The sequence below is a fragment of the Kitasatospora sp. NPDC127035 genome, from assembly GCF_042726075.1.
Lineage (GTDB): Bacteria > Actinomycetota > Actinomycetes > Streptomycetales > Streptomycetaceae > Kitasatospora.
The window spans coordinates 1-57,671 of the sequence record NZ_JBHXDN010000025.1; the positions used below are offsets into that span (position 1 = coordinate 1).

The 57,671-nt window shown below is 75.2% G+C and carries 15 protein-coding genes and 1 pseudogene (1 of these 16 running past the window's edge); 10 read left to right on the forward strand and 6 right to left on the reverse strand.

The genetic code is table 11. The features are described from left to right. The 3 genes from ACFWIC_RS18890 to ACFWIC_RS18900 form a co-directional block, all read right to left on the reverse strand. On the reverse strand, nucleotides 1–8,114 hold an 8,114-nt coding region (locus ACFWIC_RS18890), incomplete at its 3' end, for a type I polyketide synthase (RefSeq protein ID WP_380519471.1). 63 nt (nucleotides 8,115–8,177) lie between these two features. Then, entirely contained in the window at nucleotides 8,178–22,913 is a 14,736-nt protein-coding gene (locus ACFWIC_RS18895) for a type I polyketide synthase (RefSeq protein WP_380519473.1), read from the reverse strand. A gap of 16 nt (nucleotides 22,914–22,929) precedes the next feature. Next, complete coding sequence (locus ACFWIC_RS18900; RefSeq protein WP_380519475.1) at nucleotides 22,930–37,032, reverse strand: type I polyketide synthase; 14,103 nt, start codon at nucleotides 37,030–37,032, stop codon at nucleotides 22,930–22,932. A 602-nt stretch (nucleotides 37,033–37,634) separates the two neighbouring features. On the opposite strand from ACFWIC_RS18900, the gene ACFWIC_RS18905 reads away from it, so the two are divergent. Together ACFWIC_RS18905 and ACFWIC_RS18910 are read left to right on the forward strand one after the other, a co-directional pair. Further along, on the forward strand, nucleotides 37,635–38,594 hold the full coding sequence (locus ACFWIC_RS18905) for an ACP S-malonyltransferase (RefSeq protein WP_329877995.1): 960 nt from the start codon (nucleotides 37,635–37,637) through the stop codon (nucleotides 38,592–38,594). Between the two features lie 20 nt (nucleotides 38,595–38,614). Continuing rightward, nucleotides 38,615–39,709: an arylcarboxylate reductase gene (locus tag ACFWIC_RS18910; RefSeq protein ID WP_380519540.1), complete on the forward strand. Its 1,095-nt coding sequence runs from the start codon at nucleotides 38,615–38,617 to the stop codon at nucleotides 39,707–39,709. Nucleotides 39,710–40,140: 431 nt separating this feature from the next. On the opposite strand, the gene ACFWIC_RS18915 is transcribed toward ACFWIC_RS18910, so the two are convergent. Both ACFWIC_RS18915 and ACFWIC_RS18920 read right to left on the reverse strand, forming a co-directional pair. Continuing rightward, on the reverse strand, nucleotides 40,141–41,193 hold the full coding sequence (locus ACFWIC_RS18915; protein ID WP_380519477.1) for a lytic polysaccharide monooxygenase: 1,053 nt from the start codon (nucleotides 41,191–41,193) through the stop codon (nucleotides 40,141–40,143). A gap of 466 nt (nucleotides 41,194–41,659) precedes the next feature. Then, complete coding sequence (locus ACFWIC_RS18920) at nucleotides 41,660–42,136, reverse strand: hypothetical protein (RefSeq protein ID WP_380519479.1); 477 nt, start codon at nucleotides 42,134–42,136, stop codon at nucleotides 41,660–41,662. Nucleotides 42,137–42,147: 11 nt separating this feature from the next. On the opposite strand from ACFWIC_RS18920, the pseudogene ACFWIC_RS18925 reads away from it, so the two are divergent. Then, nucleotides 42,148–42,500 (forward strand): annotated as a pseudogene (locus tag ACFWIC_RS18925) (transposase); the annotation flags it as partial. Nucleotides 42,501–42,560: 60 nt separating this feature from the next. Here the strand turns inward: ACFWIC_RS18925 and ACFWIC_RS18930 are convergent. Then, nucleotides 42,561–43,334: a glycosyltransferase family 2 protein gene (locus tag ACFWIC_RS18930; RefSeq protein WP_329883901.1), complete on the reverse strand. Its 774-nt coding sequence runs from the start codon at nucleotides 43,332–43,334 to the stop codon at nucleotides 42,561–42,563. 31 nt (nucleotides 43,335–43,365) lie between these two features. Here ACFWIC_RS18930 and ACFWIC_RS18935 point away from each other — a divergent pair, with 31 nt between their 5' ends. From ACFWIC_RS18935 to ACFWIC_RS18965, 7 genes are all read left to right on the forward strand, one after another. Continuing rightward, nucleotides 43,366–43,677 carry a hypothetical protein gene (locus ACFWIC_RS18935; protein ID WP_380519481.1) on the forward strand — a complete coding sequence of 104 codons (312 nt, stop codon included), beginning with the start codon at nucleotides 43,366–43,368 and terminating at the stop codon, nucleotides 43,675–43,677. A 454-nt stretch (nucleotides 43,678–44,131) separates the two neighbouring features. Further along, complete coding sequence (locus ACFWIC_RS18940) at nucleotides 44,132–45,301, forward strand: ComEC/Rec2 family competence protein (protein ID WP_380519483.1); 1,170 nt, start codon at nucleotides 44,132–44,134, stop codon at nucleotides 45,299–45,301. Between the two features lie 22 nt (nucleotides 45,302–45,323). Continuing rightward, nucleotides 45,324–49,652 carry a DUF6603 domain-containing protein gene (locus tag ACFWIC_RS18945; protein WP_380519485.1) on the forward strand — a complete coding sequence of 1,443 codons (4,329 nt, stop codon included), beginning with the start codon at nucleotides 45,324–45,326 and terminating at the stop codon, nucleotides 49,650–49,652. Nucleotides 49,653–49,659: 7 nt separating this feature from the next. Beyond that, nucleotides 49,660–51,930, forward strand: a complete 2,271-nt coding sequence (locus tag ACFWIC_RS18950) for a hypothetical protein (RefSeq protein ID WP_380519487.1) — start codon at nucleotides 49,660–49,662, stop codon at nucleotides 51,928–51,930. After that, on the forward strand, nucleotides 51,927–56,054 hold the full coding sequence (locus ACFWIC_RS18955) for a discoidin domain-containing protein (protein ID WP_380519489.1): 4,128 nt from the start codon (nucleotides 51,927–51,929) through the stop codon (nucleotides 56,052–56,054). The genes ACFWIC_RS18950 and ACFWIC_RS18955 overlap by 4 nt, the downstream gene beginning before the upstream one ends. Then, nucleotides 56,051–56,539 carry a hypothetical protein gene (locus ACFWIC_RS18960; protein ID WP_329883897.1) on the forward strand — a complete coding sequence of 163 codons (489 nt, stop codon included), beginning with the start codon at nucleotides 56,051–56,053 and terminating at the stop codon, nucleotides 56,537–56,539. Before ACFWIC_RS18955 ends, ACFWIC_RS18960 begins: the two co-directional genes overlap by 4 nt. Nucleotides 56,540–56,566: 27 nt before the next feature. Then, nucleotides 56,567–57,671: the 5' portion of a hypothetical protein gene (locus ACFWIC_RS18965; RefSeq protein ID WP_380519491.1), read on the forward strand. 608 nt of this gene lie beyond the right edge of the window; 1,105 of the gene's 1,713 nt are visible here — the first part of the coding sequence; the start codon lies at nucleotides 56,567–56,569; its stop codon lies beyond the right edge, outside the window.

The following is a 57,671-nucleotide window of genomic DNA, read 5'->3' on the forward strand; positions in this document are numbered from 1 at the left end:
ACGGCGTGGTCGGCGAGCCAGGGGTGGGTGCGTAGGGAGATGCGGCCGCTGAGGAGGGTTTCGCCGGTGTCGGCGATGTCGACGGCGGCGCCGACGAGGGGGTGGCCGGTGGTCTCCAGGCCCGCCGCACCGACATCCCCCGCACCGGACGGCGCGTCCAGCCAGAAGTTCTGCTCCTGGAACGGGTAGGTGGGCAGTTCGACGCGTCGGCCGCGGGGGATCGCGGTGGTCCAGTCGACGGTGAGGCCGGTGGTCCAGGCGTGGGCGAGGGAGGTGAGGAGGCGTCGTCGGTCGCCTTCGTCGCGGCGCAGGGTGGGGACGGTGACGGCGGTGTCGAGGGTCTCCTCGACGGCGGGGACGAGGACGGGGTGGGGGCTGGTCTCGATGTAGTGGGTGTGGCCGGCTTCGTGCAGGGCCTCCAGGGCCCTGGTCAGCAGGACGGGTTGGCGCAGGTTGGTGTACCAGTAGGCGGTGTCGGGCGGGGTGGTGAGCCAGTCGCCGGTGACGGTGGAGAACATCGGGATGCGCGGTGCCTGCGGGCTGATGTCGGCCAGGACGTCGAGCAGCCGGTCGCGCAGTCGCTCGATGTGCGGGGAGTGCGAGGCGTAGTCGACGGGAATCGTCTTGGCCCGTACGCCGTCGCGTTCGCAGGTGGCGAGCAGTTCGGCCAGGGCGTCGCTGTCACCGGCGACGACGGTGGTGGTGGGGGAGTTGTAGGCGGCGAGGGAGATCCGGTCGGCCCAGGGCGTGAGAAGCTGCTCGGCCCGTTCGGCGGAGAGCCCGAGCGAGACCATGCCGCCCTCCCCGGCGATGGCGTCGAGGGCCCGGCTGCGCAGGGCGGAGACCCGGGCGCCGTCCTCCAGGCTCAGCGCGCCGGCCACCACCGCGGCGGCGATCTCGCCCTGCGAGTGGCCGAGGACGGCGTCGGGGTGGATGCCGTGGTGCTGCCAGAGGGCGGCGAGGGAGACCATCACGGCCCACAGGGCGGGCTGGACGACGTCGACGCGTTCGAGGGGTTCGCCGCTGCGCAGGAGGTCGCTCAGGGACCAGTCGACGTGTGGGGCGAGGGCCTTCTCGCACTGGGTGATCTTCTCGGCGAAGACGGGTTCGGTGTCGAGGAGTGCGGCGGCCATGCCGGGCCACTGGGAGCCCTGGCCGGGGAAGACGAAGACGGTGCGGCCGGGGTGGTGGGGGGTGCCCTGGACGAGGTCGGGGTGGGGGGTGTCCTCGCTGAGTGCGGTGAGGGCGTCGTGCAGTCGGTGGTGGGTGCCGATGGTGACGGCGCGGTGGTCGAAGGCGGCGCGGCCGGTGGCGAGTGAGTGGGCGATGTCGGTCGGGTGCCCGTCGAGGGTCAGCAGTTGTGCGGCCTGGTCGCGCAGCGCTTCGGGGGAGCGGGCGGACAGCAGCCAGGGGACGACCGTGTCCGCGTCGTGCTCCGGTTCCGCGGGCTCCGGGTCCGCAGGCTCGTTCTCGTGGGCCTGTTCGAGGACGACGTGGGCGTTGGTGCCGCTCACGCCGAAGGAGGAGACGCCGGCCCGGCGCGGCCGCCCGTCCTCGGTCTCCCAGGCACGGGCCTCCTTCAGCAGTTCCACCGCCCCCGCCGACCAGTCCACCTGCGGGGTCGGGCCGTCCACGTGCAGGCTCTTGGGCAGTACCCCGTGCCGCATCGCCAGGACCGTCTTGATCACCCCGCCGACCCCGGCGGCGGCCGAGGTGTGCCCGATGTTGGACTTCAGCGAGCCCAGCCAGAGCGGCCGGCCCTCGGGCCGGTCCTGGCCGTAGGTGGCCAGCAGCGCCTGGGCCTCGATCGGGTCGCCGAGCCGCGTGCCGGTGCCGTGCCCCTCCACCGCGTCGACCTCGGCGGCCCGCAGGCCGGCGTCGGCCAGTGCCGCGCGGATCACCCGCTGCTGGGAGGGGCCGTTGGGGGCGGTCAGGCCGTTGCTCGCACCGTCCTGGTTGACGGCCGTGCCTCGGACCACGGCGAGCACGGGGTGCCCCAGCCGCCGCGCGTCGCTGAGCCGCTCCAGCAGCAGGATGCCCGCGCCCTCGCCGAAGCCCGTCCCGTCGGCGGCGGCCGCGTACGGCTTGCACCGCCCGTCCGGCGCGAGCCCGCCCTGCCGGCTGAACTCGACGAACAGCTCCGGGCTGGACATCACGGTCACGCCGCCCGCCAGCGCCAGGTCGCACTCCCCGTGCCGCAGGGACCGGGCGGCCAGGTGGAGGGCGACCAGCGAGGAGGAGCAGGCGGTGTCCACCGTGACGGCGGGGCCCTCCAGGCCGAAGACGTACGCCAGCCGGCCGGACACGATGCTGCCCGAGTTGCCGGTGCCGAGGAAGCCCTCGACCTCCTCCGGGATGTGCGGCAGCAGCCGGGCCGCGTAGTCCTGCTGCATCAGGCCGACGAAGACACCGGCCGACGCACCGGCCAGCCCGGTCGGGTCGATGCCGGCCCGTTCGAAGGCCTCCCAGGTGATCTCCAGGAGCAGCCGCTGCTGCGGGTCCATCGCCACGGCCTCGCGCGGCGAGATGCCGAAGAACTCCGCGTCGAAGCCGCCGACGGCGTCCAGGAAGCCGCCCTCCCGGGCGTAGGAGGTGCCGCGGTGCTCGGGGTCGGGATCGTAGAGCGCCTCCAGGTCCCAGCCGCGGTCGGCCGGGAACGGTCCGACGCCGTCGGCGCCCTCGGCGACCAGCCGCCACAGCTCGTCCGGGGTGCGCACGCCGCCCGGGAAACGGCAGCCCATCGCGACGATCGCGATCGGGTCGTCGCCGGTGGCCGCGGTCGCGCCGGTCCCGCGGGACCGGCCTGCCGCCGGGGCCCCGGCCGCGCCGTCCTGGGCGCCGAAGAGCTCGGCCCGCAGGTGCCGTGCGAGCACGGTCGGCGACGGGTGGTCGAAGACCAGCGTGGCGGGCAGCCGCAGGCCGGTCGCCAGGTTCAGCCGGTTGCGCAGCTCGACGGCGGCGAGCGAGTCGAAGCCCAGGTCGCGGAAGGCCCGGCCGGCCTCCACCGCCTCCGGCGAGGCGTGGCCGAGCACGGCCGCCACCTGGGAGCGGATCAGGGCCAGCAGCGCGGGCTCCCGCTCGGCCGCGGGCAGCGCGCCCAGCGGGCCGCCCGGCGTGCCGTCGGGCGCCGCGCGGGTGGCCGAGCGCCGCAGCGGCCCGCGCACCAGTGCGCGCAGCAGGCCGGGAACCGGGCGGGTCTCGGCGTCGGCCCGCAACGCCGCCAGGTCCAGCCGGATCGGGACCAGGGCGGGCCGGTCGACGGCGAGCGCCGCGTCCAGCAGCGCCAGGCCCTGCGCGGTGGTGAGCGCGGGCATCCCGGAGCGGGCCAGCCTGCGCTCGCCTTCCTCGTCCAGCACGCCGGTCAGCGCGCTGCGCTGGGCCCAGAGCGTCCAGGCCAGCGACTGCCCGGCCAGGCCGCGGGCCCGCCGGTGCTGCGCGAGGGCGTCCAGGACGGCGTTCGCCGCCGCGTAGTTGGCCTGCCCGGGGCCGCCGAAGACGCCGGCCGCCGAGGAGAACAGCACGAACGCGGCCAGTGGCTGACCGGCGGTCAGCTCGTGCAGGTGCAGGGCCGCCTCGGCCTTGGGCGCGAGGACGGCGTCCAGACGCTCCGGGGTCAGCGCGGTGAGCACACCGTCGTCCAGCGCGCCCGCGGCGTGCACCACGGCGGTCAGCGGGTGCGCGGCCGGGACGTCGGCCAGCAGCGCGGCCAGCGCCGCGCGGTCGCCGACGTCGCACGCCGACACCGTGACGGCGGCGCCCGCCCCGGCGAGTTCGGCGGCCAGTTCGGCGGCGCCCGGGGCGGTGGGCCCCTGACGGCCGGCCAGCAGCAGGTGCCGCACGCCGTGCGCGCGCACCAGGTGCCGGGCGACCTCGGCGCCCAGCGTGCCGGTGCCACCGGTGATCAGCACGGTGCCGTCCGGGTCCAGGGCCGCGGGCGGGCCGTCGGGCGCCGGGATCCGGGCCAGCCGGGGCGCGCGCAGCAGGCCGTCGCGCACCGCGAGCTGGTCCTCGGCGTTCGGCGCGCCGAACGCGGCGGCCGCCGCCGGGAGCAGCGCGGACGCGTCCGCGGGCAGGTCCAGCAGACCGAACCGGCCGGGGTGTTCGGCCAGCGCCGAACGCACCAGGCCCCAGACGCCGCTGTGCGCGAGGTCGGGGACGTCCTCGTCCGGGCCGGTGGCCACCGCCCCGTCGGTCACCAGGACGAGGCGGGAGCCGGTGAACCGCTCGTCCGACAGCCACCCCTGCAGCAGGCCGAGCGCGCGGTGCGCCGACTCGCGGACGCTCGCCGCGCCACCGACCCGCACCAGCACCACCGGCGGGGCGTCGGTGAGCCCCGGGAGGTCGTCCGGTGCGTCGAGCAGGGTCCACCGGGCGGTGTCGGCGGGGGCGCCGGCCTCGACGGGGACCCACTCCAGGCCGAACAGCGACTCGTTCCCCCGGGGGGTGCCCGGCGCGCCGTCGGCCGGGGCCGGGCGCAGCACCAGCGCGTCCACCGTGGCGACCGGCCGCCCGGCCGGGTCGGCGGCGGCCAGCGCCAGGGTGTTCTCACCGGTCGGGGTCAGCCGCAGCCGCAGCGCCGCGGCGCCCGAGGCGTGCAGGGTCACGCCGGTCCAGCTGAACGGCATCCGCCCCTCGGCCGCCGGGCCCAGCCCGGTGGCGTGCAGGGCCGCGTCCAGCAGTGCCGGGTGCAGTCCGTAGCGGCCCGCCTCGCCCTGCTGACCGGCGCTCAGCTCGGCCTGCGCGAACAGCTCCCCGCCGCGCTGCCAGGCCGCCGTCAGCCCCTGGAACGCCGGGCCGTAGCCGAAGCCGGCCGCGGCGAAGCGCGGGTACATCCCGGCCAGGTCGAGCGGGACGGCGCCGGCCGGCGGCCACTGGTCCAGCTCCTCGCCCTCGCGGACCGCCTCGGCCGCGGACGGCGAGCCCAGCAGTCCCTCGGCGTGCCGCACCCAGGCCGCCTCCGGGTCCGCCTCGGGGGACTGCGCGTGCAGCGTGACGGGCCGCTCGCCGCGACCGTCCGGCGGGCCGACCGTCAGCCGCAGCCGCACGCCGCCCCGCTCGGGCAGCACCAGCGGCGCACCGAGGGTGAACTCCCGCACGACCGGGCAGCCGACCTGGTCGCCGGCCCGGACCGCGAGGTCCAGGAACGCCGTTCCGGGCAGCAGCACCGAGCCGCGGACGGCGTGGTCGGCCAGCCACGGGTGGGTGCGCAGCGAGAGCGAGCCGGTGAAGACCACGCTGTCCTGGTCGGCGAGCGTCACCATGGCGCCCAGCAGCGGGTGCCCGGCAGTTTCCAGGCCCGCCGCCGCCAGGTCGCCGGGCGCCGCCGAGGCGTCGTCCAGCCAGTAGTCCTCGCGCTGGAAGGCGTAGGTCGGCAGCTCCACCGGCGCCGCCGGGCGACCGCCGAAGACGGCGTCCCAGTCGATCGGCACCCCGCGCAGCTGGAGTTCCCCCAGCGAGGCGAGCAACCGGGCCGGGCCGCCCTCGCCGCGGCGCAGCGTGCCCAGCACACAGGCGTCCGCGCCGGCCGCCTCCGCGCTGTCCTGGATCGCGGGGGTGAGCACGGGGTGCGGGCCGGCCTCCAGGAAGACCTGGTAGCCGTCGGCCAGCAGGGCCCCGGTGGCGGCCTCGAACTCCACGGTGCGGCGCAGGTTGCGGTACCAGTACGCGGCGTCCAGCCCGGCGGTGTCCAGCGGGGCGCCGGTGACGGAGGAGTAGAACGGCACCCGGCCCGCCCGCGGCGTGATGCCCGCCAGCTCGCGCAGCAGCTCCTGCTCGACGGTGGCGACCTGCGGGCCGTGCGAGGCGTAGTCCACCGGGACGTCCCTCGCCCGCTCGCCCGCGGCGGTCAGCTCGGCCGTCAGCTCGGCGAGCGCCTGCGGCTCGCCGGACACCACGACGGCGGACGGCCCGTTCACCGCGGCCAGCGCCAGGCGCTCGCCCCACGGCGCGATCCGGGCCCGGACCTGCTCGGCCGGCAGCGCGACGGAGAGCATCCCGCCCTGCCCGGCGAGCGCCCGCAGTGCCCGGCTGCGCAGTGCGACCACCTTGGCGCCGTCCTCCAGGCTCAGCGCGCCGGCGACGACGGCGGCGGCTATCTCGCCCTGGCTGTGGCCGACCACCGCGGCCGGTTCGACGCCGTAGGACGCCCAGACGGCGGCCAGGGAGACCATCACGGCGAAGAGCAGCGGCTGCACCTCCTCCACCCGCTCGACCGGCTCGCCCGAGCGCAGCAGCTCCACCGGGGAGCGCTCCGACCACGGGGCGAGCGCCGCCGCGCAGTCGGCCATCCGCCGGGCGAAGACCGGTTCGCGGTCGAGGAGTTCGATCGCCATGCCGGCCCACTGCGTGCCCTGTCCGGGGAACACCATGGCCAGCGCGCCGCCGGTCCCCGCCCGGCCGCGCAGCAGTCCGGGCGCCTCCTCGTCGGCGGCCAGCGCCGCGAGCCGCTCCAGGAAGCCGTCCCGGTCCTCCGCGACCAGCACCGCGCGGTGGTCCAGGGCGGTGCGGGTGGTCGCCAGTGCGTGCCCGACCTCCGCCGGGCCCGCGTCGGGACGCTCCAGCAGGTGTGCGCGCAGCCGCTCGGCCTGGGCGCGCAGCGCGGGCGCGGTGTGGCCGGAGAGCACCCAGGGCAGCGGGCCGCGGGTGCGCGGCGCCGGGCCGTCGGCGTGCGGGCCGTCCGCGTGCGGGTCCAAAGCCGGGTCCGCGTCCGCGTCCGGGGCGGGCGTTTCGAGCGGCGGGGCGGCCTCCAGGACGACGTGCCCGTTGGTCCCGCTGACGCCGAAGGACGAGACCGCCGACCGCCGGGGCCGGCCGGTCTCGGGCCAGTCCCGCGCCTCGGTCACCAGCTCGACGGCGCCGGCCTCCCAGTCGACCTGCTCGGTGCGCCGCTCGGCGTGCAGGGTCGGCGGGACGATGCCGTGCCGCATCGCCAGCACCATCTTGATCACCCCGCCGACGCCCGCCGCGGCCTGGGTGTGGCCGATGTTGGACTTCAGCGAGCCCAGCAGCAGCGGCCGGTCCGCCGGGCGGTCCTGCCCGTAGGTGGCGAGCAGCGCCTGGGCCTCGATCGGGTCGCCCAGCGGCGTGCCGGTGCCGTGCGCCTCGACCACGTCGACGTCGGCGACGCCCAGCCGTGCGGCGGCCAGCGCCTGGCGGATCACCCGCTGCTGGGCCGGGCCGTTGGGCGCGGACAGCCGGCTGCTGGCGCCGTCCTGGTTGACGGCGGTGCCCCGGACGACGGCGAGCACCGGGTGCCCGTTGCGGCGCGCCTCGCTGAGCCGCTCCAGCAGCAGCAGTCCGACGCCCTCGCCCCAGCCGGTGCCGTCCGCGTCCGCCGAGAAGGACTTGCAGCGGCCGTCGGCGGCCATCCCGCCCTGCCGGCTCATCTCCACGAACGGCACCGGGGTGGACATCACCATCGCGCCGCCGGCCAGCGCCAGCGCGCACTCGCCGGAGCGCAGCGCCTGCGCGGCCAGGTGGATGGCCACCAGCGAGGAGGAGCAGGCGGTGTCCACGCTGAGCGTGGGGCCCTCCAGGCCGAAGGTGTAGGCCATCCGGCCGGAGGCGACGCTGTCGGAGCTGCCGTTGCCCAGGTAGCCGGCGACGTCCTCGGGCACCCGGCGCAGCCGCACCGCGTAGTCCTGGTACATCACGCCGAGGAAGACGCCGGTGCGGCTGCCGCGCAGCGTGCGGGCGTCGATCCCGGCGCGCTCGAAGGCCTCCCAGCCGGTCTCCAGCAGCAGCCGCTGCTGCGGGTCCATGGCCAGCGCCTCGCGCGGCGAGATGCCGAAGAGGCCGGGGTCGAAGGCACCGACCCCGCTCAGGAAGCCGCCCTCGTCGGCGTAGCTGGTGTCCGGCCGTCCGCGGTCCTTGTCGACCAGCGCGTCCAGGTCCCAGCCGCGGTCGGCCGGGAACGGGGTGACGGCGTCGACACCGCCGGCGACCAGCTCCCAGAGCTCCTCGGGCGAGGTGACCCCGCCGGGGTAGCGGCAGCTCATCGCGACGACGGCGATCGGCTCGTGGTCCTTGGCCTCGACCTCCTGCAGCCGCTGGCGGGTGCGGTGCAGGTCGGTCGCGACACGCTTGAGGTAGTCGCGCAGCTTGTCGTCATTCACCGGTGGTCACCTTCGTCAGCGGGTTGCGGGGGTGCGGGGCACGCGGGTCCGGCGGCGTGTCCGTCATGACAGCCCCAGCTCGTTCTCGATGAAGTCGAAGAGGTCGTCGTCGCCGGCCGTGGCCATCCGTTCCTCCAGTCCGTCCGCCGGGCCGCCGGAGGCGTCCGGGGCGACCCGGGAGAGCAGGGCCTGGAGCCGCCCGGCCAGCGCCGGGTCCAGCGGGTCGGCGGCCAGCGCCTGTTCCAGCCGTTCCAGTTCGGCCAGCCCGGCGACCTGCGGCTCGGCGGGCGTCGGGACCAGCTGCTCGCCGAGGTGCGCGGCGATCGCGGTCGTGCTCGGGTGGTCGAAGAGCAGGGTGGCGGGCAGCCGCAGGCCGGTGGCCGCGCGCAGCCGGTTGCGCAGTTCGACGGCGGTCAGCGAGTCGAAGCCGAGTTCCAGGAGGCCGCGGTCGGCCGACACGCTCTCCTGCGGGGAGAAGCCCAGGATCAGGCCGACGTGCGAGCGGACCAGCTCCAGCAGCACCCGGGCCCGCTGCGGCTCGCCGAGTCCGGCCAGCCGGTGCAGCAGGGCCTGCGGCGCGTCCGCGGCGGCCGATCCGGCCGCCGCCGCCTCGCGCCGGGCCGGCGCCCGGACCAGGCCGCGCAGCAGGGCGGGGACGCCGCCGGTGCCCGCCTGCGCCGCGATCGCCCGGGTGTCCAGCCGGACCGGCAGCACCATCGCCTCGTCCACGCCGTGCGCCGCGTCGAACAGTTCCAGGCCCTCCCGCGGGGCGAAGGCGACGATCCCGCCGCGCGCGATCCGCCGCAGGTCGGCCTCGTCCAGGCCGCCGGTCATGCCGGTGCTGTTCGCCCACAGGCCCCAGGCCAGCGAGCCGGCGGTCAGCCCCCGGGCCCGGCGGCGGTGCGCCAGGCCGTCGAGGAAGGCGTTGGCCGCCGCGTAGTTGCCCTGGCCCATGCCGCCGAAGACGCCGGCCAGTGAGGAGAAGAGCAGGAACGCGGAGAGCTTGGTCCCTTCCGTCAGCTCGTGCAGGTGGACGGCCGCGTCGACCTTGGGGCGCAGCGCGGTGTCGAGCTGTTCGGGCGTCATCTCGGCGACCAGGCCGTCGGCCAGCACGCCCGCGGCGTGCACCACGGCGGTCAGCGGGTGCTCGGCCGGCAGGCCGTCCAGCAGGGCGGCCAGCGCCTGCCGGTCGGCGGCGTCGCAGGCGGCCACCTCAACCAGTGCGCCGAGCCGGGTCAGTTCGTCGCGCAGCTCCGGGGCGCCCTCGGCCAGCAGGCCGCTGCGGCTGGTCAGCACCAGGTGCCGCACGCCGTGCTCGGTCACCAGGTGACGGGCGACATGGGCGCCGATCGCGCCGGTGCCACCGGTGACCAGTACCGTGCCCTCGGGATCCCAGGCCGGCGTGGCCGGGTCCTCGGCGCGCGGCACCCGGGCCAGCCGGGGTACGAAGGCCGCGCCGTCGCGCAGTGCGACCTGCGGCTCGCCGCTCGCCAGCGCCGCGCCCAGCGCCGCCCGGGAGGAGGGCAGGTCGTCGAGGTCCAGCAGGACGAACCGGCCGGGGTTCTCGGTCTGCGCCGAGCGCAGCAGGCCCCAGACGGCGGCCTGCGCGAGGTCGGTGACGTCGTCGCCGGGCTGCGTCGCGACGGCCCCCTCGGTGACCAGCGCCAGGGTGCTGCCGGCCAGCCGGTCCTCGGCCAGCCAGTCGCGGACCGTCTCCAGCGCGTGCCCGGTGGCCGCCCGCACGGCGTCGGCCAGTGGCCCGGTGCCCTCCTGTCCGCAGCGGGCCAGCACCAGTGCGGGCACCGGCCCGTCGGCGGCGAGCAGGTCGGCGACGCGCCCGCCGGCCGGCAGCTCGGTCCAGGTCGCCGCGTCGGTGTCCGGCAGGGCCGGCCGCCTCCACTCGACCCGGTACAGCTCCTCGTGGAGGGCGGTGCGGGCCGGGCGCACCTGGTCGGCGGAGACCGGGCGCAGCACCAGCGACTCGGCCGAGGCGACCGGACGCCCGGTGCTGTCGGCGACCAGCACGGCCACCGAGTCGCGCCCGGTGGGCGTCAGCCGCAGCCGGACCGACGCCGCGCCCCGGGCGTGCAGGGCGACGCCGGTCCAGGAGAACGGCAGCCACCCCTGGCTCTCGCCCTCGGGCCCGGTGCCCGGCAGGACGTCGAAGACCAGTGCGTGCAGGGCGGCGTCCAGCAGCGCGGGGTGCAGGCCGTAGCGGCCGGCCTCGCCGCGCGGGCCGTCCGGCAGCTCGGCCTCGGCGAACACCTGCTCGCCGAGGCGCCAGGCGGCGCGCAGGCCCTGGAACGCCGGGCCGTAGCCGAAGCCGCCGGCGGCGAACCGCTCGTACAGGCCGTCGACGGGCAGCGGGACGGCGCCGGCCGGCGGCCACTGCACGAGGTCGTCGGGCTCGGCGGGCGCGGCCGGGGCGAGCAGGCCGTCGGCGTGCCGGGTCCACTCCTCCTCGGGGCCGTCCTCCGGCCGGGCGTACACCGTCAGGCTCCGGGCGCCGGACGGCTCGGGGGCGCCGATCAGGAGCTGGAGCACCGTTCCGCCGGTGGCGGAGAGCACCAGGGGGGCCTGCAGGGTCAGTTCCTCGACCTGCCCGCAGTCCGCCTGGTCGGCGGCCCGCACGGCCAGTTCCAGGAAGCCGGTGGCGGGGAAGAGCACGCCGTCGAAGACCCGGTGGTCGGCCAGCCACGGCTGGGTCCGGCAGGAGAGCCGGGTGGTGAACAGGAAGCCCTCGCCGCCGGCCAGTTCGACCGCCGCGCCGAGCAGCGGGTGGTCCACCGCCAGCAGCCCGGCCGACGGCAGGTCGGCCTCGGGGGCGGTCGCCTCCAGCCAGTAGCGCCGGTGCTGGAAGGCGTAGGTGGGCAGGCCGGCGGCCTCGCGCGGGGCGGTCGGCGGGAAGCGGCGGCTCCAGTCCACCGGTGTGCCGTGGGCGTGCAACCGGGCCAGCGCGGCGGTCAGTGCCGTCTCCTCGGGCTGGTCGCGGCGCAGCAGCGGAACCAGCAGCGCGCCGGGTGACCGCTCGGCCAGGCAGTCCTGGCCGAGCCCGGTCAGTGAGCCGTCCGGACCCAGTTCGAGGTAGCGGTCGACGCCGGCCGCCTCCAGGCGGTCGATGCCGGCCCGGAACTCGACCGTGCCGCGCACCTGGTCGACCCAGTGCTCGGGGGAGGCCAGCTGTTCGGCGGTGGCGAGGGCCCCGGTCCGGTTGGCGACCAGCGGGATCCGCGGCGGGCGGAACTCCAGGGTGCTCGCCACCGCGCGGAACTCGGCCAGCATCCCGTCCATGTGCGGGGAGTGGAAGGCGTGGCTGACCCGCAGCCGGCGCGAGCGCCGGCCCAGGGCCTCCCAGTGCGCGGCGAGTTCCGCCACCGCCCGCGGGTCGCCGGAGACCACGGTCGAGGCCGGGCCGTTGACGGCGGCCAGGGAGAGGAGGTCGGCCCGCTCGGCGAGCATCGGTGCCAGCTCCTCGGCCGAGACGGTCAGCGCCACCATCGCGCCGCCGGCCGGCATCGCCTGCATCAGCCGTCCCCGGGCCGCCACCAGGGCGGCCGCGTCGGGCAGTGAGAGCACCCCGGCGACATGGGCGGCGGTGAGCTCGCCGATCGAGTGTCCGAGCAGGTAGTCGGGGGTGATGCCCCAGTGCCCGGCCAGCTCGAACAGCGCGGTGCCGAGCGCGAACAGGGCCGGCTGGGTGTACTCGGTGCGGGCCAGGGCCTCGCCGTCCGCGATCACCTCGTGCAGCGGGCGTTCCAGCAGCGGGTCCAGTGCGGCGCAGACCCGGTCGAAGGCGTCCGCGAAGACCGGCTGGGAGCGGTAGAGCTCCAGGCCCATGCCGGGCCGCTGACTGCCCTGTCCGGAGAACAGGAAGGCGGTCCTGCCGGGCCGGCCGGCGGTGCCGGTGACCACGCCGGGGTGCTCGGTGCCGGCGGCCAGCGCGGCCAGTGCCCCGGCGCGCGCGGCACGGTCGGCGCCGAGCAGCACGGCGCGGTGCTCGAAGCCCGCCCGGCCGGCGGCCAGCGCGGCGCCCGGGTCCCGGTCCGGTCCGGTCCGCTCGTGCTCCAGCAGCCGGGCGGCCTGCCCGCGCAGCGCCTCGGGGGTCCGGGCCGACAGCAGCCACGGTCCCCCGGCGGGCGCCGACGGCTCCGCCGCCTCGGCCGGGACGTGCTCCAGCACGGTGTGCGCGTTGGTGCCGCTGACACCGAAGGAGGAGATACCGGCCCGGCGCGGGTGGTCGGTGGCGGGCCACGCGGTGTGCTCGGTGAGCAGCTCCACGGCGCCCGCGGTCCAGTCGATGAACGGCGAGGGCCGGTCGACGTTCAGGGTGCCGGGCAGGATCCCGTGCTGCATCGCCAGCACCATCTTGATCACGCCCGCGATGCCGGCGGCGGCCTGGCTGTGGCCGATGTTGGACTTCAACGAGCCCAGCAGCAGGGGGCGTTCGTCCCCGCGCTGCTGTCCGTAGGTGGCCAGCAGGGCCTGCGCCTCGATCGGGTCACCCAGCTTGGTGCCGGTGCCGTGCGCCTCCACCGCGTCGACCTCGGCGGCGGACAGGCCCGCCGAGGCCAGCGCCTGGCGGATCACCCGCTGCTGCGAGGGGCCGTTGGGGGCGGTCAGGCCGTTGCTGGCGCCGTCCTGGTTGACCGCCGAGCCGCGGACCAGGGCGAGCACCGGGTGGCCGTTGCGGCGGGCGTCGCTGAGGCGCTCCAGCAGCACCAGCCCGGCGCCCTCGGCCCAGGCGGTGCCGTCGGCGGCCGCGGCGAAGGGCTTGCACCGGCCGTCGGGCGCCAGCCCGCGCTGGCGGCTGAACTCGACGAACGCGTCCGGCCGGGCCATCACCGTCACGCCGCCGGCCAGCGCCAGCGAGCACTCGCCGGCGCGCAGCGCCTGGGCGGCCAGGTGCAGGGCCACCAGCGCCGAGGAGCAGGCGGTGTCCACCGTGACGGCGGGGCCCTCCAGGCCGAAGGTGTAGGCGATCCGCCCCGATGCCACGCTGCCGGCGCTGCCGATGCCCAGGTAGCCCTCGAACTCCTCCGACGGCTTGGTCATCCGGGAGCCGTAGTCCCGGTAGCTGGAGCCGACGAAGACCCCGCCCCGGCTGCCCTTGAGCGTCGTCGGGTCGATCCCGGCCCGCTCGAACGCCTCCCAGGCCACTTCGAGGAGCAGCCGCTGCTGCGGATCGACCGAGACCGCCTCGCGCGGCGAGATCCCGAAGAACGCCGGGTCGAAGTCGGCGGCGTCGTAGAGGAAGCCGCCCTCGCGGGCGTAGGTGGTGCCGACCGTCGCGCCGTCCGGGTCGTAGAGGCCCTCCAGGTCCCAGCCGCGGTCGGTGGGGAAGCCCGAGATCGCGTCGGTGCCGCTCATCAGCAGCCGCCACAGGTCCTCCGGCGAGCGCACCTCGCCGGGGAAGCGGCAGCCCATCGCGACGATCGCGACCGGGTCGTCGGCCGCGTCCGGGGCGGCCTCGACGGCTGCCGCCGCCTCGTCCGCGGCCTGGACCGCCGCCTCGGCCGCCGCCGGGTCGCCGCCCGGGAGTCGGGCGAGCAGGTGGTCGGTGAGCACGGCCGTGGTCGGGAAGTCGAAGACCAGGGTGACCGACAGCCGCAGTCCGGTCGCCTCGGCCAGCCGGTTGCGCAGTTCCACGGCGGTCAGCGAGTCGAAGCCGATGTCCTTGAAGACCCGCTCGGGCTCGATCGCCGACGGATCCGCGTGGCCCAGCACCGAGGCGACCTCGCCGCGGATCAGCTCGCCCAGCGCCGCCCGGCGCTCGGGCAGCGGCAGTCGGGCCAGCCGGGCGGCCGGCGACGACTCCTCACCGGCCGTCGCGGCGCCCGCCGCGGCCTGCGGCAGGTCCTTCAGTACGGCGCTGGGGCGCAGCGCCGTGTAGGCGCGGACGAACCGCTCCCAGGCGAAGTCGGCCACCACCACCGTGCTGTCGTCGTGGTCCAGTGCCTGCTGAAGGGCGACGAGCGCGGCATCGGGGTCCATCGCCGGAAGGCCGTTGCGGATCAGCCGCTCGCTCACCGCGCCACCGGCCAGGCTCTCCCCGCCCCACAGGCCCCAGGCCACCGAGGTGGCCGCCCGTCCGGCCGCCCGGCGCTGCTCGGCCAGGGCGTCCAGGAAGGCGTTGGCCGCCGCGTAGCTGCCCTGCCCCGTGCCGCCCAGCGTGCCGGCCAGCGAGGAGAACAGCACGAAGGCCGACAGCTCGTGGTCCCGGGTCAGCTCGTCCAGGTGCAGCGCCGCGTCCATCTTGGGCCGCAGCACGTGCGCCGCCCGCTGCGCCGTCAGCGTGTCCAGCACGCCGTCGTCCAGCACGCCCGCCGCGTGCACCACCGCGCGCAGCGGCAGCTCGGCCGGGATGCCGGCGAGCAGCGTCGCCACCTGCTCCCGGTCGGAGACGTCGCACGCCACCACGGTGGCCTCCGCCCCCGACTCGGCGAGCTCGGCGACGAGTTCGGCGCAACCCGGCGCCGCCGGGCCCTGGCGGCCGGTCAGCAGCAGATGGCGCGCCCCGCCCCGGGCCAGCCAGCGGGCCACCCGCGCGCCCAGCGCGCCGGTGCCGCCGGTGACCAGCACCGTGCCGTCCGCCGGTGGCGTCCAGGCCCGCGCCGGGGTGCGCGCGCCGGTCCCGGCCGGGACCAGCCGACGGGCGAACAGGCCGGCGGAGCGCACCGCCACCTGGTCCTCGCCCTCGCCGCCGGCCAGGACCCCGGCCAACCGGGCCCGCGCCCGGTCGTCGAGCCGGGGGGGCAGATCGACCAGCCCGGCCCAGCGCTGCGGGTACTCCACCGCGGCGACCCCGCCGAGGCCCCAGGCCGTCGCCTGCGCGGGGCCGCTCAGCGGGTCCGAGCGGCCCACCGACACCGCGCCGCTGGTCGCGCACCACAGCGAGGCGTCCGGGGCGGCGTCACCGAGCGCCTGGAGCAGCGCCACCAGCGCGACCAGTCCGGCCGGCAGCGCGGAGCCCTCCGCGTGCGGCCGCTCGTCCAGCGCCAGCAGCGACAGCACGCCGTCCGGCCGCAGCTCGCCCAGCCGCGCGGCCAGTGCGGCCCGGTCGGCGTCGGCGACCGCCAGCACCGCCGCCTCGGCACCGTGCTCGCCCAGCGCCAGGACGCAGTCCGCGACCAGCGGGTGGTCCGCCGCCGACGCCGGGACGGCGACCAGCCAGCTCCCCCGGGGGCCGGAGCCCGTGACGGCCGTCAGCGGCCGCCACTGGACCCGGTAGCGCCAGCCGTCCACCGCGGCGCGGTCCCGGCTGCGCCCGAGCCAGTCGCCCAGCGCGGGCAGCACACCGCTCAGGGCCGCGCGGGTGCCGGCGTCCTCGATCCGCAGCGAGTCGGCCAGCGCGGCCGCGTCCCCGCGGCCCACCGCGTTCCAGAAACCCTCGTCCAGCGGCGCCGCCTCCGGCTGCCCGTCCGCCTCGGGCACCATCCAGAAGTGGGAGCGCTGGAACGGGTAGGTGGGCAGCTCGGTGCGCCGGGCCGACGCGCCGGCGAACGGCGCGGCGAGGTCCACCGCGGCGCCCCGCACGTGCAGTTCGGCCAGCGAGGTGAGGAACCGTTCCCGGCCGCCCTCGTCCCGGCGCAGCGTGCCGGCCACCGCGGCGCCGGTGCCCGCCGCCTCGGCGGCCTGCTCCAGCCAGACGGTCAGCGCGGGGTGCGTGGACGACTCCACGAACACGTCGTAGCCGTCGGCCAGCAGCGCGCGGGCGGTGCGCCCGAACTCCACCGGCCGGCGCAGGTTGCGGTACCAGTAGCCGGCGTCCAGCAGCCCGCCGTCCAGCGGCCCACCGGTGACGGTGGAGTAGAAGACGCTCTCGCCGGCGCGCGGCGACACGTCCGCCAGCAGGGTCAGCAGCTCCTGCTCGATCTCCTCCACCTGGGCCGAGTGCCCGGCGAAGTCCACCCCGGGGACGCGCCAGTTCATCACGCCGTCGGCCGACAGCGCGTCCGACAGCTCGGCCAGCGCGGCCGGATCGCCGGAGAGCGCCACCGAGGTCGGGCTGTTGACCGCCGCCACCCCGATCAGGTCGCCGAACGCGGCCAGCCGGTCGGTCAGTTCCTCCACCGCCAGGGGGACGAACAGCATCGCGCCCCGCCCGGCCAGGACCCGCAGTGCCCGGCTCCGCAGCCCGACCACCTTGGCGCCGTCCTCCAGGCTCAGCGCGCCGGCCACCACCGCGGCGGCGACCTCGCCCTGGCTGTGGCCCACCACCGCGTCCGGCACGACGCCGTACGAGCGCCACAGGGCGGCGAGCGAGACCATCATCGCGAACAGCACCGGCTGCACCACGTCCACCCGGTCCATCGGGTCGTCCGAACGCAGCACCTCCAGCAGCGAGTAGTCCGTGTAAGGCGCCAGGGCCCGCTCGCACTGCGCCAGCCGCTCGGCGAACACCGGCTCGGTGTCCAGGAGTTCGAGGGCCATGCCGACCCACTGCGAACCCTGGCCGGGGAAGACCAGGACGGTGCGGCCGCGCTGCCCGGCCACGCCCCGGGCCAGGCCGGCCCCGGTGCGGCCGGCGATCAGCGCGTCCAGCCCGCGCGCGAACTCGGCCGGCTCGGTGGCGACCACGGCCGCGCGGTGCTCGAAGGCGGTCCTGGTGGTGGCCAGCGACCAGCCCACGTCCACCGGCTCGTGTCCCTGCTCGGCCAGCGTGCGCAGCTGCTCGGCCTGCGCCCGCAGCGCCTCCGCGCTGCGTCCGGAGAGCAGCCACGGCACGGCCCGGCGGGCGTCGGCCCGCTCGGCTGCCGGCGGCTCGGCCGGCGGCTGCTCGACGATCACGTGCGCGTTGGTGCCGCTCAGCCCGAACGAGGAGACCCCGGCCCGGCGCGGCCGCTCGGCTCCGCCCTCCCAGGGGCGGGCCTCGGTCAGCAGCTCGACGGCGCCCGCCGTCCAGTCCACGTTGGGCGACGGCTCACCCAGGTGCAGCGAGCGCGGCAGCACGCCGTGCCGCATCGCCAGCACCATCTTCATGATCCCGCCGACCCCCGCGGCGGCCTGGGTGTGCCCGATGTTCGACTTCAGCGAGCCTATCAGCAGCGGCCGGTCCGCCGGGCGGTCCTGCCCGTAGGTGGCCAGCACCGCGTCGGCCTCGATCGGGTCGCCGAGCCGGGTGCCGGTGCCGTGCGCCTCGACCGCGTCGACCTCGGCGCCGGTCAGCCCGGCGTCGGCCAGGGCCTGGCGGATCACCTCGCGCTGCGCCAGGCCGCTGGGGGCGGTCAGGCCGTTGCTGGCGCCGTCCTGGTTGACCGCGGAGCCGCGCAGCACCGCCAGCACCGGGTGGCCGTTGCGCCGCGCGTCGGAGAGGCGTTCCAGCACCAGCAGGCCGACGCCCTCGGCCAGCCCGAAGCCGTCCGCCTCGGCGGAGAAGGACTTGCAGCGACCGTCGGCGGCCAGGCCGCGCTGGCGGCTGAAGCCGGTCAGCGACAGCGGGGTGCCGATCACCGCGGCGCCGCCGGCCAGCGCGAGCGTGCACTCGCCGGCGCGCAGCGCCCGGGCCGCCAGGTGGACGGCGACGAGTGAGGACGAGCAGGCGGTGTCGATGGTCACCGCCGGGCCGCGCAGGCCCAGGGTGTACGCCACCCGCCCGGTCAGCACGCTGGTCGACACGCCCGCGATGAACAGGCCCTCCAGCTCGTCGGGCACCCGGTCCATGCTGCCGCCGTAGCCCTGGTAGGCGGCGCCGGCGAACACGCCGACCCGGGAGCCCCGCAGGGTGCTCGGGTCGATGCCGGCGCGCTCCAGCGCCTCCCAGGAGGTCTCCAGCAGCAGTCGCTGCTGCGGGTCCATGGCCAGCGCCTCGCGCGGCGAGATGCCGAAGAACGCCGGGTCGAAGTCGCCGGCGCCGTGCACGAAGCCGCCGGCGGTGCTGTAGCTGGTGCCCGGGCGGTCGGGGTCGGCGTCGAAGAGGCCGGCCAGGTCCCAGCCGCGGTCCGCGGGCAGCTCGCCGATCGCGTCGAGTTCGCCGGCCAGCGCCTGCCACAGCCGTTCGGGGGAGTCGATGCCGCCGGGGTAGCGGCAGCTCATCGACACGATGACGACCGGGTCCTCGTCCGCCGCGACGGTGGTGACGGCCGTGACGGCCGCCACCGGGGCGGGCGCCCCGGCGCCGAAGAGTTCGGCCGCCAGGTGCCGGCCCAGCGCGCTCGCGGAGGAGTAGTCGAAGACCACGGTCACCGGCAGTCGCAGCCCGGTCGCGGTGTTCAGCCGGTTGCGCATCTCCACGGCGGTCAGCGAGTCGAAGCCCAGGTCGCGGAAGGCCCGCGCCGAGTCGACGGCGGAGGACGAGTCGTGGCCGAGCACCCCGGCGGCGACCGAGCGCACCAGCTCGGTCAGCTCCCGGTCCCGTTCGGCGGCGGGGAGCCGGCGCAGCCGTTCCCGCAGCTCTCCCGCGGTGCCGGCCGGCTCGTCCGGGGCGGGTTCGGAGGCCAGCGCCACCCGCACCTCGGACAGGTCCCCGATCAGCGGGCTGGGCCGTGCCGAGGTGAAGACCGGTGCGAAGCTGCCCCAGTCCACGTCGGCGACGATCGGGACCACCTCGTCGCCGTCCAGCACCTGCTGGAGGGCCGTCACCGCGAGGGCGGGCGGCATGAACACCACGCCCTGCGCCCGCAACTGCTCCTCCACCAGCTGCGCGGCCATGCCCGCGCCGCCCTCCGGGCTCCAGATGCCCCAGACCACCGAGGTGGCGGCCAGGCCCTGCGCGTGCCGGCGCTCGGCCAGCGCGTCCAGGTAGGCGTTGGAGGCGGCGTAGGCGCCGTGGACGGCGCTGCCCCAGATCGAGGAGATGGAGGAGAACAGCACGAAGGCGTCCAGCTCGGTGTCCTGGAACAGCTCGTCGAGGTTGGCCGCGCCGCCGACCTTCGCGTACAGGGTGTCGGCGAACTCGGGCAGGTCGGTGTCGGCCAGCGGCACCAGCAGGCCGGCGCCGGCCGCGTGGAGCACCGAGCGGATCTGTTCGCCGTCGGCGCGCAGCCGCTCCACCAGGGCGCCCAGTGCCGCCCGGTCGGCCACGTCGCAGGCGGCCAGGGTGACCCGGCAGCCGAGTGCGGTGAGCTCCGCCGCGAGTTCGCTCGCGCCGGGCGCCTGCGGCCCGGCCCGGCCGACCAGCACCAGGTGCTCGGCGCCGGTCCGGGCCGTCCAGCGGGCGATCTGGGTGCCGATCCCGCCGGTTCCGCCGGTGATCAGCACGGTCCCGCGCGGCTGCCAGGGCTGCCGGGCCCCGGTGCGGGCCGGGCGTCGGGTGCCGCGGACCAGCCGCCGCCCGAAGCCGCCGTCCCGGCGCACCGCCACCTGGTCCTCGTCGCCGGCCCCGGCCAGCAGCCGGCCCAGCAGGGCCGCGCCCTGGTCGTCCAGCTGCTCGGGGAGGTCCAGCAGGCCGCCCCAGGCGCGCGGGTACTCCAGCGCCGCGACCCGGCCGAGTCCCCAGCTCAGCTGCTGGCCGGGCTTCGGCGGGCCGTCCTGCGGTCCGACCGCGACCGCGCCGGCGGTCGCCCACCACTGCGGGCAGCCCACCGTCAGGTCGGCCAGCGCCTGGACCAGCGCCAGGTTCAGCGCGAGGCCGACCGGGACCACCGGGTGCACCGGGTGCGGCCGTTCGTCCAGTGCCAGCAGCGAGAGCACCCCGTCGAGCGGAGCGGCGGCCGGTCCGGCCAGCCGCTCGGCCAGCACGGCGCGCCCGGTGTCGGCCTCGGCCAGCTCGACGGTCAGCAGCTCGGTGCCGGCCAGCACCCGGGTGCAGGCCGCGACCAGCGGGTGGTCGGCCCGCGTGGCGGGCACCAGCAGCAGCCACCGCCCGCTCGGCGCGGCGTCGTCCGTACCGGCCGCCAGCCGCCGCCAGGTCACCCGGTAGTGCCAGGAGTCCACCCGCTCCTGCTCGCGGCTGCGGGCGTGCCAGTCCGCCAGCGCGGGTAGCACCGTGCTCAGCGGGGCCTGCGGCTCGACGCCCAGCGTGTCGGTCAGCTCCGCGAGGTTGCCCTCGCGCACCGCCGACCAGAACCGCTCGCCGGCCGGATCGGTCGCCGGACTCGGCCGGTCGGGGGTCTGGAGCCAGTAGCGGCGGCGCTGGAAGGCGTAGCCGGGGAGCTCGACCGGCCGGCCGCCGCGCGGCGCGCCGTAGAGGGCCGGCCAGTGCGGGGAGCGGCCCGCCGCGTGCGCCTCGCCGAGGGCCAGCAGGAAGCGGGGGAGTCCGCCCTGGTCGCGGCGCAGCGTGCCGAGTGCGGCCGCCTCCACCTCGGCGGCCTCGGCGCTCTGCTGCACACCGAAGGTCAGCACCGGGTGCGCGCTGGCCTCCACGAAGTAGCGGAAGCCGTCGGCCAGCAGGGCCCGGGTGGCGGCCTCGAACTCCACGGTCTGCCGCAGGTTGCGGTACCAGTAGCCGGCGTCCAGCTCCTCGCCGCCCAGCCGGCGGCCGTCGACGGTGGAGAAGAACGGCAGCCGGGCCGCCGTCGGGCGCAGGCCGGCCAGGTCGGAGAGCAGCCGCTCGCGGATCCGCTCGACCTGCGCCGAGTGCGAGGCGTAGTCCACCGGGATGCGGCGGGCGGTCGGGTCCGCGGCGAGCAGTTCCTCGACCGCGTCGTTGTCGCCGCTGACGACGACGGCGGTGGGGCCGTTGACGGCGGCGACGGAGATGCGGTCGTGCCAGGGGGCGATGAGTTGGTGGGTGTGGTCGAGGGGGTGGGTGAGGGAGACCATGCCGCCGGTGCCGGTGATGGTGTGGATGGCTTGGCTGCGGAGGGCGACGACGGTGGCGCCGTCTTCGAGGGTGAGGGCTCCGGCGACGACGGCGGCGGCGATTTCGCCTTGGGAGTGGCCGAGGACGGCGTCGGGGGTGACGCCGTAGGACTCCCAGAGGGCGGTAAGGGAGATCATGACGGCCCAGAGGGCGGGTTGGACGATGTCGACGCGGTCGAGGGGTGCGCCGTCGCGCAGGATTTGGGTGAGTGACCAGTCGACGTGGGGGGCGAGGGCCTGTTCGCACTGGTTCATCTTCTCGGCGAAGACGGGTGCGGTGTCGAGGAGTTCGACGGCCATGCCGGCCCACTGCGAGCCCTGCCCCGGGAAGACGAAGGCGGTCTTCCCCGCCGGGCCGGCGGTGCCCAGCACCACGTTCGGCGCCGGCCGGTCGGCGGCCAGCGCCTCCAGCGCGGTCGCGAAGCCCGTGGCGTCCTCGGCGACCAGCACCGCGCGGTGCTCGAAGGCGGTGCGGGTGGTGGCCAGCGCCCGGCCGATCTCCGCCGGGTCGTGCGCGGGCCCGTCGGCCAGGGAGGCGGCCAGCCGGGCGGCCTGGGCGCGGAGCGCCTGCGGGTCGCGCGCCGACAGCACCCAGGGCAGCGGGCCGGCCGGGGCCGGGCCGGTGGCGTCCGCGTCGGTCGCGTCAGGGCCCGCGGCGTCCGGCAGGTCCCCGGCGTCCGGCGCCTGCTCGACGATCGCGTGCGCGTTGGTGCCGCCCACCCCGAAACCGGAGACCCCGGCGCGGCGCGGCCGCTCGCCCTCGGTCTCCCAGGGGCGGGCCTCGGTCAGCAGCTCGACCGCGCCCACCGACCAGTCGACGAACGGGGTGGGCTCGTCCACGTGCAGGGTCTTCGGCAGCACACCGTGCCGCATCGCCTGCACCATCTTGATCACGCCGCCGACCCCGGCGGCGGCCGAGCTGTGGCCGATGTTGGACTTCAACGAGCCCAGCCACAGCGGCCGTCCGTCCGGCCGCTGCTGTCCGTAGGCGGCCAGCAGGGCCTGGGCCTCGATCGGGTCGCCGAGCCGGGTGCCGGTGCCGTGCGCCTCCACCGCGTCCACCTCGGCGGCCGACAGCCGCGCGTCCGCCAGCGCGTCGGCGATCACCCGCTGCTGCGAGGGGCCGTTGGGCGCGGTCAGACCGTTGCTGGCGCCGTCCTGGTTGACCGCGGTGCCCCGGATGACGGCGAGCACCCGGTGGCCGCGGGCCACGGCGTCGGAGAGCCGCTCCAGCAGCAGCACGCCGACACCCTCGGACCAGCCGGTGCCGTCGGCCGCGCCCGCGAACGCCTTGCAGCGGCCGTCGGCGGACAGCGCCCGCTGCCGGCTGAACGCCACGAACGCGTCCGGGGCGGCGAGCACCGACACGCCACCGGTCAGCGCCAGCTCGCACTCGCCCGAGCGCAGCGAGCGCACCGCCAGGTGCAGGGCGACCAGCGAGGAGGAGCAGGCGGTGTCCATGGTGATCGCCGGACCCTCCAGGCCCAGCGTGTACGAGACCCGCCCGGAGAGCACACTGCTCGCCGTCCCGGTGTCCAGCAGCCCCTCGACCTCGGGCAGCCCCCGGGCGCCCGCCCCGTAGCCGTTGCCGATCGCGCCGACGAAGACGCCGGTCCGGCTGCCGCGCAGCCCGGCCGGGTCGAGACCGGCGCGCTCGACGGTCTCCCAGCAGGTCTCCAGCAGCAGCCGCTGCTGCGGGTCCATGGCCAGCGCCTCGCGCGGCGATATCCCGAAGAAGCCGGCGTCGAACTCGTCGGCCTGGTGGAGGAACCCGCCGCTGCGGGTGTACGAGGTGCCGGTGTGGTCCGGGTCCGGGTGGTACAGCCCCTCGACGTCCCAGCCGCGGTTGTCCGGCCAGTCGCCGATGGCGTCCTCACCGCGCTCGACCAGCTCCCACAGCCGCTCGGGCGAGTCCACCCCGCCCGGGTAGCGGCAGCCCATCGAGACGATGGCGATCGGCTCGTGCCGGGCGTCCTCGGCGGCCCGCAGTTCACGCCGCGCGTCGCCCAGGTCGGCAGTGGCTCGCCTGAGGTAGTCGAGAAGCTTCTCGTTGTCCGGCATCAGTTCCAGCTCTCCCTCAGGCCATTCCGAAGTCGTTGTCGAGCAGGTCGAAGAGTTCGTCGGCGGTCGCCGCCGCCAGGGTCACCGGCGGCTCGGCCTCGGCCGGGCCCCGGCCGGCCCGTTCGCCCCAGCCGCGCAGCAGCTCGCGCAGCCGGGAGCCGATCTCGCGGCCGTCCGGCCCGGCCGGGTCGAGCGAGGCCAGGGCCTTTTCCAGCAGGTCGAGTTCGGCCTCGGCCGGGCCGCGCGACGGCGGGCGGAGAACGCTCTCCAGGAGCTCGGCCAGTGCGGCCGGGCTCGGGTGGTCGAAGACCGCCGTCGGTGGCAGCGGCACGCCGGTGACCGCGCTCAGCCGGTTGCGGAAGCGCACCGCGAGCATCGAGTCGAAGCCCAGTTCGGCGAAGGGCCGGTCGGGCCGGACGGCCGCCGCCGAGGCGTGCCCGAGGGCGGCGGCCGCGTGGGCGCCGACCAGCTCGACCAGCACCCGGTGCCGCTCCGCCCGGTCCAGCGGCGCCAGCCGCAGGGCCAGGTCGCCGGCCGGGTCCGTCGCGCCGTCCGTCCCGCCGGCCGCCACCGGGTCGCCCGCCGGTGCGGCGCCCGCCGCCGCACCGCCGGCCAGGGCCGCCCAGCCGCCGCGCCCGGGGGTGGGCAGCCAGTAGCGCTCGCGGGCGAAGGCGTAGGTGGGCAGCCGGTCCGGCCGCAGGGGCCGCTCGGCCCGCCAGCCGACCGGCGCGCCCGCCGCCCAGGCCTCGGCCAGCGCCCGCAGCAGGCGGTCGGGTCCGCCCTCGCCGCGCCGCAGGGTCGGGACGGCGGTGGCCGGCCGGCCGGCGGCCTGCGCCGAGCCGTCGACCGCCGCGACCAGTACCGGGTGCGGGCTCACCTCGACGAACAGCTCGTAACCGGCCGCGAGCAGCGCCGAGGTCGCGGTGTCGAAGACGACCGGCTCGCGCAGATTGCGGTACCAGTACGCGGCGTCCAGGAGCGCGCCGTCGATCCGCTCGCCGGTGACCGTCGAGAAGAGCGGGACCTCGGCGGGCCGGGGCCGCACCTCGGCGAGGTGTGCCAGCAGTTCCTCGCGCACCTCGGCGACCTGCGGGGAGTGCGCCGCGTACGCCACCGGGATCCGCCGGGCCCGCACCCCGGCGCGCTCGCAGTCGGCCAGCAGCGCGACGAGCCGCTCCGGCACGCCGGCCACCACCACCGCCTGCGGGCCGTTGACCGCGGCCACGGCGAGCTCCGGCCCGTACGGTTCGAGCAGCTCGGTGACCCGGTCCCGCGCGGCCGACACGGAGACCATCCCGCCCGCGCCGTCCAGTCGGCGCAGTGCCCGGCTGCGCAGCGCGACCACCTTGGCGCCGTCCTCCAGGGAGAGCGCGCCGGCGACGACGGCGGCGGCGATCTCGCCCTGGCTGTGGCCGACCACGGCGGCCGGCTCGACGCCGTGGGAACGCCACAGCGCGGCCAGCGAGACCATCACCGCCCACAGCGCCGGCTGCACCACCTCGACCCGGTCCAGCGGGTCGCCGTCGCGCAGCAGCCCGGTCAGCGACCAGTCGACGTGCGGGGCGAGGGCCTTCTCGCACTGCGCCATCCGCTCGGCGAAGACGGGTGCGGTGTCGAGGAGTTCGACGGCCATGCCGGCCCACTGCGAACCCTGGCCGGGGAAGACGAAGACCGTGCCCGGCGCGCCGGACCGCCCCTCGAACACCCCGCCCGAGGGCAGTCCCCCGGCCAGCGCGGCCAGTTCGGCGCGCAGCGCGTCGCGGTCCGCGCCGACCAGGGCGGCCCGCTGGGGCAGCGCGGCGCGGCCGGTGGCCAGGGTGCGGGCGGCCTCGGTCGCGGTGAGCCCGGGGTCGGCGTCGACGGCGGCCAGCAGCCGGCCGGCCTGTCGGCGCAGCCCGGCCGCGTCGCGGGCCGAGAGCAGCCAGGGCAGCCCGCCCGCGCCGGTCGCGCCGGTCGCGCCGCTCGCGTCGCCGGCCCCGGCCGGAGCGGGCTCGGGGGCCTGCTCCAGGACGGCGTGCGCGTTGGTGCCGCTCATCCCGAACGACGAGACGGCGATCCGGCGCGGGCGCCCGTCCTCGGTCTCCCACGGGCGGGCCTCGGTCAGCAGCTCGACCGCGCCCGCCGACCAGTCCACCCGGGTCGAGGGCCGCTCGGCGTGCAGGGTCCTGGGCAGGACGGCGTGACGCAGCGCCAGCACGCTCTTGATCACCCCGGCGACGCCCGAGGCGGCCTGGGTGTGGCCGATGTTGGACTTCAGCGACCCCAGCCACAGCGGCCGGTCCCCGGGCCGCTCCCGCCCGTAGGTCGCCAACAGTGCGCCGGCCTCGATCGGGTCGCCCAGCGTGGTGCCGGTGCCGTGCGCCTCCACCGCGTCCACCTCGGCGGCCGACAGCCCGGAGTTCGCCAGCGCCTGACGGATCACCCGCTGCTGGGCCAGCCCGTTCGGAGCCGTGAGGCCGTTGCTGGCACCGTCCTGGTTGATCGCCGTGCCGCGGACCACGGCCAGCACCGGGTGCCCCAGGCGCCGGGCCTCGGTCAGCGTCTCGACCAGCAGCACGCCCACCCCCTCCGACCAGCCGGTGCCGCCGGCCTCGTCGGAGAACGAGCGGCACCGCCCGTCGGCGGCCAGCCCGCGCTGGCGGCTGAACTCCACGAACGCGTCCGGGCTCGCCATCACCGCCGCCCCGCCGACCAGCGCGAACGAGCACTCCCGGGCCCGCAGCGACTGCCCGGCCAGGTGCAGCGCCACCAGCGAGGAGGAGCAGGCGGTCTCCACCGTCACGGCCGGGCCCTCCAGGCCCAGCGTGTAGGCGATCCGGCCGGAGGCCACACTGGTCACCGTGCCGCTGAGCAGGTGGCCCTCGACGTCGGCGGCCGGATCCTGCGGCCCGGCGCCGTAGCCCTGCGCGGCCACGCCGAGGAAGACCCCGCCGCTCCTGCCCCGCAGCCCGGCCGGGTCCAGGCCGGCCCGCTCCACGGCCTCCCAGGCGGTCTCCATCAGCAGCCGCTGCTGCGGGTCCATGGCCAGCGCCTCGCGCGGCGAGATGCCGAAGAACTCGGCGTCGAACTCGCCCGCGTCGTGCAGGAATCCGCCCGCGGTGGCGTAGAAGGTGCCGGGCGCCTCCGGGTCGCCGCTGTACAGCGAGTCCAGCGGCCAGCCGCGGTCGGTGGGCAGCCCGCCCACCGCGTCCGTGCCGTCGGCGACCAGTCGCCACAGGTCCTCCGGGGAGCGCACCCCGCCGGGGAACCGGCAGGCCATCCCCACCACGGCCAGCGGCTCGCCCACCGGCAGCGGACCACCGGTCGCGGCGCCCGCGCCGCCCGCGCCGCCGTCCGGCCCGTCCGGCCCGTCAGTCCGGCCGACCAGCAGCGACAGCAGGTGCTCGGCCAGCGCGGTGGCGGTCGGGTGGTCGAAGACGGTGGTGACGGCCAGCTCCAGGCCGCACGCGGTGACCAGCCGGTTGCGCAGTTCGACGGCGGTCAGCGAGTCGAAACCGACCTCGCGGAACGGCCGTTCGGGCTCCACCCGGGCCGTGTCGGCGTACCCGAGAACGGCCGCCGACTCGCTGCGCACCAGGTCCACCAGAAGCCGCTGCCGGGCCTCGGGGCCCAGCGGTGCCAGCCCGGCCCGGAGCAGGGCGCCGGGGGACGACTGCGCGTCCGGAGCCTCCCGCGGTTCACCGTCGCCCCGGTCCTCGCCCCGGTCGTCGCCCCGGCCGTCGTCGGCGGACGCCGCCCGGGCGGCGGTCAGTTCGGCCAGCAGCGGGCTGCGCCGGGCCGACTCGAAGAGCGCCGCGAAGCGGGTCCAGTCCAGGTCGGCCACCACGAGGTGCGTCTCGTCCAGCTCCAGGGCCTGCTCCAGCGCGTCCAGCGCGGTCGCGGGCGCCATCGGGCGCAGCCCCAGCGCGCGCAGCCGCTCGCCGGTGGGGCCCTCGGCCATCCCCGCCCCCGCCCACGGGCCCCAGGCCACCGAGGTGGCGGGCAGCCCGCGCGAGCGCCGGTGCTCGGCCAGCGCGTCCAGCTGGGCGTTGGCGGCGGCGTACGCCCCCTGCCCGGCGCTGCCCCAGGCCGCCGACACCGAGGAGAACAGGACGAACGCCTCGATCCGGTGGCCCTCCAGGAGGGCGTCCAGGTTGGCCGCGCCCGCCGCCTTCGCGGCGCACTCGGCGGCCCAGCCCTCCGGCGTGCAGCGGGCCAGCGGCGTGTCGGAGGTCAGCCCGGCGGCGTGCACCACCGCGTCGACCCGCTCCTCGCCGAGCCCGTCCAGCAGGGCGGCCAGCGCAGCGCGGTCCGCCACGTCGCAGGCCGCCACCGTGACCTCGGCGCCGAGCGCGGTCAGTTCGGCGGCCAGCCGCTCCGCACCCGGGGCGGACGGTCCGCGCCGGCTCGTCAGCACCAGGCGCCGGGTGCCGGTACGGGCCAGCCGCCGGGCCAGTTGGGCGCCCAGCCCGCCGGTCCCGCCGGTGATCAGCACCGTGCCGCGCAGGGCCGCGAAGCCCGCCGACGGGGCGGTGGCGGCCGGGGTGGCGGCCGGGACCGGGGAGCGGCGCAGCCGGCGGCCCAGCAGACCGGACGGGCGGACCGCGAGCTGGTCGTCACCGCCCGCTCCGGCCAGTGCCGCGCACAGCCCCTCCCAGGCCGCGTCGTCCGGCTCGGCGGGGAGGTCCACCAGACCGCCCCAGCGCTCGGGGTGCTCCAGCGCGACGACCCGGCCCAGGCCCCAGAGCCGGGCCCGCTCGGGCCGCCCGACCGGCTGCCCGCCGGCCTCCACCGCGCCCAGGGTCGCGCACCACAGCGGCGCGCTCACCCCGGCGTCGCCCAACGCCTGGACCAGGACGAGCAGTTCGACGTCCGTGCCGGGCAGGGCCAGGACTCCGTCGACGGCGGCGGGCAGCCGGCCGGCCAGCGCGGCGCGGTCCGTACCGTCCGCCGTCCGCAGCAGCTCGACCTCGGCGCCGCGGGCTGCCAGCGCCCGCGCGGCGCCGTCGGCCGGGCCGTCCGCGTCGGCGCCCTCGGGCAGCACCAGCAGCCAGCGGCCGGTGAGCCGGGCCGCGGGCCCCGGCTCCAGCGGCTGCCAGTCGATCCGGTAGCGCAGCCGCCCGGTGGCCGGTGCGGTGACGGCGGGCGCCGGCCAGAACCGGCGGTGCTGGAACGGATAGCCGGGCAGCTCGACCCGGCCGCCGCCGGTGCCGCCGGGACTCCAGTCCACCGCCGTGCCGTGCACGTACAGCCTGGCCAGGGCGGCCGTCACCGACTCGTCCTCCGGCCGCCCCTCGCGCAGCAGCGCCACCGCCGCGCCCTCGGGGGTGTCCGGCAGGCACTCCTGCACCAGCGCGGAGAGCACCCCGCCGGCGCCCAGCTCCACGAAGCGGTCGGCACCCTCGGCCCGGAGCCGCCGCACGCCGTCCAGGAACCGGACGGTGCCGCGCGCGTGCCGCACCCAGTAGTCGGGGGAGCACAGCTGCTCGGCGCCGGCCGGCTCACCGGTGAGGTCGGAGATCACCGGCAGCGTCGGCGGCCGGTACGCCAGGCCCGCCGCGACCTCCCGGAAGGCCGCCAGCATCGGCTCCAGCCGCGCGGAGTGGAAGGCGGTGCCCACCGGCAGCCGCTTGGTCCGCCGTCCGCGCGCCCGGAACTCCTCCGCCACGGCCAGCACCGCCGCGCGGTCACCGGAGAGCACGCAGGAGCGCGGTCCGTTCACCGCGGCCAGGTCGACCCCCGGCGCGGCCGGCACCGCCGCGAGCTCCTCCTCGGTCGCCTCGACGGCCACCATCGCGCCGCCCTCGGGCAGCTCGTCCATCAGCCGGCCGCGCGCGGCCACCAGCGCGCTCGCGTCCGCCAGGTCCAGCACCCCGGCCGCGTGCGCGGCGGACAGCTCGCCGATCGAGTGCCCCAGCAGCAGGTCGGGCCGCACACCGTGGTGGTCCAGCAGGCGCAGCAGCGCCGTCTGCAGGGCGAACAGGGCCGGCTGGGTGTAGCGGGTGCGGTCCAGCAGCGCGGCCTCCGTACTGCCCGGCGCGGCGAACATCACCTCGCGCAGCGGCCGGTCCAGGTGCGGGTCCAGCGCCGCCAGCACCTCGTCCAGCGCGTCGGCGAAGACCGGCTCGGCACGGTACAGCCCGGCCCCGGCCCCGGCCCGCTGGCTGCCCTGGCCCGGCAGGAGGAACGCCGTCCGCCCGTCCGCCCGCACCACGCCGGTGGTCACCGCCGCCGAGCGGGCGCCGTCGGCCAGCGCCCGCAGGCCCTCGCGCAGCGCCGCCCGGTCCGCGCCGTGCACGGCGGCCCGGTGCTCCAGACCGGCCCGGCTCACCGCGAGGGCCCGGCCCAGCTCCGCGAGGTCGACCTCCTCCCGCCCGTCCAGGTGGCCGGCCAGCTGCTCGGCCCGGGCCCGCAGGGCGGCCGGGCCCCGGGCGGACAGCAGCAGGGGCGCACGGCGCGCGGGCAGCGGCGCCCGCACGGGGGCGTCGGGCGCCTGCTCCACGATCACATGGGCGTTGGTGCCGCTGATCCCGAACGAGGAGACGCCCGCGCGTCGCGGCCGGCCGGTGTCCGGCCAGGCGACGGCCTCGGCCAGCAGCCGTACCGTGCCCGAGGACCAGTCCACGTGCGGGTTGGGCTCCGCGATGTGCAGGCTCCGGGGCAGCAGGCCGTGCCGCATCGCCAGGACCGTCTTGATCACCCCGGCGACCCCGGCGGCGGCCTGGGTGTGGCCGAGGTTGGACTTGACGGAACCGAGCAGCAGCGGCCGGTCCGCGGCCCGGCCGCGCCCGTACACGGCCTGCAGCGCCTGGGCCTCGATCGGGTCGCCGAGCCGGGTGCCGGTGCCGTGCGCCTCGACCGCGTCGACCTGGTCGGCGGTCAGCCCTGCGTCGGTCAGCGCGGCCTGGATGACCCGCTGCTGGGAGGGGCCGTTGGGGGCGGTCAGGCCGTTGCTCGCACCGTCCTGGTTGACCGCCGAGCCCCGGACCACGGCCAGCACCCGGTGGCCGCGGGCCACGGCGTCGGAGAGCCGCTCCAGCACCAGCACGCCCACGCCCTCGCCCCAGCCGGTGCCGTCCGCGTCCGCCGAGAAGGCCTTGCACCGCCCGTCCGGGGCCAGCCCGCGCTGACGGCTGAACTCCACGAACAGCTTGGGCGTGCTCATCACCGTGACCCCGCCGGCCAGCGCCAGCTCGCACTCCCCGCGCCGCAGCGACTGGGCCGCCAGGTGGAGGGCGACCAGCGAGGACGAGCAGGCGGTGTCCACGGTCAGCGCCGGACCCTCCAGCCCCAGGGCGTAGGAGATCCGGCCGGAGAGCACACTGGCCGTGTTGCCGGTCAGCAGGTGGCCCTCGGAGATCCCCTCGGCGGCGGCCAGCGCGTCCACGTAGTCCTGGCCGTTGGTGCCGACGAAGACGCCGACCCGGCCGCCGCGCAGCGCCGACGGGTCCTGCCCGGAGTCCTCGACCGCCTGCCAGGCGGTCTCCAGCAGCAGGCGCTGCTGCGGGTCCATGGCCAGCGCCTCGCGCGGGCTCACCCCGAAGAACTCGGCGTCGAAGCCGCCGGCGTCCGCCAGGAACGCGCCGCTGCGGCTGTACGTGGTGCCGGGGCGGTCCGGGTCCGGGTCGAACAGCCGCTCGACGTCCCACCCGCGGTCGGCCGGCCAGTCACCGACGGCGTCCCGGCCCTCGGCCAGCAGCTCCCACAGCTCCTGCGGCGAGCCCACCCCGCCCGGGAAGCGGCAGGCCATGCCGACCACGGCCAGCGGCTCGCCGCCGTCCGGCCCGGTGGCCGCGCCGCCCCCGGGCGCACCGGCGGGGCCCGGCTCGGCCGACTCCCGCGCCAGGCCCAGCTCGGCCAGCAGCCGCACCGCCACCGCGTGCGGCGTCGGGTGGTCGAAGAGCACGGTCGCGGGCAGCCGCAGACCGGTCGCCGTACCCAGCCGGTTGCGCAGCTCGACGGCGGTCAGCGAGTCGAAGCCGAGCTCCGCGAACGCCCGCGCGGGCAGCACGGCGCCGCTGTCGGCGTGCCGCAGCACGGCCGCGGCGTTGGCACGCACCAGGTCGGTCAGCAGGTGCATCCGCTCGCCCGGGGCCAGCGGGGCCAGCCGGCCGGCCAGCTCGCCGGGCCGCTCCGCGGCCGCGGGCCGGACCTCGGCCGGCGCCGCGGCGGCGGGCACCGGCAGCCGTCCCAGCAGCGCCGAACGCAGACCGGACGACTCGGCCAGCCGCCGCCAGTCCACGTCCGCGACCACCACCAGCTCGTCGTCCTCGCCCAGCGCGCGGGCCACCGCGGTGATCGCGCTGCGCGGTGCCATGGTCGGCAGACCGCGGTCGCCCAGCCGCCGGGCCACCTCGTCGGCCAGCATTCCGGCGCCCGCGCCGCCGGTGCCCCGGTCGGCCCCCTCGGTGCCCCAGGCACCCCAGGCGATCGCGGTTCCCGGCAGGCCGGCGGCCCGGCGCCGCGCGACCAGCGCGTCCAGAGCGGCGTTGGCCGTCGCGTAGTTGCCCTGACCGGCGTTGCCGACCACGCCCATCACCGAGCTGAACACCACGAAGGCGGACAGCTCCAGGTCGGCCGTCAGCTCCTCCAGCAGCAGGGCCGCGGTCAGCTTGGCGCGCAGCGAGAACGCCATCCGCTCGGGCGTCAGCGCGTCCAGCACCCCGTCGTCCAGCGCCCCGGCGGCATGCACCACCGCGTCCGGCCGGTACGCGGCGACGGCCGCGGCGAGCTGCTGCCGGTCCGTCACGTCGCAGGCCACCGGCTCCACGGCCGGGCCCAGCTCCGCCCGCAGCGCCGCCGCCCCGGGCGCCGCCGCACCCCGGCGGCTGAGCAGCACCACCTGTTCGGCACCCTGCGCCACCAGCCGGCGCGCCAGGTGCGCCCCGACCGCGCCGGTGCCGCCGGTCACCAGCACCGCCCCGGCCGGCCGCCACACCGCCGGGCCCGGCCCGGAGTCCCCGGCCGTCCGGACGGGGGCGGCCAGCAGCCGGCGCCCGTGCACGCCGGTGGACCGCACCGCCACCTGCTCCTCGTCCCGCGCGGCCGCGAGCACCGCGCACAGCCGCCGCGCCGCCCGCTCGTCCAGTCCCGCGCCGTCGGCGGGCGGGAGGTCCACCAGCCCGCCCCAGCGCTCGGGGTGCTCCAGCGCCACCGTGCGTGCCAGCCCGGCCACGGCACCCTGCACCGGGCCGCCCGGCCGCTCACCCGCGCCGAGCACTGCCGTCCCGCTGACCAGGCACCACAGCGGCGCTTCCACGCCCGCGTCGCCCAGTGCCTGTACGAGGGCCAGGGTCAGCGCGACCGCGCCCGGCAGGTCGGCGAACTCCGGGTGCGGGCGCTCCTCGTGGGCCAGCAGCGAGAGCACGCCGGCCGGCGCCTCCCCGTCGCCGAGCGCCTCGGTCACCCGCTTCGCCAGCGCCTCGCGTCCCGTTCCGGGACCGCTCACGGTGAACGGGACCACGTCGAGGCCCACCGCGGCGAGCGCCTCGACCACCCGGCGGGCGGTGTCGCTCTCCGGCAGCACGGCCAGCCAGCGGCCCGCCGGCGCCTCGGCGGGCTTCAGGCCCAGCGGCTGCCAGCCGATCCGGTAGCGCCAGGAGTCGGCCTCGGCGGTCGCGGTCCGTTCGGCCCGCCAGCCCGCCAGCGCGGGCAGCACCTCGCCGAGCGCGGCCGGACTCACCTGGAGCTCGGCGGACAGTTCGGTCGGCTCCTGGCGCTCCAGGACGTCCCACAGACCGTCGGCGGACGGGCCTGCCCCCGGGGGCGTGGTCGTGCTCGGGGCGAGCCAGAACCGCTCCCGCTGGAACGGGTAGGTGGGCAGTTCGACGCGTCGGCCGCGGGGGGTCGCGGTGGTCCAGTCGACGGTGAGGCCGGTGGTCCAGGCGTGGGCGAGGGAGGTGAGGAGGCGTCGTCGGTCGCCTTCGTCGCGGCGCAGGGTGGGGAGGGTGACGGCGGTGTCGAGGGTCTCCTCGATGGTGGGGACGAGGACGGGGTGGGGGCTGGTCTCGATGTAGTGGGTGTGGCCGGTTTCGTGGAGGGTCTTGAGGGCCGGGGCGAGGAGGACGGGTTGGCGCAGGTTGGTGTACCAGTAGGCGGTGTCGGGCGGGGTGGTGAGCCAGTCGCCGGTGACGGTGGAGAACATCGGGATGTGCGGTGCCTGCGGGCTGATGCCGGCCAGGACGTCGAGCAGCCGGGTGCGGATCTTCTCGACGTGCGGGGAGTGCGAGGCGTAGTCGACCGGGATGCTCCTGGCGCGGACGCCCTCCCGCTCGCACACCGCCAGCAGTTCCGTCAGGGCGGTGCTCTCGCCCGCGACGACGGTGGTGGTGGGGGAGTTGTAGGCGGCGACGGAGATCCGGTCGGCCCAGGGGGCGAGCAGTTCGGTGGTCCGCTCGGCGGAGAGCCGGACGGAGACCATGCCGCCGTCACCGGCGATGGCGTCGAGGGCCCGGCTCCGGAGGGCGACGACGGCGGCGCCGTCTTCGATAGTGAGGGCGCCGGCGACGACGGCGGCGGCGATCTCGCCCTGGGAGTGGCCGAGGACGGCGTCGGGGCGGATGCCGTGGTGCTGCCAGAGGGCGGCGAGGGAGACCATCACGGCCCACAGGGCGGGCTGGACGACGTCGACCCGCTCCAGCGGCTCGGCGTCGCGCAGCAGCCGGGTGAGTGACCAGTCGACGTGTGGGGCGAGGGCCTTCTCGCACTGGGTGATCTTCTCGGCGAAGACGGGTTCGGTGTCGAGGAGTGCGGCGGCCATGCCGGGCCACTGGGAGCCCTGGCCGGGGAAGACGAAGACGGTGCGGCCGGGGTGGTGGGGGGTGCCCTGGACGAGGTCGGGGTGGGGGGTGTTCTGGGTGAGTGCGGTGAGGGCGTCGCGGAGTCGGTGGTGGGTGCCGATGGTGACGGCGCGGTGGTCGAAGGCGGTGCGGCCGGTGGCGAGGGAGTGGGCGATGTCGGTCGGGTGCCCGTCGAGGGTCAGCAGTTGTGCGGCCTGGTCGCGCAGCGCTTCGGGGGAGCGGGCGGACAGCAGCCAGGGGACGACCGTGTCCGCGTCGTGCTCCGGTTCCGGGTGCTCCGGGTCCGCAGGCTCGTTCTCGTGGGCCTGTTCGAGGACGACGTGGGCGTTGGTGCCGCTCACGCCGAAGGAGGAGACGCCGGCCCGGCGCGGACGCCCGTCCTCGGTCTCCCAGGCACGGGCCTGCGTCAGCAGCTCCACCGCCCCCGCCGACCAGTCGATATGCGGCGACGGACTGTCCACGTGCAGGGTCCTGGGCAGCACGCCGTGCCGCATCGCCAGCACCATCTTCATGACGCCCGCCACACCCGCCGCGGCCTGGGTGTGTCCGATGTTGGACTTCAACGACCCCAGGAGCAGGGGCTGTTCGGCGGGCCGCTGCCGGCCGTAGGTGGCGAGCAGGGCCCCGGCCTCGATGGGGTCGCCGAGCGTGGTGCCGGTGCCGTGCGCCTCGACCGCGTCGACCTCGGCGCCGGTCAGGCCGGCGTCGGCCAGCGCGGCCTGGATGACCCGCTGCTGGGAGGGGCCGTTGGGGGCGGTCAGGCCGTTGCTCGCACCGTCCTGGTTGACCGCCGAGCCGCGCAGTACCGCCAGCACCGGGTGGCCGTTGCGGCGGGCGTCGGAGAGGCGTTCCAGCACCAGCACGCCCGCCCCCTCGGCCAGGCCGAAACCGTCGGCGGCGGCTGCGAAGGCCTTGCACCGCCCGTCCGGCGCGAGCCCGCCCTGCCGGCTGAACTCCATGAACATGCCCGGCGTGCTCATCACGGTCACGCCGCCCGCCAGCGCCAGGTCGCACTCCCCGTGCCGCAGGGACCGGGCGGCCAGGTGGAGGGCGACCAGCGAGGAGGAGCAGGCGGTGTCCACCGTGACGGCGGGGCCCTCCAGGCCGAAGACGTACGCCACGCGGCCCGACGCCACACTGCCGGCGGTGCCCGTCAGCAGGTGGCCGGAGAGCTCCGAGCCGGAGGTGAGGCCCGGGCCGTAGTCCATCGCCATCGCGCCGACGAAGACCCCCGTTCGGCTGCCGCGCAGCGATCCGGGCTCGATCCCGGCCCGCTCGAACGCCTCCCAGGACGTCTCCAGGAGCAGCCGCTGCTGCGGGTCCATCGCCTCCGCCTCGCGCGGCGAGATACCGAAGAACCCGGCGTCGAAGAGGTCGGCCTCGGCCAGGAACCCGGCCTCGCGCTGGTAGTAGCGGCCCGGCTCGCGGCCCTCGGGCGCGTAGCCGGCGGCGAGGTCCCAGCCGCGTCCGGTCGGGAACTCCCCGACCGCGTCGCCGCCCGCCGCCACCAGCTCCCACAGCCGCTCGGGCGAGTTCACCCCGCCCGGGTAGCGGCAGCCCATCGCGACGATCACCACCGGGTCGTCCCGGTCGGCGGGGACGGGCGCAGCCGCTGCCCAGGCGTCGTCGGCGGGCCCGGACCCGGTCAGCTCGGCCCGCAGGAACTCCGCGACCGCGCGCGGGGTCGGCCGGTCGAAGACCAGGGTGGCGGGGAGGTTCAACCCCGTCACCGCGCCGATCCGGTTGCGGGTGGCCAGCGCGCTGACCGAGTCGAGCCCGAGTTCCACGAAGCTGTGGTCGGCGGGCACCGGCCCGCCGCGCCCCAGCGCCTCGTTGACCGCCCCGCCGACCAGGTCGAGCAGCAGCGCGCGCTGCCGGTCCTCGGCCAGCCCGGCGAGCCGGTGCGCCAGCCCGACGGAGCCGTCGGCGCCGTCCGCGGCCGGTTCCTGCTGCCCGTCGGCCGCCGGGCCGGCGGACCGCCACGCCTCGTCGGCCTCCCAGGACGGCTCCACGGGCCGCCCGCCCGCCTCGGCCGCGAGTGCGGCCAGGTCCGGGGCGTACCCGTCCACGAACAGTTCGCCGAGGGCCGTCCGCACCCGCAGCGGCCCGCCCTGGCCGCGCCGCAGCGAGCCGCGCACCCGGGCGTCCAGACCGGCGGCGAGGGCGGTCTCCTGGAGCGCCGAGGTCAGCACCGGGTGCGGGCTGACCTCCAGCAGCAGCCGGTGGCCGTCGGCCAGCAGCGCCGTGGCGGCCTCCGCGAACCGCACGGTGCCGCGCAGGTTGCGGCACCAGTGGTCGGCGTCCAGCACCGGGTCGGCCAGCCGCCCGCCGGTCAGGCCCGAGTAGAACGGCAGCCGTGCGGGCCGGGGCCGCAGCGGGGCGAGCGCGGCGCGCAGCTCGGGCAGGATCGAGTCGATGTGCGCGGAGTGCGCGGCCAGCCCGACCGCGACCAGTCGCGCGTGCAGGCCGAGTTCGCCGGAGCGGGCGACGAGGTCGGCGGCGGCGTCGGCGTCACCCGAGACGACCACCGAGCCGGGGCCGTTGATCGCGGCCACCGCCAGCCGTCCGCGCCAGCGCTCCAGCAGCGGGCGGACGCGGTCGGCGGGGGCCATCACGGAGACCATCTCGCCGCGTCCGGTCAGCGTGGCCTGCAAGCGGCTCCAGTGCGCGACCACCCGGGCCGCGTCCTCCAGGTCGAGTGCTCCACTGACCACGGCGGAGCTGATCTCGCCCATGCTGTGCCCCAGCACGGCGGCGGGCCGCACCCCGTGGCTCTCCCAGAGCGCGACCAGCGCGAGCGTCACGGCGAACAGCGCCGGCTGCACCACCGCGGCGCCCTCCAGCGCGGGTGCGCCCGCCGTGCCGCGCAGCACGTCCTGCACCGCCCAGCCGGTGAACGGCTCCAGTGCCTGCGCGCAGTCGTCGAGCCGGGCCGCGAAGGCCGGTGCCAGGTCCAGCAGTTCCACGGCCATGCCGGGCCACTGGGACCCCTGGCCGGGGAAGACGAAGGCCACGGTGCCGTCCCCGGCGGTCCCGGTCAGCGACACCGGTGCTCCGTCCGCGCCCGGTCCGGCCGGCCCCGTCCCAGCTGTGCCCGCCGTTCCCGCGGCCAGCGCGGTGAGTTGCGCCAGCAGGCCGTCCCGGTCGGTCGCCGCGAGCGCGGCCCGGTGCCGCCCGGTGGCCGGCCGGCCGGCGAGGGCGGCCGCCACGTCGGCGGCGCCGAGCTCCGGCCGGCCGGCCAGTGTGCCGTGCAGCAGCCCTGCCCGGGCGGCCAGTTGGCCCGCGGTGTCACCGGACAGTGGATACAGGAAGGGCACACCGGTGTCGGATCCGTGAGTCATCGTGCTGCACTCCTTCGCGACGGGCCGGACGGTCGGACGTGGGCGCTCCGCCGGGGAGTCCACCCGGCGGAGCGGTACGAGCTGGTTCCGTGCGGAGCCCGGGAGGGGCCCTGCCGGGAGCGGAGGTCCCGGGGCGGCCACCGGGCCCCGGAGGGCTGTCGGCCCTACGGACGGCCGACGTGACGAGCGCCCGGAACTTCCCCGGCGCACGGGAGCGACCCGGCGGTGTCTCCCCCTCCGAGGGGCCGGCCGGCGGCGGCGCACCGGTAGCCCGGACCGCCTCCTCCGCATTCCCGCCCCGGCGATTTCGACCGGGATCCGATGAGGGAGCCGACCGGAACGGGAATTGCTGAATGCTCGAGGCATATGCTGCCAGCCGCAAATATCATTTCAATAGCGGGAACCGCGACACTGCTCGTTCGGGGCGCCCGGGGCACTTCCGGAAGCCGGTTTCGACTGTTTCCGGTTTTTTCTCCGGGCCGCCCCTGCTACGGTGCTGGAGCGGCAGTTGAGCGGTCGGTCGGCCGCCCTCCGGTGGGACTCGCGCTCCACGCCGACACCCTTCCCCTTTCATTTTCAAGGAATTCCCGAAGGAGTCGCACATGGCACTGGGATATCTTTTCGGCGGCGGTGTCGGAACCGAGCCGCACGGCATCGAGCTGTATCAGGCATATCCCGTGATGCGGGACCTCTATGCCCGCATAGCCGAATGGAGCGGGCTGACCACGGGCCAACTGCTCGACGAGGAACTGCCCAAGGAGGTCGAGGAGCGCCAGAGCGTCGGCAGCATCCGGGAGGCCGCGCTGGCGCTGGCCGTCCACGACATCCTCGCCGAGCACGACCTGCACCCGGCGGTGCTCGGCGGCCTGAGCCTGGGCGCGATGACGGCGAGCGCGCTGTCAGGGGCACTGGAGCGGCGCGCGCTGATCGAGATGCTGGCGCACTCCCGCGCCGTCACCCCGCCGCCCGCCGACGCGCCTGTCCAGGGCATGGCGCTGGCCTTCGTCCCGGCCGGCACCGAGATCACCGCGCTGACCGGGGACCGGCCCGGCGTCCACCTGTCGGGGGATTTCGGGCCGACGGCGGACGGCGCCGCGGCCATCATGATGCTCTCCGGGGATCGGGAGGCTCTGGAGGCGCTCGCCGCCGGGTTGCCGCCCGGCCTGGTCACCCCGCTCCCGGACCGTCCGATCGCCGCGCACTCGCCGCTGCGCGGGTACTTCCGCACGTTCATGGCCCCGTACATCGACGCGATGTCCTTCGAGGCCCCCGGGCTGCCGCTGGCGTCCTGCCTGGACCGCAAGCTCCTCGTCACCGGCGAGGACGTCCGTGACCTCTTCCACCGCAACGCCACCGACCCGATCAGCGTGGTCGACGTGTACACCGGCATGAAGGAGCAGGGGGTGCGGCTCGGGCTGGTGATGGGCGGGTCCATCCCCGACGGCATCCTGCGGTTCCCGTTCCCGGTGGTGCACGTGGACCGGCCCGAGCACGTCGAGCAGGTGCTGACCACCGTCTACGAGCTCGGCATCGAGATCACCGAGGGGCGGTCCGCGCGGTGACCGCCACGGCGGCCGCCACGGTGACCGGAGCGGGGGCGGTGCGGCCGGGTGCCGCCTGCGACGCGCTGGTCGAGGGGTGGCTCGACACCGACCTCGACGAGTGGACCCGCCGCATCCTGCGGCGGCACTTCGACCCCGAGGCCGGCAGTCCGTACTGGCTGCGCCGGGCGGCCGGGCTGGACTTCGATCCCCGGGACATCACCCGCTACGAGGAGCTCACCGCCTTCGGCCCGTTCCCGTTGGAGGACCTGCGGTCCGGTGACCCGGCGGACCTCGTCCCGCTCGCGGTGCCGCGCCCGCTGACCGGGCGGGTGTGGGACACCGGCGGCACCACCGGCGCGCCGTGCCGGGTGTTCTACACCCCGGACATGCTGCTGCACCGCGGGGCGTGGCGGCGCTGGTCCTTCGTCAGCGAGGGCTTCGAGCCCGGCCGGAGCTGGTTGCAGGCCACCCCGACCGGGCCCCACCTGATCGGCAACGGCGTCTGGGAGTCGAGCGAGCTGTACGCGGGCCGGGTGTACGCGATCGACATGGACCCGCGCTGGGTGAAGCGGCTGATCCGGGGCGGCCGGCTGGCCGACGCCCGCGAGTACACCACCCACCTGCTGGAACAGATCGCCGACGTCCTCGGGCGCGGCGGGGTGCACTACGCCACCACCACGCCGGCGGTCTTCCAGGCGCTCCGGCAGCGCCACCCCGAGCTGGTCGCCGCGCTCGACGGGGTCCGGCTCAGCGGGACCCAGATCTCGCCGGACACCCACCAGGACTTCACGGCCGCGCTCAACGGCGGTATCTGCGGCATCAGTTACGGCAACACCTTCGGCAACGCGGCCGGGTTGGCCGCGCGGCAGACGGGAGACCTGCTGCCGTACGTGCCGAACTACCCGCAGGTGACGATGGCGGTGGTGGACCGGGAGGACTGGTCGGCCCCGGTGGCGTACGGGGCGTCGGGGCAGGTGCGGCTGACCGTGCTGCACGAGGACCTCCTCCTGCCGAACATCCTGGAGCGCGACCAGGCGCTGCGCTACGACTGCGCGGGGCTGTGGCCCAGCGACGGCGTGGCCAACGTCCGGCCGCTGCAGGTGACCAACACCGCCCCGGAAGGGCTCTACTGACCGGCCGCCGCACAGCCGTGACCGGGACGGCCGCCGTCCCGGTCCCGGGCCCGGCCAGCAGGTCGGACTCGTCGTCGTCCACCACGGCGCCGTCCCGGCGGACGTCGATCTCGGCGTAGACGGTCTCGACCGGGCCGAACAGGCTGAGGGCCCCGGCGCGGTGCTCGAAACTGTCCAGGGCACGGGCATCGGGGTGCTCCCGGGCCGGCTGGGCACGACGATCGGGGTCGGCGGTGACCACCGCGTCCAGCCGCAGCCCTGGGGTGGTGGCGATCAGCGGGCGTGGAAGGCGGAGCCGACCAGGCCGTAGCCGATCAGGCCGACGCGGAACGGGGCACGCGAGGAGGGACGCGACACGTGGCTCGTACGCCCCGCTCAATCACGAGGGCTGCCCCCGGGGCGCCCACGCCGCGCGCCGGGCACTGCGGCGGTCAGCGGGCGGCGTGGGCACCCCCGGGGCGACGCTTGGAACGGATGACGACGACTGCGCCGGCCAGCAGGAAGGCGGAGCCGATCGAGGCGAGGATGCCGGCCGAACGGTCGGAGCCGGTCTGGGCGAGCCTCTCCGGGGCGGCGACCGGCGCGGACCCGTCGGCGGCGGTGGTGGGCGGCACAGCGGCCGCCACCGCGGTGGGAGTGGAACCGGCCGTGGTCGCGGACACCGGGGCGGTGGCGGCGGGGGTCGGGGTGGTCGGAGCCGCCGGGGCGGTGGTGGCGGCCGGGGCCGAGGTCTTCGGGGCAGTGGCGGTGGTGGCCGGGTGGGCGTGGTCGCCCTGGTGGGCGTCGGCGCCGCTGGTGCCGTTCGCGGTCGGCACCGGCGCGATGCCGGGGGCGTTGCCGCTGCCGTCGAAGACCACGTCCGAGCAGGAGTAGAACGCCTCCGGGCTGTCCGAGCGCTGCCAGATCGCGTAGATCAGCTGCCGGCCGCTGCGGCCGGCGGGGATCGTGCCGGGCAGGATGTACGAGCCGTCGACCAGCTTGGGGTCGGTGACCGTGAGGAAGGGCTGCGCCTCCAGGTTCGACCAGGCCAGCGGCTTCGCCGGGTCGTAGCCCGCGTTGGTGAGGAAGAGCTGGAAGGTGCCCTTGTGCGGGGCGGTGGCCCGGTAGCGGAAGGTGAAGTCGGTGCCGGACACCAGGTTGGTGGCGGGCCAGTCGGTGCGCGGCAGGTCCAGGCCCTTGTAGACCGGGTCGCCGGCGCTGCACAGCTTGCCGTCCGCGATCAGCTGACGGTGACGGCCTGCCGCGTCGCCGATCCGCAGGCTCATCCAGTCGTACAGCGCGGCCTTGCCACCGGTCGCGACGGCGGCCTTGCAGGCGACCGACTTCGGGTTCTCGGCACCTTCCAGGAAGCAGCCCTCGACCCGGCTGAGCGGGTTTTGCATCGAGCCGTGCGCGGCGGCGGTGCCGCCTCCGAGGACACCGGTCAGTCCGGCGGTGGCGAGGACGAGGGCTGCTGTGGAGAGACGGCGGTTGCGCACGGGCATGGTGGGGGAACCCCTTCGGAGGGAGCCGGCAGGTGAGGGTGCCGCTCACGCTAGCCGCTGTCGACGGCCCTGCCGGGGGTTGACCAGCTCGGTTAGGGGCCGCTTAAGGAGCCTTTGAGGCACGGGCGCGGGAAGCGTACGGAGGGCCGGCGGCACCCGCGGTCACGGCGGGCTGAGGTTGACTCCGGCATTCGAGAGCGGGTCGAAAGAGGACGGGAAATTCTATGCCTTCCAGGGTGAGCCGCCACTTGGCACTCTGAAGACCAATGAGCGGCATCTATCTCCGCTCGACCGCCACGCCCGATAAGAATGAACCACTGAAAGCTGAGTATCTCATCAGTCCTAGAATCGGGAATGCGTGCTGCCTGACGGCACCATCCGCAGCCACAACCCTCTCGGTTACTACGAGGAGGCCCTGGCCTTCCCCGCCCCGCAGGGCGAGTTGAACCCCATGGCCGCCTGACCTTCACGGACCGGGATGGCGAACCCATGAAGCGAATCGCTGGCCGGGAGCCGTGTCCTCGCGCCAGTACCTCAGAACGGTCTCCTGCACGATGTCCAGGCGATTCGCAGCGACGAGGCACGAGACCGGGTCCGGCCCGCCGGCGTCCGCCTCGAAGGCAACGAGGACGGGCGGTCTTCCACCAAGCAGACCGGTGACTGCCGCCAGTTCCTCGGACGTGGGGGCGCGAAAGAGAGGATCTTGGAATGTCGCCGGGCAGCTGACGAAGAGCGGATCGCCGAAGACCAGTTCCAGACCGTGGTGATAGGTGAGGTCGTAATCCGCAGCGAGCCGGAACTGCCCGTGGTCCCAGGCGACAACGTCCCAGTCCCACCAGGACCCCTCGGGGAGCTCGACCCCCGCATGCCCTTGTTCAGCGCCCAATTCCCGGCCCCCGATCAGTTCGAACTGACGACAGGCTACACAGCCGTTCGCCGCCACTGCTTGACGAGTTAGACACCCGGGCGGTCGTGATCGTCGGCCGGCCCGGGCCGGGTAACCGTCATGACTCCCGTGGCTGGGAGGAGTCCGGCGCCAAGGCCACCGTCGGTCACACCACGATCATTGCCGACGGCGGCTGCCAGGGCACCGGACTCGTCATCCCGCACCGCCGCGCCAGAGGCAAGGGACTCCCGGCCTGGAAGGAGGAACACAACCGCTCACACAAGCGAGTTCGGGCTCGCGTCGAACACGCCTTCGCCCGTACGAAGAGCTGGAGGTCCTCCGCGACTTCCGCCTGAAAGGCGACGGCGTCCACTACGCCGTGCTCGGCGTCGCCCGCCGGCACAATCTCGCCCCCACCGGACAGTCGCGCCCGCGGCCACCCGCGTCCACACCGCCCCCAAGATCACTTACGGGACGGGCTTCAGATGTGGGACTTCCGCACCGAGTGCCATGCCGCGCCGGCCAGAGCCCGGGTCGACCGGACCAGCCCCAGCCCTTCGTGCTCCCGGTACAGCCGCCAGTTGTGCTCGACCAGGTCGAGCTTGTTGGAGGACAGCGACCCCGCCCGCCCGGCCCGGTATACCGCCAGCGGCTCCTGCAGGCCCCGGGCGTGGTGTCCGTCCCGCATGATGTCCAGCCACAGCGCGTAGTCCTGCCGCTTGGGCATGTCAGGCATCAGCCTCGTGCCGAGCACGGTGCGGGAGTACATGGCGGTCAGGGCCCCGATGTGGTCCTGCACCAGCATGTCCCGGTACGTCACGCGCTCGCGCGCCTTGATGACCCGGCCGTTCGGAACGAAGTCCCGGGCCTCGCCCTCGTAGTCGCCGTCGACCTTGAAGTACGAGGTGAACGTCAACGGCGCGTCACCGGCGGCGGCGAACTCGATCTGCCGCTCAAGCTTCCGGGGCAGCCACATGTCGTCGCTGTCGAGGAAGGCCACGAACTCCCCGCGTGCCCGCGCCAGGGCGAGGTTGCGGGCACGGGCGGCGCCGCCCTGCTCGGGCGCCGCCTCGGGGAGCACCCGTTCGTCCTCGCGGGCCAGGTCCCGCAGCAGGTCCATGGAGCCGTCGCCGGAGGCATCGTCGGTGACCAGCAGTTCCACGTCGGCGTGGCTCTGGGCGAGCACCGAGCGCACCGACGCGCCGAGGGTGGCCGCCGAGTTGTGGACCGGCATCACCACGGAAACCAGGGGCACGGCAGTGCTCCTCACTCGAATCGGAGTCGTCATGGACGTTGTCGTCGCCGGTCGGGGCTGCGTCGGGCGGCCGCTCGCGGGGCGCGCCGCCGAGGTGGGCCACCGCGTCGTCGGCCACGACGTGGACCAGCACCGTATCAAGCAGTTCGTCACCGGTGAGTCCGGCGGGTTCCGTGTGCGGTTCTGCTGCGGTCGCCAGGCGGTCGGCTCTGGACGCTCGCTGCCCCGGTTCGGTGCTCCGGGTCGGGCTGCGGCGCCGTCGGCCCTGGGGCGGGCCATGCCGAATTTGGCCACACGGGTGGCGAAATATCGCATTGAGGCACCATTTGATCACTGGCTGTGATGTGATCGGTTCCTGTCAGGCGGGCGGTCCCGATGGCGACGGGTCGATGCCTGCTGCTCGGTGCCCGGTGTGGTGAGTCCTGGCCCGGTCTGCTCCGTCGGCCGGGTGCTTCCAGCAGCGTCACTCGTGTCGGTAGCGAGGGAGTGTGTCTCATGTCCGTGTCCGTTGCGGATCCGTTCGTCGGCCTTCCGGCTCGGAGGACCCTTCGTGCTGGCCCCAGATCTGTTCGAACTTCCTTGGCTGTGCGCGCTGTTGGGGTCCGGCAAGGAGCTGGTGCTCCAGGGGGCCTGGGTTCGGCGGGACGGGCTAGCGCCGGCCGGCCGGGCTGTCGCGGGGTGAGCGGACGGCTCGGCCGACGCTGAGTTCGTCGCGGATGCGGCGGGCGAATGAGACCCGCCACTCGACCAGTAGGCGGTACTGCCCTGCCCTGCACACCCGAGACCTGGAGTCTGCGATGGCAATTCCTGTTCCGCCCGTTCCCCACGCGAGGGTGATCTTCGTCGGCGTCGGCCAGGGGGACTGTACCTTGATCGTCTTTCCGGACCCGCCACACGGCACCGGCGAGGTGGTGCTGATCGACTGCGGCTCCACCAAGGGTGCGAAGTGCCTGATTCCCGGACCGCCGGAGCGGGTCGTGGACGCGCTCACCAACGTCAAGCACCTCCTCACCACGTACGTGCCGAAGAAGACGATCGACTACCTGTTCATCACACACGCCGACGAGGACCACTACAACCTCCTGGTGCGGGCGCTCGACGGGTTCACGGTCAAGGACAGCTACTTCACCGGGGTGCTGGAGGACTACAAGAACGGTCGGGACTCCTTCGGTGCGGTCAAGGCCGATGCGACCTACGCCTGGTTGAAGGCCAAGGGGGCGAAGCCGCTGGCCAACTCCCTGGCCTTCAGCGGTCCTGCGGCCGGTGGTGGTGCGAGCACCCCGTGGCAGTACGGGCGGCCGGTCGTTCCGCTCGGCGGCGACGACGGGCTCTACGTCGTGGCCGCCAATGCCTCCGGCTCCTACGCGACGCGGCACGCCAAGTGGCAGCAGGTCCTGGCCGCGTCGACGGATCCGCACGAGAAGGTGCGGCTGCAGAAGGAGCTGGGCCGCTATGACCCGAACCCGGACAGCGCGGTGCTGGCGCTGGTCTACAAGAAGGCGGTCATGATGCTCATGGGGGACGCGACGGTACTCACCGAGGAGTTCATTCTCGGCGCCTGGGCGCCCCAGCTCCCCTCGGCCAACATCACGCTCAAGATGGGGCATCACGGCAGCGACACCTCCTCCCGCGAGAAGTGGGTCAGGCTGCTCAAACCGCAGCGACTCACGGTCAGTTCGGGCACCAAGGCGTTCAACGGCTCGGGCATCCCCAAGATCAGCCACCTGGAACAGGTCAAGCTGTGGTCCGGTGCCGTCCAGCCGGCCGACTCCCACGAGTACACCTACTTCGACGACCGCCCCGCGTACAAGTCGTTCGTCCCCGACTTCACCGACCAGTCGATCTTCACCTCGCAGTTGATGGTGAACCCGCTCTGGACGGACACGATGCCGGACGACGAGCGCTTCATCTGCGGTACCTGGCACCTGACGCTCGATGCCGCCGGCAACGTCCTGATCGACTACTGACGGACCAGCGAGGGGACACATCATGGCGCTGACAACAGAGGAACTCCGGCGCAGGTTCCCCGTGGTCGGAGGCGAGTTCCGGCTGACGGCGGAGGAACTGGCCGTGCCGGGGACGGAGGAGCTCTTCGGCACCCACCTGGGCGGCCCCCTCTCCGTGACCGGGGTGACCGCCGCCGACCCGGAACACCTCACGCTCTCCGGAGCGGTCGCGGTCCCCGGTCTTTCTCCGGGAGCCGCGGTGACGGTCACCTTCTCGGCGAACGCGACGGCGTCACCCCCGGTCGTGACCGGCCTGACCCTCGACGTCACCCTGACCACGGCCCCGGACCCGGGCGAGTGGAAGGTCGACCTGCCGTACCTGCGGCTCGAAGCCGGCTTCCTGCGCGAGTACGGGTTCGAACGGCTGCTGCTGGTGCTGTCGGCCGAACCCGGCGCCGGCGACGTGGTGTCCACGGTCGCGACCGTGGGCGGCGATCTGCCGTTCGCCGCCGGGGGAGTGGCGCTGAGGCTTCGGACCCTGGTCCAGGAGGGGCCGGCCGCCAGCACGTACACCCTGAACGGCGAATTCTCCGGAGTGACCTTCTCCGCCCTGGGCGATCTCGGCCAACTCGTGCCGGGAGCATCCTCCGAGCGCTTCTCGTTGCCCGCCCTGCCCGGCCTCCCGCTCCCGGCCACGGTCGAACTCGCCGGTCTGAGCGTCGTCTTCACCCCCGACGTCCATCGCGCGGCGGCAGGGCTGGACCCCGTGCTGGCCGCCTCGGCGCGGGTGAACATCCCCGCCCGCTGGCCGCTGATCCCCGGTGTGTTCGAGATCGAGGAGATCGACGTCGAGTTCGGCGTCGGGTCCCCGCGCACCGCCGGGGCGAGCGTGCGTGCCCGGCTCGGCGGCGTCCTGCGCATCGGCGAGGCCTTCGTGGGGGTGTCGGTCTCCGTGCCGGAACTCGATCTCACGGCCGAGCTGCTCCGGCCGCTCCCGCTCACCGACGCCCTCGCCGTGTTCCTGCCCGGTGTCGAGGTCCCCCTCGGGGAGGTCGAGGCCTTCAGCGCGTGGGTCAACGCGAGGTCCAAGGACTACAGCGCCGAGTTGGACCTCGCGGGCCCCTGGAGCATCGGGGACGTCTTCGCCCTCACCGGTATCACCCTGTCCGTCCGGAGCACCGGAACCGGCCGCCCGGCCGCCCGGCTGTTCGCGGAGGCCGCTCTGGGCCGGTCCGTGCTGAGCGTCGAGGCCGGCTACGACGACGGAGGGTGGCAGTTCACCGGCATCGCCAGGGACGTGGTCCCCGCCGACCTGTTCGACCTGTTCGGTGTGGCACCGCCCGCACTGCTCGCCGACCTGACCGTCCGCGAGACCAGGGTGTCGTTCGACAGCGGCGGCCGGGAGTTCGACCTGGTCTGCTCCTGTGAATTCCCGCTCGGCGACGCCGACGCCGTGCTCGCCCTGGCCGTCCGTCTGTCGCACAGGGCATCGGGCGGCTACGACAGGACAGTCTCGGGGACGCTCACGGTGCAGGTCCCGGACGGGCACGGTGGCTTGCGCGCGCTGGACTTCGGCGTCGACTATCGCGAGGAGGCCACCGGGTCGACGATCACCGCGGTGTGGAACGCGGACGAAGGCATCGCGCTGACCGACCTGGTGGCCGCGCTCGGCGTCGAGCTGCCCGAGCTGCCCGAGGTGTTGCGGCCGGTGCTCACCGCGCTGTCGGTGCGGTACGACTCCGTGACGGGTCAGGTGCTGCTGACGGCTTCGACCGAGCGCACCGGGTGGGTCTACGTCAGCCGTCCCGGTACCGGCGCCGGTGCCCCCCGGGTCGACGCGGCCGCGGTGCGGGCCCGGCTCGGGGCGCGCGTCTCGGATCTGCCGTTGGTCGGCGAGGCGATTCCGCCCGGTGCGGACCTCGTCATCGACGGTGTCGCCTTCACCTCGACGCCGACCGGGTGGACCGCGGCCCAGGCCGTCGCGGTCAACGACGCGCTGAACCGGATCGATTCCGTGGCGGGGCGCCGGCTGCCGCGCTTCGCCGCCGGTACGACGGCCGGGCCCGGCCTCGCCGTCCAGATCGAGCTGGGTATCGGCGGGGTGCCGCAGGAGCCGCTGCTCCTGCCGATCACCACAGGGTCCGGCGGCACACTCGTGGCCGCCTCCCGGGGCCCGGTCACCGTGCACGCTGCTTCGGACGACACGTCGTCACGTGACCTCGGCCTGACCTTCGGGGCGCTGCGAATCTCGCGGATCGGCGTCGGCCTCGCGGGCGGGCAGATCTTCGTCGCGCTGGACGCGGTCCTGTCGGTGGGCCCGGTCCGGCTGGTCCTGATGGGTCTCGGGCTCGGAATCGACGGGGAGTTGAGCGTCTCGCCCCGATTGCGCGGGGCGGGCGTACAGCTGGACAGGCCGCCACTGAGGATCAGCGGCATGGTCGAGCGCCGTACCGGCTCGGAGGTCGCCCCGGGGCTCAAGGAGCAGTTCGTCGGGCTCGCCTCGGTGGAGACCGGGTTCTTCGCCCTGAACGCCGCCGGGTCGTACGCCAAGGCCGTGGACGGCTGGTCGTCGATATTCCTCTTCGGCGAGATCTCCGGCGGCGAGCGCGGGCTGTTCGGCCCGCCCCCGTTCCGGGTGATCGCCCTCTCGCTCGGCTTCGGTGTCAATAGCACGGTCCGCACACCCCGGATCGACCAGGTCGGCGAGTTCCCGCTGGTGAACCGGCTGGACGGCAGCGGCAGCGGCGACACCCCGGAGAAGGTGCTGGAGAAGCTCGCCGGCCCCGGCGGCTGGATCACCCCGCGCGAGGGCCAGTACTGGGGCGCGGGCGGGATCGAGTTCAGCTCCTTCGAATTCATCCGCTCCCGCGCGCTGCTGCTGGTCGAGGGCGGCCAGTCCTGGAAGGTTCTGCTGATCGGCCGCACCACCGTCGACCTGCCGCGCAACAAGGCCGCCAGGAAGCCGATCGCCCGGCTCGTCATCGACCTGGCCATCGGCTACCACCACGACCAGGGCCTGTTCTCGATGGACGCGGTCATCGCGCCCGGCTCGTACGTCATCGACCCGGCGGCCGAGCTGACCGGTGGCCTGTCCTTCTACGTCTGGGGCCAGGACCGCACCGCCGTCGGGGGCGGCAAGGGCTTCGTGTTCACCCTGGGCGGCTACCACCCCCGTTTCAGGCGGCCCGCGTACTACCCCGACCCGCCGCGCGTGGGGTGGCGGTGGGCGATCGGCCCGGTGGCGATCCGCGGCCAGGTGTACGCGGCGCTCACCGACGGCGCGTTCATGGCCGGCGGCGAGCTGTCCGCGAACTACGACAAGGGACACGGCATCCAGCTCCAGGCGTGGTTCACTGCCTGGCTGGACGCGCTGGTGCAGTGGAAGCCGTTCTACTTCGACCTGTCGATGGGCCTGAGCATCGGGGTTGCGGCCACCGTCAAGGTGCTGTTCATCCGGGTCCGGGTCTCCCTGGAAGTCGGGGTGTCGCTGGACCTGTGGGGGCCGCCGATCGGCGGCCGGGCCAGGATCAAGGTCTGGTTCATCAGCTTCACCGTCGAGTTCGGCACCGGCCGGGACGGCGTACCGCCCATCGAGTGGGGGGAGTTCAGCGTCCAACTGCCCGCCCCGCTGTCGATCACCCCACTGCGCGGGCTGCTGGTCGACGTCGACCCCGAGGAGACCGCGATCCGGTCCGTAGCGGGGGAGCCCCTGCTGGTCTCCATGGACGGATTCGCCGTGCGCACCGAGGCCGCCGTCCCCGCCGGCCGCATCCTCCTCAACGGCCGGCCGTTCGCCGGGACCGAGGACGACACCATCGACATCCGGCCGATGGGGCCGAAGGGACAGGGCGTGGTCTCCGATCACCACGTCACCCTGAAGCGGTTCGACAGCGTCTACACCCCCACCGGATGGGGCGTGGCCGTCCACCGGCAGGACATGCCCAAGGCGATGTGGGGTGCGCCGCTGGGAAAGCCCGGCGACGTGCTGGACGGCGACGGGCTCCTCAGCGGCTGCCTGGCCGGCATCACCTTCGAGATCCCCAAGCCCGAACTGGCTCCCGCGGTCGGCTGGGTGGACGCGGAGGCGCTGGAGGCCGACGGGCTGCCGGATGCGCCGATCCCGTTGCTGGGCTCGGCGCCGGAGGGGCCGCCGTCCGTCCCGGACGACGAGGGCGAGGGCAGCATCGGCGCCATCGTCGACCCCGACCGCGGTATCGCCGCGCGGACCACCGCAGCCCGCCGCGCCTCGGTGCACGCCGCCCTGGCCGGCCTCGGCCTCGCCCCCGGCACCGACGAGCCGCTGACCCGCTACGCGGACCTCGCGAAGACCACGTTCACCAACGCGCCCATGACCACCACAGCCGAGAGGTGAACCGACGTTGAGCGGTACCGAAGACCTCCGCGTCGCCTTCCACGACTACCGTCGTCCGCTTGCCGCCGCCGGCGTCTACACGCTCACGGCGGAGCACCACCTGACCAAGGACGGCAACCGGGTCGACGTGAACCCGGCCATCCCCGCCACCACACAGCAGTTCGAGATCCGCGCGGTCCGGTTCGTCCTGGACCCCTCGTCCGTGCACGCCCACTACCCGGCCGAGGGCGCCGCCGGCGACTTCGGCCGCACCCTGCCGCACATCACCCTGGACCGCTCCATCCTGCCCTGGGAGCGGCTGCTGAAAGCCCGCGCGGTGCCCGAACAGGCCCCGTGGCTGGCGCTGATGGTGTTCCGTGCGGGTGAACTGCCCGACGACCCGGAGGGTTTGGGCCGGACCACCACCCGCACCGTCGCCGAACTGCGCCGCCCCGGCGGCGGCATCCTCGGGCCCGACCTCAGCAACGAAGGCATCACCCCGGCCATCGAGGCAAGCCGCTGCCAGAGCATCGACGTCCCGGCCGGGCTGTTCACCGCGCTGGTGCCGCGTGAGGAGGAACTGAACTACCTCGCCCACGTCCGCGACGTCTCCACCCGACCGCAACGGCGCGACGACGGCGAGATCCTGACCGAGGGCCAGTACGCCGTCCTGGCCGCCAACCGCCTCCCCCGACAGCCCGGCACCTACACCGCGCACCTGGTCTCCCTGGAAGGCTTCAACGGCAAGCTCGACCCCGGCCAACTGGGCGCGAGCGTAAGGTCCGTGCGGCTGTGCGTGCTGCACTCCTGGACGTTCACCAGTGACCCGGCCGGCACCCGCGACGCCGCAGCCCTGCTGAGCGACCTCGTCGCACCGGCCCGCGAGGAAGGGGGGCGGGAGAACCTGGCACTTCGCCTGCGCCCCAGCACGGACACCGCGGCCCGGTCCACGCCGGACGCCGAGCGGTATGCCGGGCGCCGCCTGCACCTGGGCTACACCCCGCTGCCGTACCGGCTGCTGTCGGGGGAGACCACCTACGGCTGGTACCGCGGCCCGTTCGTCCCCGTGATCGCCGCCGCGACCCGTGACTTCGCCCGCGACACCCCGAAGACCACGGCCGACCACGCCCTGATCTACGAGCCGGAGCACGGCCTGTTCGACGTCTCCTACGCCGCCGCCTGGACACTCGGCCGCACCCTGGCGCTGAGTGACCCCGACTACAGCGAGGAGATCACCCGCGCGCGGCGCGAACTGGCCAACACCGCGGCGACGATGATGGCCCTGGCCACCGCCGGCCCGGCGCTCGCCGCCGCCGACCCCGCCGACCTGGACGGGCGGACTCTACGGGAGTTGGCCGCTCCCGGTTTCGCGTCGAGTCTCCTCGACGCGTTCACCCGCCCCCTCGCCCCGCACGACCGGGCCCCGGCATCGGCCCGCCGCACCCGCGTCACCCGGCAGAGCGCCCGCGCCGTACTCGCGACCGGACCCAAGGCCGCGGCCCTACAGGCCACCGCCGAACGACACACCCGGACCCTGCCGGCCTGGCTGGACGAACTGACGCTGCTCCGCCGGGTGCCGTTCAACTACCTGGTGCCCAACCCCGCGATGCTCCCCCCGGAGTCGATCCGGCTGTTCCGCATCGACGAGAACTGGATCGAGGCACTGCTCGCCGGAGCCCGTGACGTCGGCGTCCACACCTCGCTGGACGCACTCGTCGACACGGCGCTCACCGCCGCCGTCGACCGCCGCCGCACCCGCGTCCGCACAGCGGAAACCGGCCGGGCCGGGCTGCTGATCCGCTCCGAACTCGTCGAGGCCTGGCCGGTGTTCGACATCCTCACCACCACCGGCGGAGCGAACGTCGCCGAACTGCGCCGCGACCACCTCGCCCCCGACACGCTGCTGCTGCTCCTGGACGCCCTGCCCGACGAGATCGTCATCCGCGAGCCCGGCCAAGGCATCCACTTCGGCATCGACAGCAACGACGCCGCAGGCGACAACAGCGTCATCAACCTGCGTGAGCACCGGCCCGGGCCCGACCTCGGCCACCCGCTGCGCCGCGACTACCCCGCCGCAGGCGGCCTGCTCACCCGCCACCTGCGGCTGCCCAACGGGGGCGGTGCACCGGACGTTCTCGCCCTGCGCGGCGACCGGGGCCTCGTCCCCGCGCTCGCCGCCGACCTCGACCCGGCCCTCGACGACCTCGCACCCGGCGAATTCGCCCTGCAACTCGTCAACGCCCCCGTCGAACAACGCCTGACCCTCGACGCGACGCCCGGCCAGGAGAGCGCCCGATGACCGACACCGACCTGATCGTCCCCGTCGAGGTCCACGCGCTGCTGGCCACCCGCGACGTGGCCGCGTACGACGACTTCCGACGCTGGACCCCCAAGTACCCGTGGACGTTCTCCAAGGACCACCGCAGCAACGCCGAACCGCCCATCCAGCACTCCGAGGGCAACCCCGGCGAGGGCATCCACGTGCAGTGGCAGCTGCCCGAAGCCCTGACCACCGGAGCGATCGACCCCGCCACCGGCGTCAGCACCTTCCCGTGGGTGCCCAACCGCTGGCTCGTGGTGCGCTACGCCCAGGTGCGCGGCGAGCTGAAGGCCGCCGGGTTCCTGATCCACAGCGACTACCTGGAGAAGGCCGACGGCGGGCCCGAAGAGTCGGCCTTCACCCCGTTCGTCGACCCGGCCTCCCCCAAGGAAGCGCCGCGCCACGACTACATCGGCCGCGCCCACAAGCTGAGTGACGGTCCCTGGCGCGAGCCGCCCGCCCGCCCGCAGCTGTTTCTCACCGCGATCGGCAGCGGACTTCCCGCCTTCGCCGCCTTCGCCCCCTACCACGAGAACGTCTTCCTCTTCCACGACACCCTCGCCGACCTCAAGGCCAACGACAACTACCCGCCGCCGTGCACCGTCAGCTACTGCGTGATCGGCTGGTACAGCCGGGACGACGCCGACATCCTCACCACCGCGCGCGACATCGAGGGCCTGCTGCCCCCCGACGCCGACCCCGACAGTCCGGCCGACGTGCTGCGGGCCCTGGGCTGGGCCGCCCCCGACGACATGCCGAACACGATCACCCGGACCCGGTACGTCGGCACCGCCCTCGGCATCCCGTGGAACCGCGACGGCGGACACCACGCCTCCGACCGCCCCGAGACCCAGGACGTCAAGGTCGCGATCGGCCACAGCACCGCCGACGCCGTCGCCGCCCTCGCCGACCACCAGACCGGCGGCACCGACCTTGCCGACCAGGTCCGCGCCCTGTTCCACGGCAACCCCGACGAGCTCGACGGCCCCGACTGGCAGGTCTCCCTCGACGAGATCACCCGCCGGTCCTGGTTCAGCGGCCACGACGGCGGTGCCACCTGGCAGGTCGTCAACCGGCCGAGCGACCAGGCCGACACCCAGGCCCCACCACCCGACCAGCCGGACTGGATCACCGCCCTCAACCGCGACCAGGACGACCACGACCAGGCCAAGCACCGGCTCGCCTCCGCACAATGGCGGCTGTGGACGCTGTGGTGGCTGCGCCGCCTCCCCGAAAACCGCCGCCCCCTCGACTACACCTTCGACGAGCAAGCCTGGGACCAGCGGATCCACGAGGCCGGCACGCGGGTGACAGAACTCGAAGCGGAGGTCGAACGGCTGAGCGGGAAGGTCCCGCACGGTCTCACCCCCGAAGAGGTCCAGGCCGCGATCGACCGCTACCCCGCGGACAACAAGCTGGAGCTGGCCGACGAGCTGGAGCTGAAGCGCACGCCCCGGCAGAGCTACCACCGCCCCGCCGACCCCGTCCTCGCCCTGACCGGCTCGGGCACCTCGCAGCCGCTCGGCCGCGACGAGGACGACCCGCTGCCTTGCCGCCTGCCCTCCGCGCTGCTCACCCGGGTGAAGATCAACAATGGCTGGGTCGGCGTCCCGGCCAACCCGCAGCTGCCCGCCAACACGCCCGAAGTCCCGGGCATCATCGAGGCGGTGGTCGCCGAGTTCGCCCTGCTCGACCAGGCCGTGCGCACCCCGGCCGCCGTCGGCGCCGACACCGCGCTGCACGCCGTCGTCGCCGACCCGGCCGCCAACTCCCAAGGTCCGTGGCCCGAGTACAGCCAGGTATGGCGCCAGCCCTGGCTCCCGCTCTACCTCCAGTGGGAGATCAAACACTGCGCCACCCCGTACCAGAGCCAGGACGCCGCCCCCAACTGGGAATACGGCCTCGGTGAGGACGGCGATCCCGAACCCGACCGCTACCGCTACCGCTGGACGGGCAGGGGTGCGGCCTCTGGCGACGGCGACGGCGGACGGCGGTGGAACGCGTTCGGTGGGCGTGCCTTCGTCACCCCCTCCACCCGCTTCGTGCTGCGCGAGCAGGCCCGCAGGCTCGCCGAGCACGCCCCGCCGCAGCTCGCCCGTCAACTGCGCGCCATGCGCGAGGAACTGGAGGGCATCGACGTGCTCTCCCAGACCCTCGACGGCTTCCACGACTGGCTCATCCAGCAGGACGGCGCCGCCCAGGCCGTTACCGACCACTCGATCCTGGCCCTGGCCGGCGAGACCAACCACGTCCCCGACGGCGCGGAAGGCCACGGCACGCAACGCTTCCAGCCCGTGCGGGCCGGCCAGTTCCACTTCATCGAGCTGATCATCATCGACCGCTTCGGACGCGTGTGCTCGCTGGTGCAGCCGGTCGACACCCAACCCGTCCAGTTCCCGCTGATCCGCGCGGACAGCGTCGTACCGGACCACGACCTGTTCCCGAACCCGCCCGGCCCGCAGCGCTTCGTACAGCTACCGCCCCGGCTCGTCCAACCGGCCCGGGTACGCCTGGACGCCGTGCCACTGCGCGCCGACCAGCCACCCGCCGAGGCGGCCGAAACCGTTGACACCACACAACTCCCGGGCGCCGACGCACCCGTGGCCGGCTGGCTGCTGGTCAATCATCTCGACCGGACACTGCTGGTCTACGGCCCCGACGGAGAACCCCTCGGCGAACTGCGCGTGGTCCGCGACGTCCGGAACACCCGCACGACAGCCTGGAACACGCTCCCGCACGCCCCCTACCGCCACCCGGAGGACGACGACTTCGCCGCCGCCTACCCGCATGTCGCAGCCTTCGCCCGCGGCCTGCTCGGCCACGAGCCGGAAGCCTTCGAGGCGCTGGCCAAGACGATCGACACCGCGCTCGACCACATCCTCGAACCCTCACCCGACGAGGACCGCTCCCCGGCACGGCTGATCGGCCGCCCCATCGCCCTCATCCGCACCCGCCTCAACCTGGACCTGATGGGCGAGCCGCTGACCGACCCCAGCTGGAAGCGCGCGCTCGTCCCGCCGGACGAGGACTACCCCGACCCGAGTGACTATCCCGACCACCGGAACTACCCCGACTACCGCTGGACCGTGCGCCTCGGCGACCCCGACCGGCTGTCCGACGGCCTCATCGGCTACTTCGCCGCCGACGACCACGACCAGCGCACCCGCTACCACCGCTTCCACGCCGTCGACCCGAACGGCCCGTCGAACGGCTACGTGACGGCCATCGACATCGGCGCCCACCTCACCCTTCCCGCCCGGCCCGCCGACCGCCCCGCCACCCACCACCTCACCCTGCTCGCCTGCCCGCACACCGCCGTCCACGCGACCACCGACATCCTCCCCGTCGCCGACGTCACCGTGGACGCGGACACCACCCACCGGGCCCTGGCCCGCATCCGCGCCTCCTTCCGCCTCAACCCCCTGCTCGCACCCGACCGGTTCGGCCCCCCGGTGGCGGCCGCCTCCCTCAAGGCCCGGCCCGGCCACCCCGTCTCGGCGATGACGGACGGCGACCCGACCACCTCCCACGAGAGCGGCGAACCGCCGGCGGCAGGTGACTGGGTCCGGCTCGACCTGCACACCGAACGGCGAGTGGAAGCCGTCGACATCCTCCTCGGCCGCCCGGACGGCAGCGGCACCCCCACAGCCACCGAGCTGGAAGCCTCCACCGACGGCGAGCAGTGGACCGTCCTGCGCGGCTACACCCGGGTGACCGAGATCCACCACACTCCCGAACCACCGCTCACCGCCCGCTTCCTGCGGCTGCGACACACCAGCTCCGCCGCCGAACCCTGCGCCGTCCGCGAGTTCGGCGTGCAAGCCGAACCGCCGGACAAATCCCTCGTCATGCCCCGCCCCGCAGCCTGGCACGGCGACTGGACCTGGGCCGAACCGATCCCCGTGGACGGCACCGCGACCGGCCTGCCGCTGCCCGACTGGGACGAGCACCTCATTGACAACGCCGACCAGCTCTCCCACCCCGACGCACCCCTTCCCGTCGCCCGCTCCGGCTACCTCCAACTCCAGCCGCCGGCCCCGGGACGGACCCGCACCACCCCGGCCCCCGCCCCTGCCCAGGCCCCGGAAGGAACCGCGTCGTGACCAGCCCCAACCCGGCCCTCCTCCTCCCGTACCGCCTGGAGCACACCCCGGCGACGGCCACACAGCCCGGAGAGGTGGCCCTCGACCGCGTCCGCCTCACCATCGGCGACGACCCGGACGGCCGCAGTGCCTGGCCGGTGCGGTGCGCGCGGATCTCCGTCGGTCTCCCGCTCGCCGAGCACGCATCCGTGCCGTCCGGAGAACCCGTCATCCTGCGCACCCGACTGGAACTCGACCGCGGCACCGGCCACGGCCGGCAGTGGCTGGTCGAGACCACCACCACCGACCCGGCCGTCACCACCCTCACTCTGGTCCCCGCCGAACCCGCCCGTTTCGACGGAACCTGGACCCTCACCCTCACCCTCGACATCAGCACCCCGCTCGGCACCCGGTGCCGCATCACCGAGAACACCGCGCTCGGCGACAGCAGCCCGCAGCGCCGCGCCGGCACCGCCGCCTTCACCGGCACACCCCTGCCCAACTGACCCCCTGCACAGAGGAGTTCCACAGCCGTGACCACCGCTGACCTCCCCATGCTGCTCCCGCCCGCCATGGTTCCGGAGCCCGGCACGCTGAATGTCTCGACCTTCGCGAAACCGGAGTACGCCAAACTGACCTTCACCTACGGCAAGGTGAAGTCCGGCGGTAACTGGCCCGTGCACTGCAAGTGGTTCAAGGTCCGCATCCCGACCGGCCGCCAGGCTTCCGCCCTGACCAGCGAACCATCCCTGATCCGGCACGAGTTGACCGTGCCGGAGGGCAAACGGCAGTGGACCGTCGAGCGCGACACCCGTGACCCCAACCAGGTCGTCTTCACCTGCTCACCGCCGCCGGGCGAGCCCGCCGCGTTCGACGGAACCTGGAGCGTCGAGCTGGAGTTGTGGGGCATCGAGGTCAACGGCGGCGTCGGCCCGGTCGCGATCGTCTGGGAGGAGTCCACCTCGGCCGCCGGGGCAACCGGCCGATTCGAGGACCGCGCCGGCCGGGGCGAGGTCAGCAAGCGCGACGACTCGTTCTACCTGCACAGCTTCCGCCCGGCCTCCGTGGCCATCGGCCGCAACACCAAGGCCACCCTCCACTGGGAAGGCACCCCCCACGCGACGTACACCATGTACTACCGCAAGCCGGACGGCACCCAGGGATCGTCCACGGCCGGCGGCGGCAGCTGGACCTCCCCGGTGGAGCTGGTCGACGACTCGAGCTTCACCCTCGAAGCGAAGATGGGGAACGAAGTTCGCTATCTCACCACCTACATCAAGGTCAACGACCCCGACATCGCCGTGACCACGGTGACTGCCGCCAGCGACAGCGTGTTCAACGGGCATGTCACCCAGGCGGCCGGCAAGGTCCTCCGCGTCGGGGAAATCCGTGGTCCCTACAGCGCCACAGCGCCCAATGAGAGGCCCCTGACCATCGCAGGCGGAGCCTTGACCGTCTCGAACAGCAGCACCGAATTCAGCAATGCCATCATCGCGAAGGCCATCAAGTCGCCCGAAAACGCTGCGCTCACTATCGAGAACATGCCAAGTGCCGTGAATATCGCCAAGAAGGTGAAAGTCACTTTCGCCGACGGCGTTCTCTCGGTCACCGGCGATGGAACATACAGCGGCGCCATCA

Excerpts from the sequence above, each read along its gene's own strand:
- ACFWIC_RS18935 (WP_380519481.1), top strand. The coding sequence starts at position 43,366 with ATGGACGTTGTCGTCGCCGGTCGGGGCTGCGTCGGGCGGCCGCTCGCG.
- ACFWIC_RS18900 (WP_380519475.1), bottom strand. The coding sequence starts at position 37,032 with ATGACTCACGGATCCGACACCGGTGTGCCCTTCCTGTATCCACTGTCC.
- ACFWIC_RS18915 (WP_380519477.1), bottom strand. The coding sequence starts at position 41,193 with ATGCCCGTGCGCAACCGCCGTCTCTCCACAGCAGCCCTCGTCCTCGCC.
- ACFWIC_RS18940 (WP_380519483.1), top strand. The coding sequence starts at position 44,132 with ATGGCAATTCCTGTTCCGCCCGTTCCCCACGCGAGGGTGATCTTCGTC.
- ACFWIC_RS18945 (WP_380519485.1), top strand. The coding sequence starts at position 45,324 with ATGGCGCTGACAACAGAGGAACTCCGGCGCAGGTTCCCCGTGGTCGGA.
- ACFWIC_RS18895 (WP_380519473.1), bottom strand. The coding sequence starts at position 22,913 with ATGCCGGACAACGAGAAGCTTCTCGACTACCTCAGGCGAGCCACTGCC.
- ACFWIC_RS18955 (WP_380519489.1), top strand. The coding sequence starts at position 51,927 with ATGACCGACACCGACCTGATCGTCCCCGTCGAGGTCCACGCGCTGCTG.
- ACFWIC_RS18905 (WP_329877995.1), top strand. The coding sequence starts at position 37,635 with ATGGCACTGGGATATCTTTTCGGCGGCGGTGTCGGAACCGAGCCGCAC.